We start from the raw sequence: 46,276 nt of genomic DNA on the forward strand, positions 1-46,276 counted from the left end.
GGCGCCGATGGGGGGCTCGCCGGGCCCGTCCTAGGCGTCCCGGCGGACCTCGACGACGCGGAAGCGGTTCGCGACGAACGCGCCGTCGGTGAGGGCCGCGTTGGCCGCCGGGTTGCCGCCCGAGCCGTGGAAATCGGAGAACGCGGCGGTCTGGTTGACGTAGACGCCGCCGGTGAGGTTCAGGGAGAGCTGGGCGGCCTCGTCCAGGCAGACTTCCTCCACGGCCCTCTCGACCTCGGCGTCGGTCGTGTACGCGCCGACCGTCATCGCGCCCTTCTCCCGCACGGTGCGCCGCAGCAGGGCCACGGCGTCGGCCGCGGAGTCGACCGCGACGGCGAATGAGACCGGGCCGAAGCACTCGCTCATGTAGGCGGCCTCGTCGTCCGGCTTGGCGCCGTCCAGCTTGACGATCACCGGGGTGCGCACGATCGCGTCGGGGAACTCCGGGTTGGCGACCTCGCGGGAGGCGAGGGCGACCTCGCCGAGGCCCGCCGCGGCCTCCAGACGGGCCTTGACGTCGGGGTTGACGATCGCGCCGAGCAGGGCGTTCGCGCGCGCGTCGTCGCCGAGGAGGCCGTCGACCGAGCGGGCGAGGTCGGCGACGACCTCGTCGTAGGACTTCGGGCCCTCGTCGGTGCGGATGCCGTCGCGGGGGATCAGCAGGTTCTGCGGGGTGGTGCACATCTGGCCGCTGTACAGGGACAGCGAGAACGCCAGGTTGGCGAGCATGCCCTGGTAGTTCGCGGTCGACTCCACGAGCACCGTGTTGACGCCGGCCTTCTCGGTGTAGACCTGCGCCTGGCGGGCGTTGGCCTCCAGCCAGTCGCCGAAGGCGGTCGAGCCGGTGTAGTCGACGATCCGGATCTCGGGGCGCGTGGCCAGCGTCTTGGCGATGCCCTCGCCGGGGCGCTCGGCCGCCAGCGCGACGAGGTTCGGGTCGAAGCCGGCCGCGGCGAGCACCTCGCGCGCGACGCCCACGGTCAGCGCGAGCGGCAGCACCGCGCGCGGATGGGGCTTGACCAGGACCGCGTTGCCGGTGGCGAGCGAGGCGAACAGGCCCGGGTAGCCGTTCCACGTCGGGAAGGTGTTGCAGCCGATGAGCAGGGCGACGCCGCGCGGGACGGGCGTGAAGGTCTTGGTCATCGCGAGCGGGTCGCGCTTGCCCTGGGGCTTGCTCCACTCCGCCGTGTCCGGGGTGCGGACCTGTTCGGCGTAGGCGTAGGCCACTGCCTCCAGACCGCGGTCCTGTGCGTGCGGGCCGCCCGCCTGGAACGCCATCATGAAGGCCTGTCCGGACGTGTGCATGACGGCGTGCGCGAACTCGTGGGTGCGGTCGCTGATCCGCTTGAGGATCTCCAGACAGACCACCGCGCGGACCTCCGCGCCCGCGTCCCGCCAGGCGCGCTGTCCGGCGCGCATCGCGGGCAGCAGCGCGTCCGGGTCCGCGTGCGGGTAGGAGACGCCGAGCTCGGGGCCGTACGGCGAGACCTCGCCGCCCACCCAGCCGTCCGTGCCGGGCTGCCCGAGGTCGAGGCGGGTGTTCAGGACGGCGTCGAAGGCCGCCTTTCCGGCTGCCGCGTCCAGGCTGCCGTTCTCCCCGTAGGCCTTGGGGTGTTCCGGGTGGGGGGACCAGTACGCGCGTGTGCGGATCGCTTCCAGGGCCTGATCGAGGGTGGGCCGGTGCTGGGCGATCAGAGCGTGCGCGGTCGGTTCGGCGGCGGCCATGCGGGACCAACTCCTCGTCTTGAGAACTCTCCGTCGAGCTCATGACCTGGCGGAGACCTGGGCAGGAACAGCCAGTCACGGTTAGAGTAACCGAACGATCGGTCGGGACAAGGGGGCCTGCCGCATCTGTGGAAATCTTCGTGCGGGAGGATCGCGCACATGACAGGACTCGACCCCAGCAGCGCCGTCGCCGTCGTCGGCGTCGGCACCATGGGCCAGGGCATCGCTCAGGTCGCCCTGGTCGCGGGACACCCCGTGCGGCTGTACGACGCCGTTCCCGGCCGTGCCCGCGAGGCGGCCGCCGCGATCGGCGCCCGTCTGGACCGGCTCGTCGAGAAGGACCGTCTCGCCGCCGCCGACCGGGACGAGGCGCTCGCCCGGCTGCGGCCCGCGGAGAGCCTCGCCGACCTCGCGGACTGCTCCCTGGTCGTGGAGGCCGTCGTCGAGCGGCTGGACGTCAAGCAGGAGCTGTTCCGGCAGCTGGAGGACGTCGTCGGCGAGGACTGCCTGCTCGCCACCAACACCTCCTCCCTGTCGGTGACCGCGGTCGCCGGCGCCCTGCGCAGCCCGGGGCGCTTCGTCGGCCTGCACTTCTTCAACCCGGCGCCGCTGCTGCCGCTGGTCGAGGTCGTCTCCGGGTACGCCACCGACGTCACGTCGGCCACGCGCGCGTACGAGACCGCCCGCGCCTGGGGCAAGACGCCGGTCGCCTGCGCCGACACCCCCGGCTTCATCGTCAACCGCATCGCGCGGCCCTTCTACGCCGAGGCGTTCGCCGTCTACGAGGCGCAGGGCGCCGACCCGGCCACCATCGACGCGATCCTGCGCGAGTCCGGCGGCTTCCGGATGGGCGCCTTCGAGCTGACCGACCTGATCGGACAGGACGTCAACGAGTCGGTCACGCACTCCGTGTGGCAGTCCTTCTTCCAGGACGTGCGCTTCACGCCCTCGCTCGCCCAGCGGCGCCTGGTGGAGTCGGGCCGCCTCGGCCGCAAGACCGGCCAGGGCTGGTACGACTACCGGGAGGGCGCCGAGCCGGCCGAGCCGCACACCGCGGAGCAGGCCCGGCCGCCCGCGTACGTCGTCGCCGAGGGCGATCTGGGCCCCGCGTCGGAGCTCCTCGCCCTGATCCGCGAGGCGGGCATCCAGGTCCGCGAGGAGGAAGAGGACCACGGCACCCGCCTGGTGCTGCCCGGCGGCGGCCAGCTCGCCCTCGCCGACGGCCAGACCTCCGTGGAGTTCCGCGACGTCGTCTACTTCGACCTCGCCCTGGACTACCGCAAGGCCACCCGCATCGCCCTGGCCTCCTCCCAGGACACCTCCGCGCAGACGATGTCCGAGGCGGTCGGTCTGTTCCAGGCGCTCGGCAAGGACGTCAGCGTCATCGGGGACGTCCCCGGCATGATCGTCGCGCGGACCGTCGCGCGGATCGTCGACCTCGCGCACGACGCGGTCGCCAAGGGCGTCGCCACCGAGGAGGACGTCGACACCGCGATGCGCCTCGGCGTGAACTACCCCCTCGGCCCCTTCGAGTGGAGCCGCCGGCTCGGCCGCACCTGGGCCTGCGCCCTCCTCGACGACCTGCACGAACGCGACCCCTCCTGCCGCTACGCGCCGTCCCTCGCGCTCTACCGCTACTCCTACGCGACCGAGAAGCGGGAGGGCGCCTCGTGACCACCGCCAAGCGCGACACGTACACGCCGGAGACCCTGCTCTCCGTCGCCGTCCAGGTGTTCAACGAGCGCGGCTACGACGGCACCTCCATGGAGCACCTCTCCAGGGCGGCCGGCATCTCCAAGTCGTCGATCTACCACCACGTCGCCGGCAAGGAGGAACTGCTGCGGCGCGCCGTCAGCCGGGCGCTGGACGGCCTGTTCGGGATCCTCGACGAGGAGCACGCGCGCGTGGGGCACGCCTCGGAGCGCCTCGAGTACGTCGTGCGGCGCATGGTCGAGGTCCTCATCGGCGAGCTGCCGTACGTGACGCTGCTGCTGCGCGTGCGCGGCAACACCGACACCGAGCGGTGGGCCCTGGAGCGCCGCCGCGACTTCGACCACCGGGTCGCCGAGCTGCTGAGGGCGGCCGCCGCCGAGGGGGAGGTGCGCGGCGACATGGAAGTGCGGCTCGCGACGCGCCTGGTCTTCGGGATGATCAACTCGATCGTCGAGTGGTACCGGCCCGGCGGCCGGGGGATGGTCGAGAGCGAGGTCGCGGACGCGGTCGTGCGGCTCGTCTTCGAGGGCCTGCGGACGGCTCGTTAGCGCTCAGCCCTGCGGCTCCAGGTCCTCCTCCTCGAACACCAGCAGGGTGCGCGTGCTGAGCACCTCGGGGATCGCCTGGAGACGGGTGAGGACCACCTCGCGCAGCGCCCGGTTGTCGGGTGTGTGCACGAGGAGCAGGACGTCGAAGTCGCCTCCGACCAGCGCGATGTGGGAGGCGCCGGGCAGCTGTCTGAGCTGCTCGCGCACGGTCCGCCAGGAGTTCTGCACGATCGTCAGGGTGATGTAGGCGCTCGTGCCCTGTCCCGCCCGCTCATGGTCGACGCGGGCGCCGAAGCCCCGGATGACGCCGTCCTCGATGAGCCGGTTGATCCGCGCGTAGGCGTTGGCCCGGGAGACGTGGACCCGTTCGGCGACCGACCGTATGGAGGCGCGGCCGTCCGCCTGGAGCATCTGCAGGATGTCCTGGTCGATGGCGTCGAGCGGACGCGGCGGCGGCAGCGGAGCGCCGGCCGGCGGCGCGGGAACGACGCCGGAGGACGGCGGCGGGCCGCCCGACGACTGGACGCCGCCTGACGCGGAACCGACCGGCGGAAGCGTGGCACCGTTCTCCGGCCCTTCGGCCATTTGTTCAGGTGCCATGTCCCCCCGCCTCTCCCATATGGACGTACTGCATCCATCTCAGGCTGTGGAGAACCGTTTGTCCACAGCCTGAGGGGCCCTGTAGCCAAAATGTGCCGACGACCGAACAATCGGTAGGTGAGGCGCATCACAACCGACGCGCCGCCCGTAGCCGTTCCTACGAGGAGGTGCCGTCATGACGGTCATGGAGCAGCGGGGCGCCTACCGGCCCACCCCGCCGCCGGCCTGGCAGCCCCGTACCGACCCCGCGCCGCTGCTGCCCGACGCGGAGCCGTACCGCGTCCTCGGCACCGACGCCGCCGCGCAGGCCGACCCGGAGCTGCTGCGCCGGCTGTACGCGCAGCTCGTGCGCGGTCGCCGGTACAACGTCCAGGCCACCGCCCTCACCAAGCAGGGCAGACTCGCCGTCTACCCGTCCAGCACCGGTCAGGAGGCCTGCGAGGTCGCCGCCGCGCTCGTCCTGCAGGAGCGGGACTGGCTCTTCCCCAGCTACCGCGACACCCTCGCGGTCGTCGCACGCGGCGTGGACCCCGTCGAGGCCCTCACCCTGCTGCGCGGCGACTGGCACACCGGCTACGACCCCTACGAGCACCGGGTCGCGCCGTTGTGCACCCCGCTCGCCACCCAGCTCCCGCACGCCGTGGGCCTCGCGCACGCCGCCCGCCTCAAGGGCGACGACGTGGTCGCGCTCGCCATGGTCGGCGACGGGGGCACCAGCGAGGGCGACTTCCACGAGGCGCTGAACTTCGCCGCCGTCTGGCAGGCGCCGGTCGTCTTCCTGGTGCAGAACAACGGCTTCGCGATCTCCGTGCCGCTCGCCAAGCAGACCGCCGCCCCGTCGCTGGCCCACAAGGCCGTCGGCTACGGCATGCCGGGCCGGCTGGTCGACGGCAACGACGCGGCCGCCGTGCACGAGGTCCTGGCCGACGCCGTGCGCCGCGCGCGGGAAGGCGGCGGACCGACCCTCGTGGAGGCGGTGACGTACCGCATCGACGCGCACACCAACGCCGACGACGCCACCCGCTACCGCGCCGACGCCGAGGTCCAGACCTGGCGTGAGCACGACCCGATCGAACTGCTCGAGCGCGAACTGACCGCACGCGGGCTGCTCGACGAGGACACCCGGCGCACGGTGCGGGAGGCCGCCGAGGACATGGCCGCCGACCTGCGCGCCCGGATGAACCAGGACGCGGACCTCGACCCCATGGACCTGTTCTCCCACGTCTACGCCGAACCCACGCCGCAACTACGCGAGCAGCAGGAACTGCTGCGGGCGGAGCTCGAGGCCGAGCAGGAAGGCGCGCACCGATGACGACGGTCGCCCTCAAGCCCGCCACCATGGCGCAGGCCCTCACGCGCGGGCTCCGCGACGCGATGGCCGCCGACCCGACCGTGCACGTCCTGGGCGAGGACGTGGGAGCCCTCGGCGGGGTGTTCCGGGTCACCGACGGGCTCGCGAAGGAGTTCGGGGAGGACCGCTGCACGGACACCCCGCTCGCCGAGGCCGGCATCCTCGGCACCGCCGTCGGCATGGCCATGTACGGCCTGCGGCCGGTGGTGGAGATGCAGTTCGACGCCTTCGCCTACCCGGCGTTCGAGCAGCTCATCAGCCATGTCGCACGCATGCGCAACCGCACCCGCGGCCGGATGCCCCTGCCGATCACCGTCCGGGTGCCCTACGGAGGCGGCATCGGCGGCGTCGAGCACCACAGCGACTCGTCCGAGGCGTACTACATGGCGACCCCGGGCCTGCACGTCGTCACGCCCGCCACGGTCGCCGACGCCTACGGTCTGCTGCGCGCCGCCATCGCCTCCGACGACCCTGTCGTCTTCCTCGAACCCAAGCGCCTGTACTGGTCGAAGGACTCCTGGAACCCGCAGGAGCCGCAGCCGGTCGAGCCGATCGGCCGCGCGGTCGTGCGGCGCCCGGGCCGCAGCGCGACCCTGATCACGTACGGGCCGTCGGTTCCGGTCTGCCTGGAGGCAGCCGAGGCGGCGCAGGCCGAGGGCTGGGACCTGGAGGTCGTCGACCTGCGGTCCCTGGTGCCCTTCGACGACGAGACGGTCGCCGCGTCGGTGCGGCGCACCGGCCGGGCGGTCGTCGTCCATGAGTCGGGTTCGTTCGGCGGCCCGGGCGGAGAGATCGCGGCCCGTGTCACCGAGCGCTGCTTCCACCACCTGGAGGCGCCGGTGCTGCGCGTCGCCGGGTTCGATCTGCCGTATCCGCCGCCGATGCTGGAGCGCCACCACCTGCCCGGCGTCGACCGCATCCTGGACGCCGTGGCACGGCTGCAGTGGGAGGCCGGGAACTGATGGCACAGGTGCTGGAGTTCAAGCTGCCCGACCTCGGAGAAGGGCTCACCGAGGCGGAGATCGTCCGCTGGCTGGTCCAGGTCGGCGACGTGGTCGCCGTCGACCAGCCGGTCGTGGAGGTCGAGACGGCCAAGGCGATGGTCGAGGTGCCCTGCCCCTACGGCGGCGTGGTCACGGCCCGCTTCGGCGAGGAGGGCACGGAACTGCCCGTCGGCGCCCCGCTGATCACGGTCGCGGTCGGCGCCCCCGCGTCCGGCGACGCGCTCGGGCCCGCCGACCCGCCCGGGCGCGGTGCGCCGGCCGGGCAGGCCGAGGGCTCGGGCAACGTGCTGGTGGGCTACGGCACCTCCGAGGCCCCGGCACGCCGCAGGCGGGTACGGCCGGTTCAGCCGACCGCCGCCCCGGCGATGCCGCACGCATCCTCCCCGGCCCCGGCTCCCGCTCCGGCCCAGGTTGCGGGCGCGACGGCTTCGGCCGCGGTGCCGCAGGCCGTGTCCGGCGCCGCCCCGGCTTCGCCTTCCGCTTCGACCTCGGCTTCGGCTTCGGCTTCGGCTTCGGTGAGCGTGCCGGTCGAGGCCGGCGCCGTCCGCAGTCCGCACCCGGCGTCCGACGGCCCCGTCCCCGTGATCTCTCCGCTGGTCCGTCGCCTCGCGCGGGAGAACGGCCTGGATCTGCGGCAGCTCACCGGCTCCGGGCCCGAGGGGCTGATCCTGCGGGCCGATGTGGAGAACGCCCTGCGTGCTCCTGCCGCACCGGCCGGCGCCCAGACCGCGCGGCCCCTGCCGGACGCCGCCGTGACGCCCGCGCCGGGCACCGCCGCCGACGGCCGCCGCATCCCCCTCAAGGGCGTCCGGGGCGCCGTCGCCGACAAGCTCTCCCGCAGCCGGCGCGAGATCCCCGACGCCACCTGCTGGGTGGACGCCGACGCGACGGAGCTGATGCGCGCCCGCGCCGCCATGAACGCGGCCGGCGGACCGAAGATCTCGCTCCTCGCGCTCCTCGCCCGGATCTGCACTGCGGCCCTGGCCCGGTACCCCGAGCTCAACTCCAGCGTCGACACGGCAGCCCGCGAGATCGTCCAGTTCGACCACGTCCACCTCGGGTTCGCCGCGCAGACCGAGCGCGGACTCGTCGTCCCGGTCGTCCGCGACGCACACGCCCGGGACGCCGAGGGCCTCACCGCGGAGTTCGCCCGGCTCACCGAGGCCGGCCGCGCCGGACGCCTCACCCCGGCCGATCTCACCGGCGGCACCTTCACGCTGAACAACTACGGCGTGTTCGGCGTCGACGGATCCACGCCGATCGTGAACCACCCCGAGGCGGCCATGCTCGGCGTCGGCCGCATCGTGCCCAAGCCATGGGTGCACGAGGGCGAACTGGCCGTGCGCCAGGTCGTCCAACTCTCGCTCACCTTCGACCACCGGGTGTGCGACGGAGGCACGGCCGGCGGCTTCCTGCGCCACGTGGCGGACTGCGTGGAGCAGCCGGCGGTGCTGCTGCGCACGCTGTGAGCGCGGACGGGCTCGTACGCTCCCCGTGATCCGGGGGGACGGGATGCCCGAGGCGGACCGCATACTCGTGGGGTGACCTCGAACGAGTGCGTCGTCTACGACGCCGTCGTGCTGGCCGGCGGCGGCGCCCGCAGGCTGGGCGGCGCCGACAAGCCAGGTGTGCGGGTGGGCGGGCGCGCGCTGCTGGACCGGGTACTCGGGGCCTGCGCCGACGCGCGCGTCACCGTCGTCGTCGCCGAGCACCGCCCCACCGCCCGGCCGGTGCGCTGGACACGCGAGGAGCCGCCCGGGGCGGGCCCCGTCGCCGCGCTCGACGCCGGTCTGCGCCACACCGCGGCCGACGACGTCCTCGTCCTCTCCGCCGATCTGCCGTTCCTCACCGCGGACACCGTGCGGCGGCTGCTGACGGCCCTGCGCGCCGGGACGGTCGAGGGCGCGCTGCTCACCGACGGCGACGGCCGCGACCAACCCCTCGTCGCCGCCTACCGCACGGCGGCGCTGCGCCGCGAGCTGGCGGTGCTCACCGCGGACCGGGGCGGCCTCGCCGGGCTCCCCCTGCGCCGGCTGACCGCCGGACTCGAACTCACCCGCGTCCCCGACCCCGTCGCGTCGTTCGACTGCGACACCTGGGACGACATCGCCTCCGCCAGGGCACGGATCAGGGAGCATGGCCACGTGTTGGATGAATGGATTTCCGCAGTCAAGGACGAACTGGGCGTCGACCTCGACGTCGACACCGCCGCCCTGCTCGACCTCGCGCGGGACGCCGCCCACGGGGTGGCCCGGCCCGCGGCCCCGCTGACCACCTTCCTGGTCGGCTACGCGGCCGCACAGGCCCAGGGAGGCCCCGAGGCCGTCGCCGAGGCCGCCCGCAAGGCCGCAGCGCTCGCGCTGCGCTGGGCCCAGGAGGCGCAGGCCGAGCAGGACCGGCCCGCCGGACCGGCCGGCACGGAACCCACCGACACGGGCCCCACCGACACGCGGTCCGCCGGCACGGAACCCACCCGCTCCGGACCGGACGCCGGATGAGCCCCGGCGGCATGGGACAGGGCCTCGACGCCGAGGACCTCGACGTCGAGGAGGCGCTCGCCCTCGTGAAGGACGGCAACAGCCCCGCCCGCCCTACCGGCGGCCACGGTTCGGGACGGCGTGCGAGCGAAGGCGCCCCGCCGTCGCGCACCCCGGACACGGGGCATCGGGCCGCCGCACAGGGGCACCGTCACCGGGCGACCCCCTGGCCGGAGGCCCGCGCGATCGCCGCCCGGGCGGCGCGTCCCGGCGCAGCCCGCCGCGCCCCCGTCTCCGTGACCCTCGGCGACGCGCTCGGACTCGTCCTCGCCGCTCCGCTGACCGCGCTCACCGACCTGCCCTCGTTCGACACCTCGGCGATGGACGGATGGGCGGTCGCCGGGCCCGGCCCTTGGCACGTCCGGGACGAGGGTGTGCTGGCAGGAAGCGCGACCCCGGCGCCCCTCGCCGACGGCGAGGCCGTCCGCATCGCCACCGGAGCCCGGATCCCCGCGGACACCACCGCGGTGCTGCGCAGCGAGCACGGGCGCACCGACGACAACGACCGGCTGCACCCCACCCGCGAGATGCAGCACGGCCAGGACATCCGGCCCCGGGGCCAGGAATGCCGCAGCGGGGACCATCTGCTGCTCGCCGGAGCGGTGGTGACGCCGGCCGTGCTCGGTCTCGCCGCGGCCGCCGGATACGACACGCTGAGCGCCGTCCCCCGGCCCCGGGTCGAGGTGCTCGTCCTCGGCGACGAACTGCTCGCCGAGGGCCGTCCGCGCGACGGACTCATCAGGGACGCGCTCGGCCCGATGCTGCCCCCGTGGCTGCGCGCGCTCGGCGCGGACGTCATCGCCGTGCGCAGGCTCGGCGACGACGCGAAGGCCCTGCACAAGGCGGTCACCGGCTCGGGCGCCGACCTCATCGTCACCACCGGCGGCACCGCCGCAGGCCCCGTCGACCATGTGCACCCCACACTGCGCCGTATCGACGCCGAACTCCTCGTGGACGGCGTGCAGGTGCGCCCCGGCCACCCCATGCTGCTGGCCCGCACCAAGGACGACCAGCACCTCGTCGGTCTGCCCGGCAATCCCCTCGCGGCCGTCTCCGGCCTGCTCACGCTGGCGGAGCCGCTGGTGCGGACCCTGGCGGCCCGCCCGGCGCCCGAGCCGTACGCACTGCCCTTGCGGGACACGGTGCACGGGCATCCGTACGACACCCGGCTCGTCCCGGTGTCCCTTCGGGGCGACCACGCCGTGCCGCTGCACTACAACGGGCCGGCCATGCTGCGCGGGATCGCGGCGGCCGATGCCCTCGCCGTCGTGCAGCCGGGTGGTGCGCGGGCGGGTCAGGAGGCCGAACTCCTCGACCTGCCCTGGGCGACGGCCGGAGTCGGCGCCTGTTTCACGTGAAACAGACGGCCTTCAGGACGCGGTGCTCCTTGCAGCGGTGCTCCATGAAGCCGTGTTTCACGAAGCGGAGCTCCATGAAGCCGTGTTTCACGTGAAACTTTCCTGTTCGTCGGCGGCCGGGACGGCCCGGCTGACGGTGATCACACGGTCCCCCGACTGGAGGCGGGTGAGCCGGGGGTCCGCGTAGTCCAGGAGCTGCTTGCCCCGGACGACGGCCACGATCAGGTCGGCGCAGGAGCGCGGCGCCTCTCCCACCTCCGCACCGGCGACCGGGCGCTCGATGAGGTCCAGGCCGCTGCCGAGGGTCATCAGGTTCTCCAGCGTCTGGGCCACGGTCGGGCTGACCAGCGACACGCCGAGCAGCCGGCCGGCGGAGCTGGAACTGGTGACGACGGTGTCCGCGCCGCTCTGCTTGAGCAACGGCACGTTCTCGTCCTCGCGGGCGGCGACGACGATCGTGGCACGCCGGTTGAGCTGGCGGGCGGTGAGGGTGACGAGGGCCGCGGTGTCGTCGCGCTGGGGGGCCACGATCACCCGGGAGGCGTTCTGCACCTCGGCCTTCACCAGGGTCTCCGAGCGGGTGGCGTCGCCTGTCACCGACACGAGTCCGTCGTCGCCGGCCTGGAGCGCGGACTTGCGCTGTGCGTCCACGATCACGATCTGGTCCTTGGCGATGCCGTTGCCGATCAGCGTCTCCACCGCGTGCCGGCCTTTGGTGCCGTAGCCGACGACCACGATGTGGCCGTGGGTGCGGACCCGCCAGCGGTGGATGCGGACCTGCTGCCGGGTGCGTTCGGTGAGCACCTCGAGGGTGGTGCCGACCAAAATGATCAGGAACAGGACGCGCAGCGGCGTGATGACGAGAATGTTGATGAGCCGGGCCGTGTCACTGACGGGGGTGATGTCGCCGTAGCCGGTGGTGGAGAGCGTCACGGTGGCGTAGTAGGCGGCGTCCAGGAGGCTCACGGAGCCGTCCGCGTTGTCGTTGTAGCCGTCGTGGTCGGCGTAGACGATCAGTGTGGTGATCGCGAGCACCAGCAGGGCGATGCTGAGGCGGCGCAGCACCTGCAGCAGCGGGGGCGCGCCGATCCGTACGGGCATCGTGATGGAGCGGCCCGCCTCGGCGTCGTCCCGGGCTTCGGTGCGTGAGCGGTACCAGAGGGACCTGAAGAGGGACAGTCTGACCGGACGTGCCGGCGGTCGTTCGTGGTCCTTCAACCCGTGCCCCCTGTGATGGTGATCCGAACGGTGGGCACCATGGTTCCCGGCGGGCCCGTGCCCGTCATGCTGCAACACGTGTCCATGAGCCCGCAGATGTCCATGATCCCGGAGGTCCCCTTGCGCGACCACACTGTCGTCGTCGGCTTCGGAACGAAGGGTCGGTCTGCGATCCGGACGGCCTGTGCCTCCGGGCTGCGCAAGGAGCAGGTCGTGGTGATCGACCCGAGCGCGAAGGTGATCGACGCGGCCCGTGCCGAGGGCTACGAGGGCGTCGTCGGCGATGCCACGCGCAGCGATGTGCTGCGGCGGGCGGAAGTGCAGCGGGCGGGGCGGATCGTCATCGCGACCCAACGCGACGACACGGCCGTGCTGGTGGCGCTGACGGCCCGGCAGCTCAATCCGGGGGCGAAGATCGTGGCGGCGGTGCGCGAGGAGGAGAACGCGCCGTTGCTCCGCCAGTCCGGCGCCGACGAGGTCATCACCAGTGCCGGCGCGGCAGGCCGGCTGCTCGGTCTTTCGGTGCTCAGTCCGGCGGCGGGCAGCGTCATGGAGGACCTCATCCGGCAGGGCGACGGGCTCGACCTCGTGGAACGGCCCGTCACCAAGGCCGAGGTCGGCCGGGGGCCGCGGGACACGGCCGACCTGGTGGTGAGCGTCGTCCGGGGCCACCGGGTGCTCGCCTACGACGATCCGGCGATCGGGGTGCTGGAGCCGACGGACCGGCTGGTCGCGATCGTGCGGATCGGCCCCGGCCCCGGGCGGGCCCCGCTCGGGACGCCGGGCATGCCGGGCGTCCCGCCGCTCCCGCCGGCCTGAGACGCGTTGCCGGCTACTTCCGGTTGTACAGCCGCATGGTGACCGGCCCGAAGACCAGCACGAACAGTCCCGCCCAGCCCAGCGTCCAGGCGATCTCGGCGCCCGGCCAGTCGCCCGCCATCAGGCCGCGCACCGCCGAGGCGAGATGGGTGACGGGGCTGTTGTTGACGAACGCCTGCAGCCAGCCCGGCATGGTGTGCGGGTCGACGAACACGTTGGACAGGAAGGTGAGCGGGAAGATCACCATCATGCTGACGCCCATCACCGACTTCTCGGTGCGCAGCAGCAGCCCGAACATCGTCCAGATCCACGAGAACGCGAACGAGAAGACGATCAGCAGGGCGATGCCGGCGACGACTCCCGCCACCCCGCCGTCCGGCCGGTAACCGAGCACGAGGCCCACGGTGAGCATGACCACGGACGCGATGGCGTAGCGCAGGGCGTCGCCGAGCAGATAGCCGACCATGGTCGACGGCCGCCAGATCGGCAGCGACCGGAAGCGGTCGAAGACGCCCTTCTCGATGTCGGTGTTCACGGAGACGCCCGTGTACATCGTGATCATCACGACCGACATCACCAGGATGCCCGGCAGCAGGAACTGGATGTACTTCTCCGGGGAGCCGGCGAGGGCGCCCCCGAAGAGGTAGGTGTACATCAGCACCATCATGATCGGGAACGCGGTCACGTCGAAGAGCTGTTCCGGCACGTGCTTGATCTTGAGGATCGCCCGCCAGCCGAAGGTCAGGGACGCGGACAGCGCGCTCGGGCGCGGTGGCCGCTCCTTCATGACGAGCAGGGCGGCCAGCGATTCGGCGCTGACCGGCGCCAGGTCCTGGACGTCCGTGGTGGTCGTGGTGCTCATGCCGCCTCCTCGCCTTCCCGGGCCGTCCGGCTGCCGGTGTCGGCCTGTGTGTCGTGTCCGGTGAGGGCGAGGAACACCTCGTCCAGGCTGGGCTGGCCCAGGGAGAAGTCGTCGACGGTGACGCCGGCCCGGGCGAGCTCGCCGAGGGCGCGGGCGGCCTGCGCGGCGGCGCCGTCCTGCGCGGCGGCGCTCAGCCGGGCGGTCAGCGCCACGGGGTCCGGCTCGGGCTGGACGTCGGCGTCCAGCGTCAGCCGCAGCACCTGTTCGGCCGTCGGCCGCTGATCGGCGTCGCGCAGCCGCAGATGGACGGAGCCGGCGCCGACGGACGCCTTCAGCTCGCCCTTCGTGCCCTCGGCGATGACCCGCCCCCGGTCGATGACGGCGATCCGGGACGCCAGCTTGTCTGCCTCGTCGAGGTACTGCGTGGTCAGCAGCACGGTGGTGCCCTGGGCGACCACCGCCCGCACGATGTCCCAGACCTGGTTGCGACTGCGGGGGTCGAGTCCGGTGGTCGGCTCGTCGAGGAAGAGCAGGTCGGGCGTGCTGAGGATGGAGGCGGCGATGTCGATGCGGCGCCGCATGCCGCCCGAGTAGTGCTTGACCTGCTTTGCGGCGGCTTCCCCGAGTCCGAAGGCGGCGAGGAGCTGGGCGGACCGTTCGCGCGCCGCCTTCTTGCCGTGTCCGAGGAGCCGCCCGAGCAGCACCAGGTTCTCGGTGCCGGTGAGGTCCTCGTCGACGGAGGCGTACTGGCCGGTGAGACTGACGCGGCCGCGCACCTCGTCGGCCTCCCGGACGACGTCGTGGCCGAAGATCCGCGCCTCACCGCCGTCGGGCCGCAGCAGCGTGGCGAGCATCTTGACGGTGGTGGTCTTGCCGGCGCCGTTCGGGCCGAGGAGGCCGTAGACCGTGCCGGTGGGCACGACGAGATCGACGCCGTCCACGGCCCTGGTGCCGCCGAACGTCTTCACCAGGCCCACGGTCTCGATCGCCGGGCCGGCGGGGTGATCGCTCATGGGGTTCCTTCCGCGTACTCGGGCTACGCATGGGGAGACCTTTACCTTCGCCGGAACTCATCGGTGATCGCACCCGGGTTTTCGCCCGAGGCCCTCGCGGCCCGTCGCGGACCATGATCGGAGGGGGCGGAAAGGGGGGAGTAGCGTCGCCCTCATGCATGCGATCACGATTCCCGAACCCGGTGGTCCCGAGGCGCTGGTCTGGGACGAGGTCCCCGATCCCGTACCCGGCGAGGGCGAGGTCCTGGTCGACGTGGTGGCCAGCGCCGTCAACCGCGCCGACATTCTGCAGCGGCAGGGCTTCTACGACCCGCCGCCCGGGGCCTCCCGGTATCCGGGCCTGGAGTGCTCCGGCCGGATCGCCGCGCTCGGCCCGGGCGTGTCCGGCTGGAACGTCGGCGACGAGGTGTGCGCGCTGCTCGCGGGCGGTGGATACGCGCAACGGGTCGCCGTGCCGGCCGGCCAGCTGCTGCCCGTGCCGCAGGGCGTCGACCTGCGGCAGGCCGCCGCGCTCCCCGAGGTCACCAGCACCGTCTGGTCGAACGTCTTCATGATCGCCCACCTCAGGCCGGGCGAGACGCTGCTGGTGCACGGCGGGTCCAGCGGCATCGGCACCATGGCGATCCAGCTGGCCAAGGCCGTCGGCGCGAAGGTCGCCGTCACCGCGGGCACCGCCGCGAAGCTGGACCGGTGCGCCGGACTGGGCGCCGACATCCTGATCGACTACCGCGAGCAGGACTTCGTCGCCGAGCTGAAGAAGGCCACCGACGGCGCGGGCGCGGACGTCATTCTCGACAACATGGGCGCGAAGTACCTGGACCGCAATGTGCAGGCTCTCGCCGTCAACGGCCGGCTCGCGATCATCGGCATGCAGGGCGGCGTCAAGGCGGAGCTGAACATCGGCATGCTCCTCGGGAAGCGGGCCGCCGTCAGCGCGACGTCGCTGCGGGCCCGGCCGCGAGGGGAGAAGGCCGCCATCGTGGCGGCCGTGCGCGAGCATGTCTGGCCGCTGCTGGAGGGCGGCCATGTGCGGCCCGTCGTCGACCGCGAACTGCCGATGAGCGAGGCGGCCGCCGCCCACCGCGTCGTCGAGGAGAGCGGCCATGTCGGCAAGGTGCTGCTGATCGCTCCCTGACGCCGACCCGCCCGGGGCGTCTTAGCCAGGGCGTGTTGTCGCCCTATCCGCGCCGCAGGCGCAGCGCCGCGAGGGCGAGGGCGATGCCGAGCCCGATGAGGACGAGACCGCTGCCGAGCGGGAGGATCTCCAGTACGGGACCGTCGGCCCGCTCTCCCTGGGCGGCCGGCCGGCGTACGTCGTCCCGCGGCGCGGCCGGGGTCGCGGGAACGGCGGCCTCCGGCGACGCGGGCGCGGCGGTGTCCTCGCCGGTGTCGCCGTCCTCGGCCTCCGCGTCGCCGGCGCTCGCCTCGTCCGGTTCTTCGGGCAGCGCGCCCACACCGGAGGCGTCGTCCGCCGTCTCGGCCTCGTCGGCGGCCCGCCCGGGGCGCTGTCGTCCTTCGCCCGCCCGGCTGCCCGCCCGGTCCGGTTCACGGGGAGACGGGGACGGGCCGGCGGACTGCGGTGCGACGGCGGGCGCCGGGGCGGCCGCGTGTCCCGGGGCGGCCGCGTACGACGCGCCGCCGCTGCCCGGCAGCAGCAGGCACACGCCGGCCAGGGCCACCGCTCCCGTCGCCGCCGGCGTCCGCACGAGCGCGGCCGTGCGCCGCCGCGACCGCTTCCGTGCGCGCACCGCCGCGCGCTCTCGATCGCCGGTGCGCGTCGCGCCCGAGGTCCGCTGCCATGGAGTCACGTCCGTGACCCCCTCCCACTGCCCGGTCGCCAAGAGGAGACCTAAGAAAAGGACGCGACAAGCCTCACATTCGGGAAATGGGGCCGCATTCCGGAATCCGCCGAACGGGAGCGACGGCAGCTGACGCGGGGGCCGCACGTCGACCGGGCGGAGTGTGCGCGAGAATGGCGGCATGGAGATGTCGAGGAACGAAAGGTCGCCGGAGAACGCCCAGAAGATCCTGGTCGTCGGCCAGGACGGCATGGCGCTGGGCGGCATCGACGCCGACGAGGACTCCCGTGAGATCCCGGTGACGGAGCAGGTCGAGCAGCCCGCGAAGGTGATGCGCATCGGCAGCATGATCAAGCAACTGCTCGAGGAGGTGCGCGCGGCTCCTCTGGACGAGGCGAGCCGGGTCCGGCTGAAGGAGATCCACTCGAGCTCGGTGAAGGAGCTGGAGGACGGCCTGGCGCCGGAACTGGTCGAGGAACTGGAGCGGCTCTCCCTGCCGTTCAACGAGGAGTCGACTCCGAGCGACGCGGAGCTGCGCATCGCGCAGGCCCAGTTGGTCGGCTGGCTCGAGGGCCTCTTCCACGGCATCCAGACCACCCTCTTCGCGCAGCAGATGGCCGCGCGCGCCCAGTTGGAGCAGATGCGCCGAGCCCTGCCGCCGGGCGTCGGCCACGAGGGCGGCGACGACCCGCGCGCGGGCGGGCGCACCGGCGGACCGTACCTGTAGCACCCGACCACCCGAACCGACCGGACATCTGAGGGGCCCGGCGTCCAGGACGCCGGGCCCCTCAGATGCTGCGCCGTCTGCTGCCCTACCCGCTGCCGTACGTACCCGCCGCGCTGTCGCGCCTCGGGCGTCAGGACGCCGGGTTGCCTGTGGACACCGTCAGTTCGATCTCGGGCATGTTCTTCGGGTCGACGTCCGTCCCGGCGGAGGGGAACTGGTTCATGACCGCTCCGGCGCCGTACGTGTTCTCGTCGATTTTCGTGACCTTGATGTTCCAGCCGGCGGCCTGGAAGCACTCCTTGACCGAGCCGATGTACTTGAACTTGAAGTCCGGCATCCGGATCTTGTCGGGGTCGTTGTACGACTCCTGCGGCTCGGAGCACTCCGTCGCCTCGATGGTCTTGCTGGTGTCCGGTGCGCGGTAGCCCGCCGCCTTGGTCGCCGAGGGCGAGGCGCTGCTCCCGCCGCCCTTCCCGTCGTCGCCGTCCCCCTTCGTGGCGAGGCTGCCGATGAGGCCGCCGACCGCCACCACGGCGACCACCGCCGAGCAGATCAGCACCGCCCTGCTCCGGCGGGCGCTGCCGGGGGCCACAGCGGTCGACGCCTGCGGGCTCAGGTGGTACCCGGGCGGGGTGGGCGCCTGCTGGTGGCTGTACGCCGGCGCCGGCGTCTGGTAGCCGCCCTGCTGCGGGTAGCCGTAGGAGGGCGACGGCGTCGGGGCGCCGTACGGGTTCGGGTTCGGCGCGGGCTGGTAGGGCGTCTGGACGTTTCCCTGCGGCGCCGGGCCGCTCTGGCCGACCGGCGGGAACACCGCGGAGCCGACGCCCGCGCCGCTCGCCGTCTGCGCGCCGGGCACGATGCTCGGCGGGGCCGGCTGGAAGGAAGCGGCGACGCGCAGGCATTCGTCGCGCATGGCGACCGCGGTCGGAAAACGCTCGTTCGGGTTCTTCTTCAGCGCGCGGGCGACGAGCGCGTCGACGGCCGGCGGCAGCGCCCGGTTGATCGACGAAGGAGCCACCGGCTCCTCCTGCACATGCGCGTACGCGATCGCAAGCGGCGAATCCGCTTCGAACGGCAGCCTTCCGGTGACCAGTTGGAACAGCATGATGCCGACCGAGTAGAGGTCGGACCGGGCGTCCACGCCACGCCCCAGGGCCTGTTCGGGCGAGAGGTACTGCGGGGTGCCGACCACCATGCCGGTCTGCGTCATCGAGGTGACGCCGGACTGCATCGCGCGCGCGATGCCGAAGTCCATGACCTTGACCACGCCGCGCTTGGTCATCATCACGTTGCCCGGCTTGATGTCGCGGTGGACCAGCCCCATCTCGTGGCTGATCTCCAGCGCCGCCAGCACGTCCGCGGTGATCTTCAGCGCCTTGTCGGCGGGCATCGCGCCCTGCTGCCGCACGTCCTCGTCGAGCACCGAGCCGAGCGGGCGGCCCTCGACGTACTCCATGACGATGTACGGGGTCGTCAGCCCGTCGACCTCGTCCTCTCCGGTGTCGAAGACGGAGACGATGTTGGTGTGCGTGAGCTTGGCCACGGCCTGGGCCTCGCGGCGGAACCGCTCGCGGAAGGCCTGCTCACGGCCCAGCTCGGTGTGCAGGGTCTTGACGGCGACCTGTCGGTCGAGCACGGCGTCGTAGGCGAGGTGCACCGAGGCCATGCCGCCCTCGCCGAGCAGGTCGCGCAGCTGATAGCGGCCGGCGGCGAGCGCCCGCCCCGCGTACCGGCCTTGGCCGCCGTCGTGGCTCATCTTCTGCGTCCCCCGTAGGCCTTCGGCACCGTTGACTGCCGTTGATCCAAAGTGCTATTCCCGGCCAAGTCTGCCGCAGGGCACCGACACGTCAAGTTCGGTGCCCGTTCCGTGACCCTACGAGAAAGAAGCGTCGCGGAAGCGTTACAGCTGCCGTACGGCAGGCACACAGGATTTGCACGCCGGCACGGGATGCGGGTTGCATGACCGGTCCGTCCCGGACCCGCGCCCGGGCCCGGCCGGGACGTCATCATGGCGATCGTCCCGGACCGGAGGCTTGCGCGGAGGCTGTAGCGTGGCCGACGGAGACCGTGACAACACCGCGCGCACCGCGGGCAGAAACGACGGCGAGGACTGATGGCACAGCAGCGCGCTCAGGGCCCGTCCGACCCCGAGGCGACTGGCGGCGGTATGTCAGATGCGCCGGAGAACTGGGGCAACGGAGGGCTCGTCGGGGACGGCCGGTACCGGCTGACCCGCAGACTCGGCCGGGGCGGCATGGCCGAGGTGTTCGCAGCCGAGGACGTGCGTCTCGGGCGCACCGTCGCGGTCAAGCTGCTGCGCGCCGATCTGGCCGAGGACCCGGTGTCCAAGGCCCGCTTCACGCGTGAGGCCCAGTCGGTGGCCGGTCTCAACCACCACGCGATCGTCGCCGTGTACGACTCCGGCGAGGACTTCGTGGGCGGCCAGAGCGTGCCGTACATCGTGATGGAGATCGTCGAGGGACGCACCATCCGCGACCTGCTCCTCAACGCCGAGGCGCCCGGGCCCGAGCAGGCCCTGATCATCACCTCCGGCGTGCTCGAGGCGCTCGCCTACTCGCACCAGCACGGCATCGTGCACCGTGACATCAAGCCGGCGAACGTGATCATCACGCACAACGGCGCGGTCAAGGTGATGGACTTCGGCATCGCCCGCGCCCTGCACGGCGCGTCCACGACGATGACGCAGACCGGCATGGTGATGGGCACCCCGCAGTACCTCTCCCCGGAGCAGGCGCTCGGCAAGGCCGTCGACCACCGCTCCGACCTGTACGCGACGGGCTGTCTGCTGTACGAACTGCTCGCGCTGCGGCCCCCCTTCACCGGGGAGACGCCGCTGTCGGTGGTCTACCAGCACGTCCAGGACATCCCGGTGCCGCCGTCGCAGACCTCGGGCGGCGAGTGCCCGCCGGAACTCGACGGGCTCGTCATGCGCTCGCTGGCGAAGGACCCCGACGACCGTTTCCAGACGGCGGAGGAGATGCGCGGCCTGGTCCAGTACGGGCTGCAGATGCTGTACGACCAGGGCGGCCACACCGGGACCTGGAACACCGGGCCCGTGACCGTCGCCGACGGCCGCGGCACGCCCTCCGGCGGTTTCGCGAGCACCACCGTCCTGCCGCACGGCGCGGACGGCTCCCACACCTCGCAGATCCCGCAGCCGATCCTGCCCACCGGCTACGGCGGCGGTGACGACGGCGGCTTCGAGGGCCACGGCAACAAGGGCAGCGGCCGCGGCAAGCTGTGGATCCTCGCCGTCTTCGCGGTGATCGCCATCGCCGCGGGCGTCGCGCTCGCGCTCAACAACAAGGGCGGCGGCACGGGCGGCGGAGGGACCAGCACGTCGCCGTCCGTCTCGCCGTCAGCCTCGAACGCCTCTCCGAGCGCGGAGCCGAGCGACGAGGAGTCGGACACGTCCACGGGCGACAGCACGGACGACGGCACCGGGTCCAACGACAACCACAACTACTCGCCGTCGTACAAGCCGTCGCGCTCGCCGTCCTCCTCGCCGTCCCAGTCCGCCAGCGACGAGCCGACGGACGACGGGTCGCCCACTCCGTCGGACAAGCCGTCCGACCCGGATACCGACCCGAGCCCGCCGGCCTCGCCGGACCCGACGGGCGGCGCGGACCAGGGCACCACCACCCTCGGGGGCGCAGGCCTCCCCAACTGAGCGACCCGGGCCGCCCGCACCGTGTCGGCCATGCGCGCGTGGGCCCGTGAGAGGGCTCCACACGCGCGTGCTCGTCCGGTCGGCGGCGGTGGCCCTTGGGCGGCTCCGGGGCGGCCTCGTCGTCCCGGTCAGCCGGTGAACGCGCCGCGGACCGCGTCGTACTCCCGTGTCCACCAGACGGCCAGCGCGGACGCCGCAGGGAACTGCGGGTCCGCGCGCGTGTCGCCCCGCTCGTAGTGCCAGCGCAGCATCCAGAAGTCGTTGAGACGCTCCCACCAGACGCGGTGCACGGCCGCCGCGAGTTCGCAGGGCGCGGCGCCGGCCGCGCGCCGGTACGCGCGTGCGTACGTCCTCGCCTTCGGCAGGTCGAGCGTGCCGTCGGGCCGGACGAAGAAGATGGCGGCGGCGCGGACGGCCTCCTCCGCGCGGGGCTGCACGCCGAGCCGGTCCCAGTCGACGATGGCGGCGTGGGCGTCGCCGCGGTAGAGCAGGTTGAAGGGGTGGAAGTCCCCGTGCACCCAGCCGACCGGCCCCGAGTGCGGAGGCCGCCGGTCAGCGTGCCGTTCCAGCAGCGTGCGGCGCTCCAGCAGGCGGTGGCGGGCGAGCTCGTCGAAGGCGTCCGCGGGGCGTCGGCGGCGCACGCGCGCGAGGAGGTCGTCGATGAGGACGAAGGTGTCGGCGGGGTCCGCGCTCGGCTGGGCGGATGTCTGGGGACCGTGCGCCGGAGCGCGTTGCGCGCAGGGGGCGCGCTCGGTCTCGCGCGCCGTTGGCATCACGTGCTCCAGGCCGGCGTGCACCGCTCCCAGCAGCGCCCCCAGACGGCCGCACTGGCCGGCGGTGAGCTGGGTGCCGTGGCGGTGTCGGCCCTCGACCCAGGGGTGGAGGGCGTAGACGCGGCCGCCGACGACGGCGACGGTGCGGCCGTCGTGGGCGCGGAGCGGGGGAGCGACCGGGACGCCGAGGTCGGCCAGCCGCTCGGTGGCGCGGTGCTGACGGGCGACGGAGACGGGGTCGGCGGTGTCCGGGTCGAAATGGTGCTTGAGGAAATAGCGGCCGCGGGTGGTGCGCAGCCGGTATCCGCGATTGAGCAGGCCTTCGTCAACGGGTTCGCAGGCGAGCGCGGCACCGGCGGCGTACCGGCGGAGCAGAGCGCTCAAAGGGGGCGCGTGGGGCATGGAAGGGGGTACACAGGAGCGCGGCACGCGCCCGATGCTAGGGCACGGAGCGAGGCCGTGAGCTGGGCGTTGTCACAGACAGTCACGCTCAGTCGCCTCAGGTCAACAGGTGTCCACAGGTGGTCGCAGGCGATCGCGCCGGCCGCCTGCGGACGGCATCGGGCGGTGCCGGGCGGCCTCCCGAAGCGCCCGGCGGAGCCCGTACCCCCACCCGGTCTCACATACTGACTCTTCCCGTGGCCTGGGTGGCCGGGTTAACGTGCCGTTGCTCCGGCCTCCTGCAAGGCTGTGACCAGGCTCCTTCCCGACTTTGCCGATTTACTTGGAAATCCAAGCAAAAACGCAGGTCAGGAGGGGTTTCACAAGTATGTGGAGCACTGGGTAACGTGATGACTGCAGGGCGCTCGCCGGGGCACCTGTCACGCCTGTTCCGGCCGAGCGGCACCCACCCCGTGCACGGGTGTCGGAAACAGGTGAGCCGCTCCCCCAGGCTCCCAAAGAGCCGGGGGACCCCCAGCCACCCGGCAACCCCGGGGGCCGGAACGACGGAGGAGCACACGTGACCGTGGAGAGCACTGCCGCGCGCAAGCCGCGACGCAGCGCCGGAAGCAAGGCCGGCGACACCGGCTCCGGGCGCACCACTCGCGCCGCCGGTAAGAGCGCCGAGCCCGAGCTCGTGCAGCTGCTGACGCCGGAGGGCAAGCGGGTCAAGAACGCGAAGAACGCCGAGTTCGCCCAGTACGTCGCCGGCGTCACCCCCGAAGACCTCCGCGGCCTGTACCGCGACATGGTGCTCACCCGTCGCTTCGACGCCGAGGCCACCTCCCTGCAGCGGCAGGGCGAGCTCGGCCTGTGGGCCTCGCTGCTCGGCCAGGAGGCCGCCCAGATCGGCTCCGGCCGGGCCCTGCGCGACGACGACTACGTCTTCCCGACCTACCGCGAGCACGGCGTCGCCTGGTGCCGCGGCGTCGACCCGACCAACCTGCTCGGCATGTTCCGCGGAGTGAACAACGGCGGCTGGGACCCCAACGGCAACAACTTCCACCTCTACACCATCGTCATCGGCTCCCAGACGCTGCACGCGACCGGGTACGCGATGGGCGTCGCCATGGACGGCGCGGACAGCGCGGTGATCGCCTACTTCGGCGACGGCGCCTCCAGCCAGGGCGACGTGGCGGAGTCCTTCACCTTCTCCGCCGTCTACAACGCGCCCGTCGTGTTCTTCTGCCAGAACAACCAGTGGGCCATCTCCGAGCCCACCGAGAAGCAGACCCGCGTCCCCCTCTACCAGCGCGCGCAGGGCTACGGCTTCCCGGGCGTCCGCGTCGACGGCAACGACGTCCTCGCCTGCCTCGCGGTCACCCGGTGGGCGCTGGAGCGCGCCCGCAACGGCGAGGGCCCCACCCTCGTCGAGGCGTACACGTACCGCATGGGCGCGCACACCACCTCCGACGACCCCACCAAGTACCGGGCCGACGAGGAGCGCGAGTCCTGGGAGGCGAAGGACCCGATCCTGCGCCTGCGCCGCCACCTCGAGGCGTCAAACCACACGGACGAGGGATTCTTCGCGGAACTCGAGGCCGAGAGCGAGGCGTTGGGAAGGCGAGTGCGCGAAGCGGTCCGCGCCATGCCCGACCCGGACCACTTCGCCATCTTCGAGAACGTGTACGCGGACGGACATGCGCTCGTCGACGAGGAGCGGGCCCAGTTCGCCGCGTACCAGGAGTCCTTCGCGACGGAGTCCGACAGCGGCGTCGCCGCGGGTACGGGGGGAAACTGACATGGCGGACAGCGTGAGCACCAAGAACCTGGCCCTGGCCAAGGCGATCAACGAGTCGCTGCGCCGCGCCCTCGAGACGGACCCCAAGGTCCTCGTGATGGGCGAGGACGTCGGCAAGCTCGGCGGCGTCTTCCGCGTCACGGACGGCCTGCAGAAGGACTTCGGCGAGAGCCGCGTCATCGACACCCCGCTCGCCGAGTCGGGCATCGTCGGCACCGCGATCGGCATGGCCCTGCGCGGCTACCGCCCGGTCGTGGAGATCCAGTTCGACGGCTTCGTCTTCCCGGCCTACGACCAGATCGTCACCCAGCTCGCGAAGATGCACGCGCGCTCGCTGGGCAAGGTCAAGATGCCGGTCGTCGTCCGCATCCCCTACGGCGGCGGCATCGGCGCGGTCGAGCACCACTCGGAGTCCCCCGAGGCGCTCTTCGCCCATGTGTCGGGCCTGAAGATCGTCTCCCCGTCCAACGCCTCCGACGCGTACTGGATGATGCAGCAGGCCATCCAGAGCGACGACCCGGTGATCTTCTTCGAGCCGAAGCGGCGCTACTGGGACAAGGGCGAGGTCAACACCGAGGCGATCCCCGGCCCGCTGCACCGGGCCCAGGTCGTCCGCGAGGGCACGGACCTGACGCTGGTCGCCTACGGCCCGATGGTCAAGCTCTGCCAGGAGGTCGCCGCCGCGGCCGCCGAGGAGGGCAAGAACCTGGAGGTCCTGGACCTGCGCTCGGTCTCCCCGCTGGACTTCGACTCGATCCAGACGTCCGTGGAGAAGACCCGCCGCCTGGTCGTCGTTCACGAGGCGCCGGTGTTCTTCGGATCGGGCGCGGAGATCGCCGCCCGGATCACGGAGCGCTGCTTCTACCACCTGGAGGCCCCGATCCTGCGGGTCGGCGGCTATCACGCCCCGTACCCGCCGGCGCGCCTGGAGGAGGAGTACCTGCCTGGCCTGGACCGGGTGCTCGACGCCGTCGACCGTGCCCTGGCGTACTGAGGAGAGGGTCGTGACGACGATGACGGAAGCGTCCGTACGCGAGTTCAAGATGCCCGACGTGGGCGAGGGGCTCACCGAGGCCGAGATCCTCAAGTGGTACGTCCAGCCCGGCGACACGGTGACGGACGGCCAGGTGGTGTGCGAGGTCGAGACGGCCAAGGCCGCCGTCGAACTGCCCATCCCCTACGACGGGGTGGTGCGTGAGCTGCGCTTCCCCGAGGGCGCCACGGTCGACGTGGGCATGTCGATCATCGCGGTCGACGTGGCGGGCGGGTCCGGCGGCGCCGCAGCGCCCGCGGCCCCGGCCGCCGCCCAGGCCGCCGAGGTGCCGGCGCAGGCCGCCGCGCAGACGCCGGCCGCCCCGAAGCCGCCGCAGGCACAGCCGACGCCGAAGCCCGCCGGCGCAGGACGTCAGCCGGTGCTCGTCGGGTACGGCGTGGCGGCGTCGTCCACCAAGCGCCGTCCGCGCAAGGGCCCGGAGATCACGGTCGCACGGGTCCCGGACACGCTCCAGGCCGAGCTGAACGGCCACGGCACGGCGCCGGCCGTGAAGGAGCGGCCGCTGGCCAAGCCGCCGGTCCGCAAGCTCGCCAAGGACCTCGGCGTCGACCTCGCCACGGTGGTCCCGTCCGGCCCGGACGGCGTCATCACCCGCGAGGACGTCCACGCCGCGGCAGCACCGACGGTTCCCACGGCCCCGGCCGCACCGGCGACGGTCCCCGCCTTGCCGCAGACGCAGGCCCCGGTCACCGACACCGCCGCCTCCACCGCGCCGATCGCGGCGGCGTCCGCGCCCTCGTACGACGCGGCTCGGGAGACCCGGATCCCGGTCAAGGGCGTCCGCAAGGCGACGGCGGCGGCGATGGTCGGCTCGGCGTTCACCGCGCCGCACGTCACGGAGTTCGTGACGATCGACGTGACGCGCACGCTGAAGCTCGTCGAGGAGCTCAAGCAGGACAAGGACCTGCACGGCCTCAGGGTCAACCCGCTCCTGCTCATCGCCAAGGCGCTGCTGGTCGCGATCAGGCGCAACCCGGAGATCAACGCCGCGTGGGACGAGGCGGCGCAGGAGATCGTGGTCAAGCACTACGTCAACCTGGGCATCGCGGCCGCCACGCCGCGGGGGCTGCTGGTCCCCAACATCAAGGACGCCCACGCCAAGACCCTGCCGCAGCTGGCGGAGTCGCTGGGCGACCTGGTGTCGACGGCGCGGGAGGGGAAGACCTCCCCCGCCGCCATGCAGGGCGGCACGGTGACGATCACCAACGTCGGCGTCTTCGGCGTCGACACCGGCACCCCGATCCTGAATCCGGGCGAGTCCGCGATCCTCGCGGTCGGCGCGATCAAGCTCCAGCCGTGGGTCCACAAGGGCAAGGTGAAGCCCCGCCAGGTCACGACGCTGGCGCTCAGCTTCGACCACCGCCTGGTCGACGGCGAGCTGGGCTCCAAGGTGCTGGCCGACCTGGCGGCGATCCTGGAGCAGCCGAAGAAGCTGATCACCTGGGGCTGAGCGGCCGACAGCCCCGGCGCAGGCGGCCGCGCCCCGGACACCACACCCGGGGCGCGGCTCCCCGCGCGACAGGCCCCCGAGGGCGCCCAGAGAAAGCCGTCCTCAGGCCGGCACGTGCACCGTCTCCACCCGGCTCGCCACCAGCCGCTCCCGCTCCCGCCGTTGCGCCCGCCCGCGCAGCCGCAGGATCTGGCTGACGCCCACGGCCTGCAGCACGAAGACGAACGAGAAGGCGATGCGGTAGTCGTCGCCCGTCGCGTCCAGCAGCACGCCGACCGCGAAGAGCGTCGTCATCGAGGCCACGAAACCGCCCATGTTCGTGATGCCGGACGCGGTGCCCTGCCGCTCGGGCGGGTTCGCCGGGCGGGCGAAGTCGAAGCCGAGCATGGACGCGGGGCCGCACGCGCCGAGCACCGCGCAGAGCACGACGAGCAGCCACATCGGCGCCCGGCCGCCGGGGTAGGCCAGCGTGCTCGCCCACATCAGCGCCGTCGCGCCCACCGTGCCCAGGGCCAGCGGCAGTCGCGCCCCGTGATGACGGGCGACGACCTGCCCGTACACCAGGCCGACGACCATGTTGGACAGGACGACGAGGGTGAGGAGCTCGCCGGCCGTCGCCCGCGACAGACCCTGCGCCTGGACCAGGAACGGCAGGCCCCACAGCAGCAGGAACACCATCGCCGGGAACTGGGTGGTGAAGTGCACCCACAGGCCCAGCCGGGTGCCCGGCTCGCGCCAGGACGCGGCGATCTGCCGGCGCACGTACGCGGCGCCCCGGTGCGGGAAGGGCTCCGGCTCGTGGCCCTCGGGGTGGTCCTTGAGGAAGAGCAGCACGAGCACCAGGACCACCCCACCCGCCAGCGCGCTGCCCGCGAAGGCCGCCGTCCAGCCGACGCCGTGCAGGAGGCGGGCCAGCACCAGGGTGGAGACGAGGTTGCCCGCCATGCCCACCAGGCCGGCGAGCTGCGCGACCATCGGCCCGCGGCGCACCGGGAACCACCTGCTGCCCAGCCGCAGCACGCTGATGAACGTCATGGCGTCCCCGCAGCCGAGCAGCGCGCGCGAGGCGAGGGCCGTGCCGTAGGACGGGGAGAAGGCGAAGCCGAGCTGGCCGGCCGTGAACAGCACGGCGCCGATGGCCAGCACCTTCCTGGTGCCGAGCCGGTCGACGAGCAGCCCGACCGGTATCTGCATGCCCGCGTACACCAGGAGCTGGAGGATCGAGAAGGTGGACAGGGCCGAGGCGTTCACCTGGAAGCGGTCGGCGGCGTCGAGGCCGGCCACCCCGAGGGACGTGCGGAAGATGACGGCGACGAAGTAGACCGAGACGCCGATCCCCCAGACCGCCATCGCGCGTCGTCCACCGGGAGGGTCACCCGCAGGAGTGGAGTTCGGGCCGCGGGCCGCGGTGCTCATCGGACCTCCCCGCGGGCCAGGTGGGAGAACCAGCCGATGTGCCGGTGCACGATGCGGACGGCCGCGTCGGCGTCGCCGGAGCGCAGCGCCCACAGCAGCTCCTCGTGCTCGGCGAGGGACTTGGCGAGCCGGTCCGGGTGCGAGTGCAGCACGGCGACGCCCATCCGCAGCTGGCGGTCGCGCAGCTGGTCGTACAGCCGCGACAGGATCTCGTTGCCGCCGCTGCGGACGATCTCGGCGTGGAAACAGCGGTCCGTCACGGCGGCCGCGGCCAGGTCGCCCACCGCCGTCTGCTCCCGCTGCCTCTCGAGCAGTTCCTCCAGGCGCTCTATCAGTGCGGCCGGCGCGGGCACCGCCTTGCGCGCCGCGTGCTCCTCCACCAGCAGCCGGGTCTCCACCACGTCCGCGATCTCCTGTGCGGAGACCGGCAGGACCAGGGCGCCCTTCTTGGGATAGAGCTTGATCAGCCCCTCCACCTCCAGACGCAGCAGCGCCTCGCGCACAGGAGTGCGCGAGACGCCCACGGCCTCGGCGAGCTCTCCCTCGGTGAGAAGGGCGCCGCCCTGGTAACGGCGGTCCAGGACACCCTGTTTGACGTGGGCGTACACGCGGTCGGCGGCGGGCGGCTGCTTGACGGGAGCGGGGGCGGGGAGGGGGGCGGGCAGAGCGGTGGACTGCATGCCCACAGGATAGATACAACACGTACGCAACGGGGGGCGGGTCCAGGATGCGGACCTGCGGGCCCTGTTGCGAGACCGGATCACGGGGCCGGTGGGGAGGTCGGGCGGGGGTCGGTCGCGGTGTTCGGTCGGGGGCCCGGTCGGGGCGCCCGGGTAAGGAATGGATCAAGTAATCGGAAATTCTTCCCGGCGGGCGCACAACTTTGTGTGCTACTTACGTGTCACACATGTGCGGCCCATCTCTTTCCCCCTATGAACTTGGCCGCACCGCAGGGGCATTCGACGTAATCGGGGTATTTCAGTTGATAACCGCCATCAAGGGCATCCGAGTCCGCAGGGCCGCCGCCGTTGCCGTCACCGCCGGCGCAGTGCTCGCGACCGGAGCCCTCACCGCGGCGCCCGCGCAGGCTGTCGCCACGCCCACGATCGCCGCCAAGACCGGCTTCGTGATGAACAACGCGAACGGCGCCACGCTCTACAACAAGGGCATGGACACCAAGCTGTCCACCGGCTCCACCACGAAGATCATGACGGCCAACGTCGTGCTGTCGCAGACGAACCTGAACCTGGACGCCAAGGTCGTCATCCAGAAGGCGTACAGCGACTACATCGTCGCGAACACCGCGTCCTCCGCCCGCCTGATCGTGGGCGACAAGGTGACCGTCCGTCAGCTGCTCTACGGGCTGATGCTGCCGTCCGGCTGTGACGCCGCGTACGCGCTGGCCGACAAGTTCGGCACGGGCACGACGCGCGCCGCGCGCGTGAAGAGCTTCATCGCCAAGATGAACGCCAAGGCCAAGACGCTCGGCATGACGAGGACGCACTTCGACTCGTTCGACGGCATCGGCAGCGGCGCGAACTACTCGACCGCCAAGGACCTGACGAAGCTCGCCAGCAACTCGCTGCGGAACGGCAACTTCCGCGCGATCGTCAAGACCAAGTCGTACACCGCCAAGACGATCACCAAGACCGGCTCCGTCCGCACCATGGGCGCCTGGGTCAACACCAACACGCTGCTGAGCAGCTACAGCGGCGCCATCGGCGTGAAGACGGGCTCCGGCCCGGAGGCGAAGTACTGCCTCGTCTTCGCCGCCACCCGGGGCGGCAAGACCGTCGTGGGCACGGTGCTGGCGTCCACCAGCGTGACGGTGCGCGCCACCGACGCGACCAAGCTGCTGAACTACGGCTTCGCCCGGCTCGGCTGATCCCGGATCAGCCGCTGAGCCACGCAGAACGAAGAACGGGCCCGTCGTGACGATCACGACGGGCCCGTTCTCGTCGGGTCCCGCACCCGGCCGGCGCCGGCCGGCTACCTGGTGACCGCGAAGTTCCGCAGGATCGCCGCCGTCAGCTCCGGCTCGCCCTCCGCCTTCACCCGGTCGGCGACCGCGTCCGCCGTCACCCGGCCGCAGGCCAGACGGACGAACGTCTCCCAGTCGAGGGCGAACGAGGCGGCGGGGCCGAGCGCCGGCGCCGTCTCCAGGGTGCCGCGGCCCTGGATGTCGACGCGGATGGTGCGCAGGAACTCGATCGGGCCGTGCACGTCGAAGACGACCGCGGAACTGCGCGGGGCGTCGGCCTTCTCGGCGACGACCGCAGGGAGTTCGGCCAGCAGCGCGTCACGGGCGATGTGCGCGCCGGGCGAGTCGAGGTTGCCGGGGCGGCCGAGGGCGGTGCGCAGGTCCTGCTCGTGCACCCAGACGTTGAACGCGTGGAGCCGCATCGACTCCTCGAGCGGGAGCTCGGTGCCGAGCGGACCGCGCACCGTCGTGTGGGGCTGACGCGTCTCGTTGCGCAGCTGCCGGTTGCGGCGGATGACCGTGTACTCCAGCTCGGACGTCATCTCCGGCGCCGTGTGGTGGCGGCGCACGTCGACCTGCATCTCCATGTAGCGCTGGAGGTCGTTGGTGACGTGGAACAGGTCGCGCGGGAGGGTGTGGATGGGGCGCGGGTCGCCGTACATCTCGCAGTCCAACCCGATGACGTGCGACACGACGTCGCGGACCGACCAGCCCGGGCACGGCGTCCGGCGGTTCCAGTCCGCCTCGACCAGAGGCTGCACCAGCTCGGATATCGCTTCGATGGAGTGGGTCCAGGCGTCGGCGTAGGGCTGGAGGGTGGGATGCAGACTCACGGAAACGGGACCCCTCGGCGGTCGGTACTCGGGTGGGCTGTGGCGGCGTTGCCAGCGGGAGGTGGCGGGTGTCGGCAGTGTCGGCGGGTCTCTACGGAACGCTAAGTTACGCTGCTCTGAGGCACCCCGGCAGTGCTTTCGTGTGACGATCGTAGGCCCGTGTGGACTACTCGAATGCCAGGACGGTGGTAGTGTGCGCGCCTCTCTCCTCCAGATCGCCGCAGATGAGGACGAATCGGTCGAAGCGCGACGGTTGCGGGCCGCCGCGTTGGTAAGAGAACAGGCCGCCGCCGACCTCGTGGTGCTGCCCGAGCTGTGGACGATCGGCGCCTTCGCCTACGAGCGGTTCGCCGACGAGGCCGAGCCGTTGAAGGGGCCGACGTACGAGGCGATGGCCAAGGCGGCGAGCGACGCGGGCGTGTGGCTGCACGCGGGCTCGATCCCGGAACGGGCGCCGGCCGCGGGCGGCGTCACCGGAGACGAAGGGGACGAGGGGGAGCAAGGAGCCCTCTACAACACGTCGCTCGTCTTCTCTCCCTCCGGCGAGCTGGCCGCCGCCTACCGCAAGATCCACCGCTTCGGCTTCGACAAGGGCGAGGCCGTGCTGATGAGCGCGGGCGAGGAGCCGGTGACGGTCCGCCTCCCCGAGACGACCGTCGGCGTCGCCACCTGTTACGACCTCCGTTTCCCCGAGCTGTTCCGCACCCTCGTGGACGCCGGCGCCGAGACCTTCGTCCTCTCCGCGGGCTGGCCGGAGCGCCGGCGGGCGCACTGGACGCTGCTGGCCCGGGCGCGGGCGGTCGAGAACCAGGCGTTCGTCCTCGCATGCGGAACGGCCGGGACGCACGCCGGAGTTCCCCAGGCGGGTCACTCGATCGTGGTCGATCCGTGGGGCGAGGTGCTGGCCGAGGCGGGGCCCGGCGAGGAGGTCCTGACCGTCGAGTTCGACCCGGCCGCGGTCGCCACGACCCGTGAACTGTTCCCCGCCCTCAAGGACCGCGTCCTCGGCCTGCCGACCCCGCCCCGCCGCCCCGCCGACCGGCCGGCCGGCTGACCCGCCCCGTCGGCCGGCCGGCTGGTCGCGCACCCGCCGGCTGACCCGCCCCGTCGGCCGGACCTCAGTCGTCGTGCCGCTCCTTGTCCGCGAGGTGGATCACGCACACCGCCACCGCGATCAGCAGCGCCGGATCGGCGTCCTCGCGCACGACGTCGACGCCGTATGTCTCCCGCACGTGCAGCCAGCGGCGTGAGACGACGGCCAGGAGTTCGCCGTCGTACTCGACCGCGAACTCCCGGTCGAGGATCCTGCCGCTGACGTCGAGCTCGGTGCGGCCGTCCGCCAGAGCCACCCGGTAGTGGTTGCGCAGCAACGACAGCCGCTTGCGCCGGATGGTGGCCAGCGGCCCGCCGTCCCGCTCGATCACCATCGTGTCCCGCAGGGCGAACATCTTCCGGTGGATGTCGATCAGGACGCGGCCGCGGGTGTCCTTCAGCTCGAAGGTGTCCCGCAGCCGCATCGCCTTGCCGTCGACGAGATAGACCTTGTCGCCGCGGTCGTCCTCGATCCAGTAGTCGTCTCCGAGCCCGAGCAGCCGGTCACGCACGAGAAATCTCATACCGCCACCGCTTCCCCGGCCGGGCGCGACCTTCCCGGCCCGCGCGGAAAATGCCGCGCGGAATGACCCGACTGCGGCAGCGACCGGCGGAAAGGGGGCGGGGGCGGGACTGTCGGCGCCCGGTGGCACCCTTGAGGCATGACCGACTCCTCACCGGCCCCGGCCCCCCGTCGCGTCCGTGTCCGTGCCCCCGAGCTGATCGGCAAGGGCGGCTGGCTGAACACGGGCGGACAGCAGTACACCCTCGCCGACCTGCGTGGACGCATCGTCGTTCTGGATTTCTGGACGTTCTGCTGTGTGAACTGCCTGCATGTGCTGGACGAGTTGCGGGAGCTGGAGGAGAAGCACCGGGACACGGTGGTCGTGGTCGGCGTGCACTCGCCGAAGTTCGTGCACGAGGCCGAGCACCAGGCGGTCGTCGACGCCGTCGAGCGGTACGGCGTGGAGCATCCGGTGCTCGACGACCCCGAGCTGGCCACATGGAAGCAGTACGCGGTCCGCGCGTGGCCGACGCTCGTCGTGATCGACCCGGAGGGGTACGTCGTCGCGCAGCACGCCGGCGAGGGCCATGTGCACGCCATCGAGCGGCTGGTCGCGGAGCTGGAGGCCGAGCACGCGGCGAAGGGCACGCTGCGGCGCGGGGACGGGCCGTACGTGGCCCCGGAGCCCGAGCCGACCGCGCTGCGCTTCCCGGGCAAGGCTCTGGTGCTGCCCGGCGGGAACATCCTGGTCAGCGACACCACACGGCACCAGCTCGTGGAGCTCGCGGAGGACGGGGAGACGGTGGTGCGCCGGATCGGGTCCGGCGTGCGCGGCCTCGCCGACGGCACGGCGCAGACCTCCGCCTTCAACGAACCGCAGGGCCTCGCCCTGCTCGACGACGGGGCCGTGGTCGTCGCCGACACCGTCAACCACGCCCTGCGCCGGCTCGATCTGGACTCGGGGGCGGTGACGACCCTGGCCGGGACCGGCAGGCAGTGGTGGCAGGGGTCGCCGACGTCGGGCCCCGCGCGGGAGGTCGACCTCTCCTCGCCCTGGGACGTGGCGCTCTTCGACGGCCGGGTGTGGATCGCCATGGCCGGCGTGCACCAGCTGTGGGCGTACGACCCGGCCGACGGCACGGTGGGCGTCGTGGCGGGCACGACCAACGAGGGGCTCGTCGACGGACCGGGCGCCGAGGCCTGGTTCGCCCAGCCGTCGGGTCTCGCCGCCGCGCCCGGCGGGGAGCGGCTGTGGCTCGCCGACTCGGAGACGTCGGCGCTGCGCTGGGTCGACCGGGCGGGCGTCGTGCACACGGCCGTGGGCACCGGGCTGTTCGACTTCGGGCACCGCGACGGCGCGGCCGGGCAGGCGCTGCTCCAGCACCCGCTGGGCGTCACCGTCCTGCCCGACGGCTCGGTCGCCGTCAGCGACACCTACAACCACGCCCTGCGCCGCTACGACCCGGCGACGGGCGAGGTCAGCACGCTGGCGACGGACCTGAGGGAGCCCAGCGACGCCGTCCTGGTCGGCGAGGACATCGTGGTCGTCGAGTCGGCCAGGCACCGGCTGACCCGGCTGCGGCTGCCCGAGGAGGCCGTCACGGTGGACGCGGTGGCTCATCGCACCCGGCGCGCGGCCACCGAGGTCGCGCCGGGCCCGCTGCGGCTGGACGTGATCTTCCAGGCGCCGGCCGGTCAGAAGCTGGACACGCGCTACGGTCCGTCGACGCGGCTGCTGGTGTCCGCCACCCCGCCCGAGCTGCTGTTGAAGGGCGAGGGCGCGGGCACGGACCTGTCCCGCGCGCTGGAGCTCGATCCCGCGGTGCCCGAAGGGGTCCTGCACGTCTCCGCGATGGCGGCCTCGTGCGACGACGACCCGGCCAACGAGTACCCGGCCTGCCATGTCCACCAGCAGGACTGGGGTGTCCCGGTCCGCCTCACCGAGGGCGCGGCGGACCGGCTGCCGCTGGTCCTCGCCGGTCTGGACCCGCAGGCGTAAGCGCAGGCGCAGGCCTGACCGGCGGCGGCCCGGCCGGGGGCACGGCGGCCCCGGTCAGACGCCGTAGCCGTCGCTGTAGCCGTCGCCGTGGGGGCGCCGCTCGGTCTCGACCACCGTGGTCGAGGCGGGAGGCACCATCACGCGGCGGCGCCGGGCGATGCTGCTGAAGGTCGTCACGCCGATCAGACCGACGATCATCAGGATCACGCCGACCAGGTCGAGGTTGACGCCCTGCATGTCCCAGTCGGTCGCGAACGTGAGGATGGCTCCCACGGCGATGAGGATGATGCATCCGCCGAGGCCCATGGTGTTGCCTCCTGTCCGGTGTACCGGCCGTTCCGGTCACCACCGGAATCCGGGTACCCGGGCGGTCGACTGCCATGCGTCGCGGGGCTGTTCGCCGCCCGGGCCGTCACCCCTGCAGGAACGCCGTGAGCGCGTTGGCCAGCAGATACGGGTCGGCGTCGCCGCACAACTCCCGTGCGCTGTGCATCGACAGGATGGCCACGCCGATGTCGACGGTGCGGATGCCGTGCCGGGCCGCCGTGATGGGGCCGATGGTCGTGCCGCACGGCATGGAGTTGTTGGAGACGAAGTTCTGGAACGGCACGCCCGCCTTCTCGCAGGCCGCGGCGAACACCGCACGGCCGGTGCCGTCCGTCGCGTAGCGGTTGTTGACGTTGACCTTGAGGATCGGCCCGCCGTTGACCCGCGGGTGGTGCGTCGGGTCGTGCCGCTCCGCGTAGTTGGGGTGCACGGCGTGCCCGGTGTCGGAGGAGAGGCAGACGGTGCCCGCGAAGGCTCTCGCCCGGTCCTCGTACGAGCCTCCACGCGCGAAGACCGAACGTTCCAGCACGCTGCCGAGGAGCGGGCCGTCCGCGCCGGTGTCGGACTGCGAGCCGTTCTCCTCGTGGTCGAAGGCGGCCAGCACCGGGATGTACGGCGGCTCCGCGCCGCCCGTCGCCACGGCCGTCAGCGCCGCGACGCCCGCGTGCACGGACAGCAGGTTGTCCATGCGCGGGCCGGCCACCAGCTCCTGGTCGCGGCCCAGGTAGGCGGGCGGCTCCACGGAGTGCACCATCAGGTCCCAGCCGGTGACCTGACCCGGGGCCAGCCCGGCCTCCTCCTCCAGGAACGCGATCAGGTCGCCGTCGCGGACGTCGCCGCCGAGGCCCCAGACGGGCTGGAGGTGACGCTGCTTGTCGAGCTTGAGGCCGTCGGCGTTGACCGACCGGTCGAGGTGGATGGCGAGTTGGGGGACGCGCAGCAGCGGGCGGCCGACGTCGACGAGGCGCGTCGTGCCGTCCCGCAGGGTCAGCCGGCCCGCGAGGCCCAGGTCGCGGTCGAGCCAGGAGTTGAGCAGCGGGCCGCCGTAGATCTCCACGGCCACCTGCCGCCAGCCCTGCGCGCCGGTGTCGGGCAGCGGCTTGACGCGCAGGTTCGGGGAGTCGGTGTGCGCGCCGATGATCCGGAACGGCGTGTGCGGCGCCGCGCCCTCGGGCACGTACCAGGCCACGATCGCGCCCCCGCGCAGCACATACCGGCCGCCGCTGCCCGAGGCGGAGACGCCGTCCGTCTCGGCGTCCCAGGCGTCCGTCTCCGAGACCTGGCGGAATCCGGCCTTCTCGAGCCGCTCGGCCGCGTTCGCCACGGCGTGGTACGGCGACGGGCTCGCCGTCAGATACGTCATGAGGTCGTCGGTGTGGCCGCGGTCGAAGCGGGAGGGTTCGCTCATGGTGTTCACCTTAACGACGTACGAGGGCCCGCTCCCGGCGATGGGAGCGGGCCCTCGTGAGGACCGTGTGGAGTGCTGCGCGGTTGTCCCGGTGAGTCCTGGTGAGTCCGATTGCGTCCTCGGAGGGACCCGGAACGGCGGACCCGCAAGGGACGCGCGGGGGACTCGCGGCGGACTCTGGACGTGGTCTCGGAGGCGTCCGGAGCGTGCTCCGGAAGGCGTCTCTCCGCCACGGCCGGGAAGCGCGTCCCGGGGTGACCGGAACGCGTTCCCGGGGTCGGCCGGGAGGGGCGTCCTAGAAAGCGGCCTCGTCCAGCTCCATGAGGTCCAGCTCGACGCCGGCCGCGATCTTGCGGGCCAGGGTGACGCCTGGCAGGACGTTCGCCGCGAAGAACTTCGCCGCCGCGATCTTGCCGGTGTAGAACGGCCGGTCCTTGGCGGAGGCCGTCTCCAGCTTCTCGGCGGCGATCGCCGCGCCCTTGAGGAGCAGGTAGCCGACGATCACGTCGCCGGAGGCGAGCAGCAGGCGGGTGGTGTTCAGGCCCACCTTGTAGATGTTCTTGACGTCCTGCTCGGTGGCCGCGAGGTCGGTCAGCATCAGGCCGACGATGGCCTCCAGCTCGACGGCCGCCTTGGCCAGGTGCTCGCGGGCGCCGGCCAGGTCCTCGCCGCCGGTGCCGAGGGCGAGGAACTTCTTGATGTCCTCGGCGAGGGAGTTCAGGGCCGCGCCCTGGTTGCGGACGATCTTCCGGAAGAAGTAGTCCTGGCCCTGGATGGCGGTGGTGCCCTCGTAGAGGGTGTCGATCTTGGCGTCGCGGATGTACTGCTCGATCGGGTACTCCTGGAGGAACCCGGAGCCGCCGAAGATCTGCAGCGACTGGGCGAGCTGCTCGTAGCCCTTCTCGGAGCCGTAGCCCTTGACGATCGGCAGGAGCAGGTCGTTGAGGGCGTGCTCCGTCTTCGCGTCCTCGCCGTTGGCCTCCTTGACGGCGATCGCGTCCTGGATCGAGGCCGTGTAGAGGACGAGGGCGCGCATGCCCTCCGCGTACGCCTTCTGCGTGATCAGCGCGCGGCGCACGTCGGGGTGGTGGGTGATGGTGACCTTGGGCGCGGCCTTGTCCATGAAGTTCGCCAGGTCGGGGCCCTGGACGCGCTCCTTGGCGTACTCGAGCGCGTTGAGGTATCCGGTGGAGAGCGTGGAGATCGCCTTCGTGCCGACCATCATGCGGGCGAACTCGATGATGCGGAACATCTGGCGGATGCCGTCGTGCTTGTCGCCGATCAGCCAGCCCTTGGCGGGGTGGCGGTCGCCGAACGTCATCTCGCAGGTGTTGGAGGCCTTGAGGCCCATCTTGTGCTCGACGTTCGTGGCGTAGACGCCGTTGCGCTCGCCCAGCTCGCCGGTCTCGAAGTCGAAGAGCGTCTTCGGGACCATGAACAGGGACAGGCCCTTGGTGCCGGGACCGGCGCCCTCGGGGCGGGCCAGCACGTAGTGGATGATGTTCTCCGACATGTCGTGCTCGCCGGACGTGATGAAGCGCTTGACGCCCTCGATGTGCCAGGAGCCGTCCTCCTGCTGGACCGCCTTGGTGCGGCCCGCGCCCACGTCCGAGCCGGCGTCCGGCTCGGTGAGGACCATCGTGGAGCCCCACTGCCTGTCGACGGCGATCTGCGCGATCTTCTTCTGGACGTCGTTGCCCTCGTCGAAGAGGATGCCGGCGAAGGCCGGACCGGAGGAGTACATCCACACGGCCGGGTTCGCGCCGAGGATCAGCTCCGCGAAGCCCCAGATCAGGGACGGCGGGGCGGTGGTGCCGCCGATCTCCTCGGGCAGGCCGAGGCGCCAGTACTCGGAGTCCATGAAGGCCTGGTAGCTCTTCTTGAACGAGGCGGGGACCGGCGCGGTGTTGGTCTGCGGGTCGAAGACCGGCGGGTTGCGGTCGGCGTCCGCGAAGGACTCCGCCAGCTCGTTCTCCGAGAGGCGGGTCAGCTCCTCCAGGATGCTTTTCGCGGTCTCGGTGTCCATCTCCTCGAACGGGCCGGTGCCGTACAGCTTGTCGCGCCCGAGCACCTCGAAGAGGTTGAACTCGATGTCGCGAAGATTCGACTTGTAGTGCCCCATGGCGACGGCTCCCGGAATCCGTTGGAGAGATGGGCGAGGCACTGGATCCTCGCGCTGGTTCACATACCGACAAGTAGCAAGTACCTACGATGATGCTACCCGCCGGTAATAAGTTGCAACCCCCGTCGTCCAAGTGTGAGAAGGGTCTACCTCGCTCCGCCGTCGGCGCGCCTCGGTACGCTTGCGCCCATGTACGGATACGGCCAGCCCATGGACGGCGGCGCTGCGCAGCAGCAGTACGCGTCGCCGCAGCAGCAGATGCCCGGCGGCCATGGCGGGTACGGCCAGCAGCCGCCCCTCTATCCGGAACCGTCGCCGCCGTCCCTCGCGGACGCGGTGCGCGCCTTCACCACGGGCCAGCTCGCCGCCGAGGACTTCCAGCAGGTCTTCGCCACCTCCAAGGTCTACTGCCCGCGCGGCGACAACCCCGGCTTCCTCGCCCTGCACAACACCCAGCAGCCGGTGATCCCGATGTTCACCAGTCTCAAGGAGCTGCGCCGGTACGCGGGCAAGGAGTCCAAGTACTTCGTGATCACCGGCGCGGAGGTGATCGACCTGCTGCCCACCGGCTACGGCTTCGTCCTCGACATGGAGGGCGAGCACCGGATGGTCTTCGACGCGAAGGCCGTGGAGCAGATGGTCGAGTTCGCGATGCGCCGGATGTACGGCTGAGACGGAGCGCCCGTGCGATGCGGCCCGGAGGGAATGCCCTCCGGGCTTCCGCCGTTATGGGTGGCAGAAAGTTCAATGCTCAACTAAAGTGAGACGTACGCCGCCCAAGGAGGTACGGACATGCCCGCAGTGACCGTCGAGAACCCGCTGACCCTGCCGCGCGTCACCGCGCCGGCCGAGGCCGTGGCCCGCCCCGTGCTCGCCGTCACGACCGCGCCGAGCGGTTACGAGGGCGAGGGCTTCCCGGTGCGCCGCGCGTTCGCCGGGATCAACTACCGTCACCTCGACCCGTTCATCATGATGGACCAGATGGGCGAGGTGGACTACGCGCCGGGCGAGCCCAAGGGCACCCCCTGGCACCCGCACCGCGGCTTCGAGACCGTCACCTACATCATCGACGGGATCTTCGACCACCAGGACAGCCAGGGCGGCGGCGGCACCATCACCAACGGCGACACCCAGTGGATGACGGCAGGCTCGGGCCTGCTGCACATCGAGGCGCCGCCGGAGTCGCTGGTCATGTCCGGCGGTCTCTTCCACGGCCTGCAGCTGTGGGTGAACCTGCCGGCCAGGGACAAGATGATGGCGCCGCGCTACCAGGACATCCGGGGCGGACACGTACAGCTCCTCACCACCCCCGACGGCGGCGCGCTGCTGCGGGTCATCGCGGGCGAGCTGGACGGGCACGCCGGTCCCGGCGTCACGCACACGCCGATCACGATGATCCACGCGACGGTGGCGCCGGGCGCGGAGGTCACCCTGCCGTGGCGCGAGGACTTCAACGGCCTCGCGTACGTCCTCGCGGGCAAGGGCGCGGTCGGCGCGGAGCGCCGCCCGATCCACCTGGGCCAGACCGCGGTCTTCGGCGCGGGCTCCTCGCTGACGGTCCGCGCGGACGAGAAGCAGGACGCGAACACGCCGGACCTGGAGGTCGTGCTGCTGGGCGGACAGCCCATCCGTGAGCCCATGGCCCACTACGGCCCGTTCGTCATGAACACCAAGGACGAGCTCCAGCAGGCGTTCGACGACTTCCAGAAGGGCCGCCTGGGCACGATCCCGGCCGTGCACGGGATGACGGCTGAGGGCATCTAGCCCTCGCGTTCAGCCTTCCTGCCCGCCGGGAATCCGGTACGGTACGACAAGGCCCGAAGCCGCAACATCGGTTTGCGACTTCGGGCCTGTCTCATGTCACCGGGCGGCTACGGCAGCACGTAGACCGGTGCTCCGTCGGCGGAACAGCCGGTCTGCCGCAGACACCCCCGCTTGAGCAGCATCCGCAGGCAGTCGTGGATCCGCTCGTGCGACAGCCCCGTACGCGTGGCGATCTCCTCGACGCGGTAGCGGGCTTCGCCGCGCACCAGCGCCGGGGCGAGGACGGCGGCGACCGCGTGCACGTCGTCCGTGACGACGAGGTTCTTCGCCTTCCACAGGGCGAGCAGCTCCCGGGGCGTCAGCTCCGCTTCGCAGACGGGTCGTGAGCGGTCGGCGCGGCGGCCGAGGGCTTCGGCGATGTCGTCCAGCGCGTCCGCCATCCGGCTCTGGCTCCGGTTGATCTGCCGCAGCAGGTCGTTGCGCTCCCCGGCGAAGGCGGCCAGGCTCTCGTCCATCTGCATGTTGCGCTCTTCGAGGCGCACGAGGGCGTCGACGACCTGCTCCGGCATGACGTACGCGGTGCCGCCGGCGGGGGCGGGTTGCACGGGCGCGGGCTCCAGGGAGTACGAGCCCTGCTGTTGGACGGTCAGGATGACCTCGTCGACCCAGGTCTTGAACGGGACGCACTCGAGTTTGGTGCAGCCGTTGACGAGCCTGATGAGGCCTTTCAGGCTCACCATCCTCATCGACTTCTGCAGCCTGTGACCTGCAAGTTTGCGCGAGGTGTCTGCTGTACAGACGCCTTGTGCAATCTCACCCAGCGACCTTGTGCAATCTGGTGAGACATGCGCTAGGAGCGCCTGGCGTGTGTTCACGTACCCGAGTTCCGTGGCCACGTCCGCCGCCACGAACCAGTGCTCCCCGTCCGGCAACGTGAGCCGCCGCAGCCGTGCCCCCGTCGCCGCGAACACGAAGTCGTTGACGTCGATCGCGTCCTGGTGTGCCGCCGGCCGGTTCGGCGGCGGTGTGTTGTTCTGCTCGTACATCGAGCATCACCTCCGTCTCGGACGGTAGGCATATGCCGGGGCAACGAGCCGCGCTGGCAAGGATGTTCACCCGTTAGGAGCGGACGTTCGATTCCGTGCCCGGGTCATGTCCCGTTCACCCGGGTGGCCGTCCGGTCAGGACAGGGCGACCGGGCCGTGATCCGCTGGAGCCGTGCATCTGCTCCCGCTTCCCGCGCGCCGGTTCGCCGCCTGGTGCGGCGTGATCCTGCTCGCGTCGGGCGTCGGGTACGTGGGGATCCGGCTGTGCGCGGAGTTGCGCACCGCCGTCACGCCCGTGCTGCTGGCGTTGCTCGGCACCGCTCTGCTGCGGCCGTTGCACCGGCGGATGGTGGCGGCCGGGGTGCCGCGGTCGCTGTCCGCCGGGGTCACCTGTGTCGCCGTCGTCGCCGTGGTCGGCGGGGCCGTGTACATCGTCGTCGCCGCGCTGATCGACAGCGGAGACCAGATCGTCGCCGCGCTCAGGTCGGCGGGGCGGAGCATCGCCGATCACTTCGGGGCCGCCGGGACCTCGCTCGACGACCTCGCCGCCAACGCGAAGGAGCTGCTCGCCAAGTTCGGGGGAACGGCCGCCTCGAACGTCATCAGCGGGGTGAGCGTCGTCGGCGAGACCATCGCCATGGCCGTGCTGGCGCTGCTGCTCGTCTTCTTCTTCCTGCGGGACTCGCACCGGGCCGTCGGCGTCCTGCGGTCCGTCGCTCCGGGCGGCAGCGCCGACACCCTCGAGGCCATGGCCCGCAGGGCCTTCCGCGCCGTCGAGGGGTTCATGCGGGGGACGACGTTCATCGCCTTCATCGACGCCGTGTGCATCACGGTCGGGCTGCTCGTCCTCGATGTGCCCGGGGCGGTGGGGCTGGGCGCCCTCGTCTTCGTCGGGGCGTACATCCCGTATCTCGGCGCCTTCCTCTCCGGAGCGGTCGCCGTGCTGGTCGCGCTCGCCGACCGCGGGTTCGTCATCGCGCTGTGGGCGCTCGGCGTGGTGCTCGCGGTGCAGGTGCTGGAGGGGCATGTGCTGCAGCCGGTGATCCAGAGCCGGACCGTGCAGATGCACCCGGCGGTGGTCATGGTCGCGATCACGGCGGGGGCGTCCGTGGCCGGGATTCTCGGCATGCTGCTCGCCGTGCCCGTGACCGCGGCCGGCTTCGGGGTCCTGCACGAGCTGCGGACGCGCTACGGCGCTGTCGCCGACGGCTCGTAGAGCTCGAACCAGATGCTCTTGCCCTCGCCTCGCGGCGCCACTCCCCAGGTGTCCGCGAGCAGCTCGATGAGGACCAGGCCGCGGCCCGAGGAGGCCAGCTCGCCGGGGCGACGCATGTGCGGGAGGTCGTCGCTGGTGTCGGTGACCTCGATGCGGAGCCGGCGTTCACCGGCGGCGCCGGTGACCTCGGCGACCAGCAGCGCGTCGGCGTCGGTGTGCACGAGGACGTTCGTCAGGGTCTCGGAGACGAGCAGGACGGCCGAGTCGACCTGGTCGTCGCAGGTCCAGTCGTGCAGAAGCTCGCGCAGTTGCTGCCGGGCCACGGCGATGCGCTCCGGTTCGGCCTGCGCGACCGTCAGCATCGAGCGGCGCACGGGCTGCCGGGCGGGCAGCGGAGCCGCGCTCGGACCGCAGCCGCCCGCGCCCTGGCGGCAGAGCAGCAGCACCGCTATGTCGTCCTCGCGGCGGTCGGCGAGCGGACCCGTGGTGTGGTGCGAGGAGGGCCCGTGCACCGCCTGGACCAGGGCGTCGGCCAGTTCCTCGAGGTCGCCCTCGTGCGACTCCAGGATCTTGCGGACCCGCCGCCAGCCGGTGTCGAGGTCGTGCCCCCCGGTCTCGAGCAGGCCGTCGGTGCACAGCATCAGTGCCTCGCCGGGTTCCAGGGCGAGCCGGGTGGTGGGGTAGTCGGCGTCCGGGTCGATGCCCAGCGGCAGCCCGCCCGCGGTGGCGCGCACCAGCACCGTGCCGTCGGCCATCCGGACCGCCGGGTCCAGGTGGCCGGCCCGGGCGGCCTCCAGCACCCCGGTCACCGGATCGACCTCGATGTACAGGCAGGTGGCGAAGCGCAGATCGGCGCGGCCGTCCGCGTCGGCGAGACCGTGCAGGAATCCGGAGGCCCGGGACAGGACCGCGTCGGGGCGGTGGCCCTCGGCGGCGTAGGCCCGGAGCGCGATGCGCAGCTGTCCCATGAGACCCGCCGCACGGACGTCGTGGCCCTGGACGTCCCCGATGACCAGGGCGAAGCGGCCCGCCCCGGGGTTCGTCCGGGACGCGCCGCCGGGCAGCGGGATCATGTCGTACCAGTCGCCGCCGACCTGGAGGCCGCCGCCGGTCGGTATGTAGCGCGCGGCGAGGGTCATGCCCGGTATCTCGGGGCCGAGCGTCGGGAGCATGGAGCGTTGCAGACCGTCGGTCAGCTCGCGCTGGGTCTCCGCCGCGCTCGCGCGGGTGAGGGCCTGGGCGAGCATCCTGGCGACCGTCGTGAGCACGGACCGCTCGTCCGGGGTGAACGCCACCGGGTAGGCGAAGCCGGCCATCCAGGCGCCCATCGTGCGGCCGGCCACGGTGAGCGGCAGAAACGCCCAGGAGTGACGGCCGAAGGGCGCGGCCAGCGGCCAGGTCAGCGGGTAGCGTTCCTTGTACTGCTCGGGGGAGGACAGGTACACGGCACGCCCGGTGCGCACGACCTCGGCGGCCGGATAGTCCGTATGGATGGACATCTGGGTGAAGGGGTCGTCGTCGCCCGACTGGTGTCCGTGGTGGCCGATGATCGTCAGCCGTTCGCCCTCCACGCCGAAGACGGCGAGGCCGTCCGGGGAGAAGCCTGGCATGGACAGTCCGGCGGCGACCCGCAGCACCTCCTCGGTGGACCGTGCCTCCGCCAGCGCCCGGCCCGCGTCCAGCAGGAACGCCTCCCGTGACCGGCGCCAGTCGCCGGTGACCGCGGTCCGCCCGGCCGGCGTGCCCGGCGTCGGCTCGGTGACCTCCTGGAGGGTGCCGATCAGCTCGTACGCCTTCCTGGCCGGGTCGAAGGACGGCTTGGAACGGCTGCGGACTACCCGGACCACCCGCCCCCGGTCGTCCATGATGCGGATCCGCACCTCGGCGAGGGTGCCCTCGGCGACCGCGAGCTGGATCACCCCGGTGATCTCGTTCCAGTCGACGGGGTGCAGCCGGGCCCGGGTCTGGGCCTCCGTGAGGACGGTCTCCTCCCGGGGCAGCCCGAGCAGCCGGGCAGCCTCGGCGTCGACCGTGACCAACCCGGTGGCGGTGTCCCAGTGCCACAGGCCGGTCGCGAGGGCGGTGAGTACCTCCCCCACGGCGGGCAGCGGCTCGCCAGTGCGCATTGCCCCACTTTAAGAAGACGGGAAGCAAGAGTGCCACTGATCCCCGGGTGTTCCTGCCGCGCCCGGGCCGTCTCGGGCGCCCGGTAATGGGGGGAGGCCCGCGTGGCGTGCCCGGTACTCTGGGGGTTGTTTCACGTGAAACACCATGAATCCCAGACCCCGATCCGCGAAGACTGGATGAACGACGATGCATCGGTACAGGTCCCACACCTGCGGCGAGCTCCGCGCCTCTGACGTCGGCACCGACGTCCGGCTGAGCGGCTGGCTGCACAATCGGCGCGACCTGGGCGGCATCCTCTTCATCGATCTGCGCGACCACTACGGCATCACGCAGCTCGTCGCCCGTCCGGGCACGCCCGCCTACGAGGCGCTCGACAAGCTGACCAAGGAGTCGACGGTCCGGATCGACGGCAAGGTCGTCTCCCGGGGCGCCGAGAACGTCAACGCGGACCTGCCCACCGGTGAGGTCGAGGTCGAGGTCGGCGAGGTGGAGCTGCTCGGCGCCGCTCAGCCCCTGCCCTTCACGATCAACGCCGAGGACGGGGTCAACGAGGAGCGGCGTCTGGAGTACCGCTTCCTCGACCTGCGCCGTGAGCGCATGCACCGCAACATCATGCTGCGCACGTCGGTCATCTCGGCGATGCGGCACAAGATGACGGCGCTCGGCTTCAACGAGATGGCGACGCCGATCCTGTCCGCGACCTCGCCCGAGGGCGCCCGCGACTTCGTCGTCCCGTCCCGGCTGCACGCGGGCCGTTTCTACGCCCTGCCGCAGGCCCCGCAGCAGTTCAAGCAGCTGTTGATGATCTCGGGCTTCGACCGCTACTTCCAGATCGCGCCCTGTTTCCGTGACGAGGACGCGCGCGCGGACCGTTCGCCGGGCGAGTTCTACCAGCTCGACGTCGAGATGAGCTTCGTCGAGCAGGAGGACGTCTTCCAGCCGATCGAGAAGCTCATGACGGAGCTGTTCGAGGAGTTCGGCGGCGGCCGCCACGTCACGTCGCCCTTCCCGCGCATCCCGTTCCGCGAGTCGATGCTGAAGTACGGCTCCGACAAGCCGGACCTGCGCGCGCAGCTGGAGCTCGTCGACATCACCGACGTGTTCGAGGGCTCGGAGTTCAAGGCCTTCGCCGGCAAGCACGTGCGTGCGCTGGCGGTGCCGGACGTCTCCGCGCAGCCCCGGAAGTTCTTCGACCAGCTGGGCGACTTCGCCGTCTCGCAGGGGGCGAAGGGCCTGGCCTGGGTGCGGGTGGCCGAGGACGGATCGCTGTCCGGCCCGATCGCGAAGTTCCTCACCGAGGAGAACGTCGCCGAGCTGACCAAGCGCCTGTCGCTGGCCGCCGGTCACGCCGTCTTCTTCGGGGCCGGCGAGTTCGACGAGGTCTCGAAGATCATGGGCGCGGTCCGGGTCGAGGCCGCCAAGCGCGCCGGGCACTTCGAGGAGAACGTCTTCCGCTTCTGCTGGATCGTCGACTTCCCGATGTACGAGAAGGACGAGGAGACCGGCAAGATCGACTTCTCGCACAACCCGTTCTCGATGCCGCAGGGCGGTCTGGAGGCCCTGGAGACCCAGGACCCGCTGGACATCCTGGGCTGGCAGTACGACATCGTCTGCAACGGCGTCGAGCTGTCCTCCGGCGCGATCCGCAACCACGAGCCCGACATCATGCTCAAGGCGTTCGAGATCGCGGGCTACGACCGCGAGACCGTCGAGGACAAGTTCGCCGGCATGCTGCGCGCGTTCCGCTTCGGCGCGCCGCCGCACGGCGGGATCGCCCCGGGCGTCGACCGCATCGTCATGCTGCTCGCCGACGAGCCGAACATCCGCGAGACCATCTCCTTCCCGCTCAACGGCAACGCCCAGGACCTGATGATGGGCGCGCCGACGGAGCTGGAGGAGGCCCGGCTGAGGGAGCTGCACCTGTCGGTGCGCAAGCCGCAGCCGAAGTAGGCGGCAGCCGGCCCGGGAAGGACAGGGCAGGCCGAATCAACGGGCGTGGCCCGGAACCGACGTCGG

The 46,276-nt window shown here is 72.0% G+C and carries 37 protein-coding genes and 1 pseudogene; 21 read left to right on the forward strand and 17 right to left on the reverse strand.

Annotated elements, in window-relative coordinates:
- Positions 1-30: 30 nt before the first annotated feature.
- Positions 31-1,725 carry a phenylacetic acid degradation protein PaaN gene (gene paaN, locus ABT300_RS17430; protein ID WP_351676221.1) on the reverse strand — a complete coding sequence of 565 codons (1,695 nt, stop codon included), beginning with the start codon at positions 1,723-1,725 and terminating at the stop codon, positions 31-33.
- Positions 1,726-1,884: 159 nt separating this feature from the next.
- Between paaN and ABT300_RS17435 the strand changes: the two genes are divergently transcribed.
- Positions 1,885-3,399, forward strand: coding sequence for a 3-hydroxyacyl-CoA dehydrogenase (locus ABT300_RS17435; protein WP_351676223.1), 1,515 nt, complete (start codon positions 1,885-1,887; stop codon positions 3,397-3,399).
- Positions 3,396-3,986, forward strand: coding sequence for a TetR/AcrR family transcriptional regulator (locus tag ABT300_RS17440; RefSeq protein ID WP_351676225.1), 591 nt, complete (start codon positions 3,396-3,398; stop codon positions 3,984-3,986). The genes ABT300_RS17435 and ABT300_RS17440 overlap by 4 nt, the downstream gene beginning before the upstream one ends.
- Positions 3,987-3,989: 3 nt before the next feature.
- Here the strand turns inward: ABT300_RS17440 and ABT300_RS17445 are convergent, their stop codons facing one another.
- The gene (locus tag ABT300_RS17445; protein WP_351676227.1) at positions 3,990-4,586 is read right to left on the reverse strand and encodes an Lrp/AsnC family transcriptional regulator; all 597 of its coding nucleotides are present in this window, start codon (positions 4,584-4,586) and stop codon (positions 3,990-3,992) included.
- Positions 4,587-4,761: 175 nt separating this feature from the next.
- Here ABT300_RS17445 and pdhA (ABT300_RS17450) point away from each other — a divergent pair, with 175 nt between their 5' ends.
- The 5 genes from pdhA (ABT300_RS17450) (at position 4,762) to ABT300_RS17470 (ending at position 10,836) form a co-directional block, all read left to right on the forward strand.
- Complete coding sequence (gene pdhA / locus ABT300_RS17450) at positions 4,762-5,898, forward strand: pyruvate dehydrogenase (acetyl-transferring) E1 component subunit alpha (RefSeq protein ID WP_351676229.1); 1,137 nt, start codon at positions 4,762-4,764, stop codon at positions 5,896-5,898.
- Positions 5,895-6,899, forward strand: coding sequence for an alpha-ketoacid dehydrogenase subunit beta (locus ABT300_RS17455; RefSeq protein WP_351676231.1), 1,005 nt, complete (start codon positions 5,895-5,897; stop codon positions 6,897-6,899). The genes pdhA (ABT300_RS17450) and ABT300_RS17455 overlap by 4 nt, the downstream gene beginning before the upstream one ends.
- Positions 6,899-8,410: a dihydrolipoamide acetyltransferase family protein gene (locus ABT300_RS17460; RefSeq protein WP_351676233.1), complete on the forward strand. Its 1,512-nt coding sequence runs from the start codon at positions 6,899-6,901 to the stop codon at positions 8,408-8,410. Before ABT300_RS17455 ends, ABT300_RS17460 begins: the two co-directional genes overlap by 1 nt.
- A gap of 72 nt (positions 8,411-8,482) precedes the next feature.
- Positions 8,483-9,439: an NTP transferase domain-containing protein gene (locus tag ABT300_RS17465; RefSeq protein WP_351676235.1), complete on the forward strand. Its 957-nt coding sequence runs from the start codon at positions 8,483-8,485 to the stop codon at positions 9,437-9,439.
- Positions 9,440-9,450: 11 nt separating this feature from the next.
- A complete protein-coding gene (locus ABT300_RS17470; protein ID WP_502977953.1) occupies positions 9,451-10,836 on the forward strand; it encodes a molybdopterin molybdotransferase MoeA in 1,386 nt (461 codons plus the stop codon).
- A gap of 87 nt (positions 10,837-10,923) precedes the next feature.
- Here ABT300_RS17470 and ABT300_RS17475 read toward each other — a convergent pair whose 3' ends face one another.
- A complete protein-coding gene (locus ABT300_RS17475) occupies positions 10,924-12,054 on the reverse strand; it encodes a potassium channel family protein (protein ID WP_351676239.1) in 1,131 nt (376 codons plus the stop codon).
- A gap of 120 nt (positions 12,055-12,174) precedes the next feature.
- On the opposite strand from ABT300_RS17475, the pseudogene ABT300_RS17480 reads away from it, so the two are divergent.
- A pseudogene (locus ABT300_RS17480) lies at positions 12,175-12,873 on the forward strand (potassium channel family protein); the annotation flags it as partial.
- A 13-nt stretch (positions 12,874-12,886) separates the two neighbouring features.
- Here ABT300_RS17480 and ABT300_RS17485 read toward each other — a convergent pair.
- Together ABT300_RS17485 and ABT300_RS17490 are read right to left on the reverse strand one after the other, a co-directional pair.
- Positions 12,887-13,735: an ABC transporter permease gene (locus tag ABT300_RS17485; RefSeq protein WP_351676240.1), complete on the reverse strand. Its 849-nt coding sequence runs from the start codon at positions 13,733-13,735 to the stop codon at positions 12,887-12,889.
- Entirely contained in the window at positions 13,732-14,748 is a 1,017-nt protein-coding gene (locus tag ABT300_RS17490; RefSeq protein WP_351676243.1) for an ATP-binding cassette domain-containing protein, read from the reverse strand. Before ABT300_RS17490 ends, ABT300_RS17485 begins: the two co-directional genes overlap by 4 nt.
- A gap of 154 nt (positions 14,749-14,902) precedes the next feature.
- Here ABT300_RS17490 and ABT300_RS17495 point away from each other — a divergent pair, with 154 nt between their 5' ends.
- Positions 14,903-15,883, forward strand: a complete 981-nt coding sequence (locus ABT300_RS17495; protein WP_351676246.1) for an NAD(P)H-quinone oxidoreductase — start codon at positions 14,903-14,905, stop codon at positions 15,881-15,883.
- Positions 15,884-15,926: 43 nt separating this feature from the next.
- On the opposite strand, the gene ABT300_RS17500 is transcribed toward ABT300_RS17495, so the two are convergent.
- On the reverse strand, positions 15,927-16,556 hold the full coding sequence (locus ABT300_RS17500; RefSeq protein WP_351676249.1) for a hypothetical protein: 630 nt from the start codon (positions 16,554-16,556) through the stop codon (positions 15,927-15,929).
- 172 nt (positions 16,557-16,728) lie between these two features.
- Between ABT300_RS17500 and ABT300_RS17505 the strand changes: the two genes are divergently transcribed.
- The gene (locus tag ABT300_RS17505; protein WP_319186746.1) at positions 16,729-17,274 is read left to right on the forward strand and encodes a bacterial proteasome activator family protein; all 546 of its coding nucleotides are present in this window, start codon (positions 16,729-16,731) and stop codon (positions 17,272-17,274) included.
- Between the two features lie 130 nt (positions 17,275-17,404).
- Here the strand turns inward: ABT300_RS17505 and ABT300_RS17510 are convergent, their stop codons facing one another.
- Complete coding sequence (locus tag ABT300_RS17510; protein ID WP_351676251.1) at positions 17,405-19,030, reverse strand: protein kinase domain-containing protein; 1,626 nt, start codon at positions 19,028-19,030, stop codon at positions 17,405-17,407.
- A gap of 354 nt (positions 19,031-19,384) precedes the next feature.
- Between ABT300_RS17510 and ABT300_RS17515 the strand changes: the two genes are divergently transcribed.
- Complete coding sequence (locus tag ABT300_RS17515) at positions 19,385-20,965, forward strand: protein kinase domain-containing protein (RefSeq protein WP_351676292.1); 1,581 nt, start codon at positions 19,385-19,387, stop codon at positions 20,963-20,965.
- Positions 20,966-21,093: 128 nt separating this feature from the next.
- Here ABT300_RS17515 and ABT300_RS17520 read toward each other — a convergent pair whose 3' ends face one another.
- Positions 21,094-22,140 carry a phosphotransferase gene (locus ABT300_RS17520; RefSeq protein ID WP_351676254.1) on the reverse strand — a complete coding sequence of 349 codons (1,047 nt, stop codon included), beginning with the start codon at positions 22,138-22,140 and terminating at the stop codon, positions 21,094-21,096.
- Positions 22,141-22,699: 559 nt separating this feature from the next.
- On the opposite strand from ABT300_RS17520, the gene pdhA (ABT300_RS17525) reads away from it, so the two are divergent.
- The 3 genes from pdhA (ABT300_RS17525) to ABT300_RS17535 are packed head-to-tail and all read left to right on the forward strand — an operon-like array spanning position 22,700 to position 26,424.
- Positions 22,700-23,920: a pyruvate dehydrogenase (acetyl-transferring) E1 component subunit alpha gene (gene pdhA / locus ABT300_RS17525; RefSeq protein WP_319275976.1), complete on the forward strand. Its 1,221-nt coding sequence runs from the start codon at positions 22,700-22,702 to the stop codon at positions 23,918-23,920.
- A gap of 1 nt (position 23,921) precedes the next feature.
- Positions 23,922-24,914, forward strand: a complete 993-nt coding sequence (locus ABT300_RS17530) for an alpha-ketoacid dehydrogenase subunit beta (protein ID WP_351676256.1) — start codon at positions 23,922-23,924, stop codon at positions 24,912-24,914.
- Positions 24,915-24,924: 10 nt separating this feature from the next.
- Positions 24,925-26,424 carry a dihydrolipoamide acetyltransferase family protein gene (locus ABT300_RS17535; RefSeq protein WP_351676258.1) on the forward strand — a complete coding sequence of 500 codons (1,500 nt, stop codon included), beginning with the start codon at positions 24,925-24,927 and terminating at the stop codon, positions 26,422-26,424.
- A gap of 102 nt (positions 26,425-26,526) precedes the next feature.
- On the opposite strand, the gene ABT300_RS17540 is transcribed toward ABT300_RS17535, so the two are convergent.
- Together ABT300_RS17540 and ABT300_RS17545 are read right to left on the reverse strand one after the other, a co-directional pair.
- Positions 26,527-27,774 (reverse strand): MFS transporter, encoded by a 1,248-nt coding sequence (locus ABT300_RS17540; RefSeq protein WP_502977954.1) that lies wholly within the window; start codon positions 27,772-27,774, stop codon positions 26,527-26,529.
- A 62-nt stretch (positions 27,775-27,836) separates the two neighbouring features.
- The gene (locus ABT300_RS17545) at positions 27,837-28,520 is read right to left on the reverse strand and encodes a GntR family transcriptional regulator (protein ID WP_351676262.1); all 684 of its coding nucleotides are present in this window, start codon (positions 28,518-28,520) and stop codon (positions 27,837-27,839) included.
- 302 nt (positions 28,521-28,822) lie between these two features.
- Between ABT300_RS17545 and ABT300_RS17550 the strand changes: the two genes are divergently transcribed.
- Complete coding sequence (locus ABT300_RS17550; protein ID WP_351676264.1) at positions 28,823-29,725, forward strand: D-alanyl-D-alanine carboxypeptidase family protein; 903 nt, start codon at positions 28,823-28,825, stop codon at positions 29,723-29,725.
- 104 nt (positions 29,726-29,829) lie between these two features.
- On the opposite strand, the gene ABT300_RS17555 is transcribed toward ABT300_RS17550, so the two are convergent.
- Positions 29,830-30,654 (reverse strand): maleylpyruvate isomerase family mycothiol-dependent enzyme, encoded by an 825-nt coding sequence (locus ABT300_RS17555; protein WP_351676266.1) that lies wholly within the window; start codon positions 30,652-30,654, stop codon positions 29,830-29,832.
- 193 nt (positions 30,655-30,847) lie between these two features.
- Here ABT300_RS17555 and ABT300_RS17560 point away from each other — a divergent pair, with 193 nt between their 5' ends.
- The gene (locus ABT300_RS17560; RefSeq protein ID WP_351676268.1) at positions 30,848-31,708 is read left to right on the forward strand and encodes a carbon-nitrogen family hydrolase; all 861 of its coding nucleotides are present in this window, start codon (positions 30,848-30,850) and stop codon (positions 31,706-31,708) included.
- A gap of 64 nt (positions 31,709-31,772) precedes the next feature.
- Here the strand turns inward: ABT300_RS17560 and ABT300_RS17565 are convergent, their stop codons facing one another.
- Entirely contained in the window at positions 31,773-32,270 is a 498-nt protein-coding gene (locus tag ABT300_RS17565) for an LURP-one-related/scramblase family protein (protein WP_351676270.1), read from the reverse strand.
- A 138-nt stretch (positions 32,271-32,408) separates the two neighbouring features.
- Between ABT300_RS17565 and ABT300_RS17570 the strand changes: the two genes are divergently transcribed.
- Positions 32,409-34,250, forward strand: a complete 1,842-nt coding sequence (locus ABT300_RS17570; RefSeq protein WP_351676272.1) for an NHL domain-containing thioredoxin family protein — start codon at positions 32,409-32,411, stop codon at positions 34,248-34,250.
- A gap of 54 nt (positions 34,251-34,304) precedes the next feature.
- Here ABT300_RS17570 and ABT300_RS17575 read toward each other — a convergent pair whose 3' ends face one another.
- The 3 genes from ABT300_RS17575 to ABT300_RS17585 form a co-directional block, all read right to left on the reverse strand.
- Positions 34,305-34,556: a DUF6458 family protein gene (locus ABT300_RS17575; RefSeq protein WP_351676274.1), complete on the reverse strand. Its 252-nt coding sequence runs from the start codon at positions 34,554-34,556 to the stop codon at positions 34,305-34,307.
- Positions 34,557-34,662: 106 nt separating this feature from the next.
- Positions 34,663-35,985, reverse strand: a complete 1,323-nt coding sequence (locus tag ABT300_RS17580) for a M18 family aminopeptidase (RefSeq protein ID WP_351676277.1) — start codon at positions 35,983-35,985, stop codon at positions 34,663-34,665.
- Positions 35,986-36,280: 295 nt separating this feature from the next.
- Positions 36,281-38,107, reverse strand: a complete 1,827-nt coding sequence (locus ABT300_RS17585) for an acyl-CoA dehydrogenase (protein ID WP_351676279.1) — start codon at positions 38,105-38,107, stop codon at positions 36,281-36,283.
- A gap of 189 nt (positions 38,108-38,296) precedes the next feature.
- Here ABT300_RS17585 and ABT300_RS17590 point away from each other — a divergent pair, with 189 nt between their 5' ends.
- Both ABT300_RS17590 and ABT300_RS17595 read left to right on the forward strand, forming a co-directional pair.
- The gene (locus tag ABT300_RS17590) at positions 38,297-38,779 is read left to right on the forward strand and encodes an SseB family protein (protein WP_057578035.1); all 483 of its coding nucleotides are present in this window, start codon (positions 38,297-38,299) and stop codon (positions 38,777-38,779) included.
- Between the two features lie 120 nt (positions 38,780-38,899).
- Positions 38,900-39,871 carry a pirin family protein gene (locus ABT300_RS17595; protein WP_351676282.1) on the forward strand — a complete coding sequence of 324 codons (972 nt, stop codon included), beginning with the start codon at positions 38,900-38,902 and terminating at the stop codon, positions 39,869-39,871.
- A gap of 107 nt (positions 39,872-39,978) precedes the next feature.
- On the opposite strand, the gene ABT300_RS17600 is transcribed toward ABT300_RS17595, so the two are convergent.
- Entirely contained in the window at positions 39,979-40,917 is a 939-nt protein-coding gene (locus ABT300_RS17600; RefSeq protein WP_351676284.1) for a BRO-N domain-containing protein, read from the reverse strand.
- A gap of 172 nt (positions 40,918-41,089) precedes the next feature.
- Here ABT300_RS17600 and ABT300_RS17605 point away from each other — a divergent pair, with 172 nt between their 5' ends.
- The gene (locus ABT300_RS17605) at positions 41,090-42,133 is read left to right on the forward strand and encodes an AI-2E family transporter (protein ID WP_351676286.1); all 1,044 of its coding nucleotides are present in this window, start codon (positions 41,090-41,092) and stop codon (positions 42,131-42,133) included.
- Here the strand turns inward: ABT300_RS17605 and ABT300_RS17610 are convergent.
- On the reverse strand, positions 42,106-44,259 hold the full coding sequence (locus ABT300_RS17610; protein ID WP_351676288.1) for an ATP-binding SpoIIE family protein phosphatase: 2,154 nt from the start codon (positions 44,257-44,259) through the stop codon (positions 42,106-42,108). The genes ABT300_RS17605 and ABT300_RS17610 overlap by 28 nt on opposite strands.
- A 187-nt stretch (positions 44,260-44,446) precedes the next feature.
- On the opposite strand from ABT300_RS17610, the gene aspS reads away from it, so the two are divergent.
- The gene (gene aspS, locus ABT300_RS17615; RefSeq protein WP_351676290.1) at positions 44,447-46,210 is read left to right on the forward strand and encodes an aspartate--tRNA ligase; all 1,764 of its coding nucleotides are present in this window, start codon (positions 44,447-44,449) and stop codon (positions 46,208-46,210) included.
- Positions 46,211-46,276: the final 66 nt, after the last annotated feature.

Origin of the sequence: Streptomyces sp. NPDC001027 (assembly GCF_040299045.1) — a bacterium.
Classification (GTDB): Bacteria; Actinomycetota; Actinomycetes; order Streptomycetales; family Streptomycetaceae; genus Streptomyces.

Excerpts from the sequence above, each read along its gene's own strand:
- ABT300_RS17490 (WP_351676243.1), bottom strand. The coding sequence starts at position 14,748 with ATGAGCGATCACCCCGCCGGCCCGGCGATCGAGACCGTGGGCCTGGTG.
- ABT300_RS17565 (WP_351676270.1), bottom strand. The coding sequence starts at position 32,270 with ATGAGATTTCTCGTGCGTGACCGGCTGCTCGGGCTCGGAGACGACTAC.
- ABT300_RS17590 (WP_057578035.1), top strand. The coding sequence starts at position 38,297 with ATGTACGGATACGGCCAGCCCATGGACGGCGGCGCTGCGCAGCAGCAG.
- ABT300_RS17505 (WP_319186746.1), top strand. The coding sequence starts at position 16,729 with ATGGAGATGTCGAGGAACGAAAGGTCGCCGGAGAACGCCCAGAAGATC.
- ABT300_RS17595 (WP_351676282.1), top strand. The coding sequence starts at position 38,900 with ATGCCCGCAGTGACCGTCGAGAACCCGCTGACCCTGCCGCGCGTCACC.
- paaN (WP_351676221.1), bottom strand. The coding sequence starts at position 1,725 with ATGGCCGCCGCCGAACCGACCGCGCACGCTCTGATCGCCCAGCACCGG.
- aspS (WP_351676290.1), top strand. The coding sequence starts at position 44,447 with ATGCATCGGTACAGGTCCCACACCTGCGGCGAGCTCCGCGCCTCTGAC.
- ABT300_RS17545 (WP_351676262.1), bottom strand. The coding sequence starts at position 28,520 with ATGCAGTCCACCGCTCTGCCCGCCCCCCTCCCCGCCCCCGCTCCCGTC.
- ABT300_RS17600 (WP_351676284.1), bottom strand. The coding sequence starts at position 40,917 with ATGTACGAGCAGAACAACACACCGCCGCCGAACCGGCCGGCGGCACAC.
- ABT300_RS17485 (WP_351676240.1), bottom strand. The coding sequence starts at position 13,735 with ATGAGCACCACGACCACCACGGACGTCCAGGACCTGGCGCCGGTCAGC.
- ABT300_RS17445 (WP_351676227.1), bottom strand. The coding sequence starts at position 4,586 with ATGGCACCTGAACAAATGGCCGAAGGGCCGGAGAACGGTGCCACGCTT.
- ABT300_RS17575 (WP_351676274.1), bottom strand. The coding sequence starts at position 34,556 with ATGGGCCTCGGCGGATGCATCATCCTCATCGCCGTGGGAGCCATCCTC.
- ABT300_RS17520 (WP_351676254.1), bottom strand. The coding sequence starts at position 22,140 with ATGCCCCACGCGCCCCCTTTGAGCGCTCTGCTCCGCCGGTACGCCGCC.
- ABT300_RS17495 (WP_351676246.1), top strand. The coding sequence starts at position 14,903 with ATGCATGCGATCACGATTCCCGAACCCGGTGGTCCCGAGGCGCTGGTC.
- ABT300_RS17580 (WP_351676277.1), bottom strand. The coding sequence starts at position 35,985 with ATGAGCGAACCCTCCCGCTTCGACCGCGGCCACACCGACGACCTCATG.
- pdhA (WP_351676229.1), top strand. The coding sequence starts at position 4,762 with ATGACGGTCATGGAGCAGCGGGGCGCCTACCGGCCCACCCCGCCGCCG.
- ABT300_RS17570 (WP_351676272.1), top strand. The coding sequence starts at position 32,409 with ATGACCGACTCCTCACCGGCCCCGGCCCCCCGTCGCGTCCGTGTCCGT.
- ABT300_RS17530 (WP_351676256.1), top strand. The coding sequence starts at position 23,922 with ATGGCGGACAGCGTGAGCACCAAGAACCTGGCCCTGGCCAAGGCGATC.
- ABT300_RS17455 (WP_351676231.1), top strand. The coding sequence starts at position 5,895 with ATGACGACGGTCGCCCTCAAGCCCGCCACCATGGCGCAGGCCCTCACG.
- ABT300_RS17540 (WP_502977954.1), bottom strand. The coding sequence starts at position 27,774 with ATGGCGGTCTGGGGGATCGGCGTCTCGGTCTACTTCGTCGCCGTCATC.
- ABT300_RS17470 (WP_502977953.1), top strand. The coding sequence starts at position 9,451 with ATGGGACAGGGCCTCGACGCCGAGGACCTCGACGTCGAGGAGGCGCTC.
- ABT300_RS17510 (WP_351676251.1), bottom strand. The coding sequence starts at position 19,030 with ATGAGCCACGACGGCGGCCAAGGCCGGTACGCGGGGCGGGCGCTCGCC.
- ABT300_RS17435 (WP_351676223.1), top strand. The coding sequence starts at position 1,885 with ATGACAGGACTCGACCCCAGCAGCGCCGTCGCCGTCGTCGGCGTCGGC.
- ABT300_RS17585 (WP_351676279.1), bottom strand. The coding sequence starts at position 38,107 with ATGGGGCACTACAAGTCGAATCTTCGCGACATCGAGTTCAACCTCTTC.
- ABT300_RS17460 (WP_351676233.1), top strand. The coding sequence starts at position 6,899 with ATGGCACAGGTGCTGGAGTTCAAGCTGCCCGACCTCGGAGAAGGGCTC.
- ABT300_RS17610 (WP_351676288.1), bottom strand. The coding sequence starts at position 44,259 with ATGCGCACTGGCGAGCCGCTGCCCGCCGTGGGGGAGGTACTCACCGCC.